Consider the following 56,818-nt stretch of genomic DNA (forward strand, 5'->3'; position numbering starts at 1 on the left):
AGTCCGAGAAGACGAAGATGACGTGGGACGCCGACCACAACGTCACGCTCCTGGAGGAGAACAACGGCGCGAAGACGGCGTACTGCTACGACGAGAAGACCGGCTACCCGCTCTGGGAGCGCTCGGCGGAGGAGAACAAGGGCGGTGTGCCGGACGCCGCGGACTGCGCGCCGGGCAAGTCACCGGCCCACTCGGCCCGCTACGAGTACAAGACCCGTGCGGACGGCTACTCGGCCGATCTGATCAAGAAGACCTCGGCGGAGAACCGCGTCTGGCAGTTCGGACATGACGCCAAGGGCAACCTGAAGACGGTCACGGACCCCAAGGGCGTCGCCTCGTCGGAGGCCGGCGACTACACGACGTCGTACGAGTACGACACCTACGGCCAGCTGACGAGGGCGACGGACGCCAACGGCAACCCGACGGCCTACAAGGACTTCGTCGCGGCGGGCTACCCGCGCACCACCACGGACGCCCTGGCGAAGATCTCGACGACGGAGTACGACGCCCGGGGCCAGGTGACCGAGGTCGTCGACGCGCTGGGAAAGAAGACGACCCAGACGTACGACGCGTTCGGCCGCCCGCTGGTGTCGAAGACGCCGAAGGACCAGGCGGCGGGCGTGTTCATCACGACTCCGGCGCCCGAGTACGACGCGAACGACAACGTCACCAAGTCGACGGCGCCGAACGGGGCGGTCTCGACCGCGAGTTACAGCGACTCGGACCAGGTCCTCTCGGCCACCGCGCCGAAGGACACGGACACGTCCGGTGAGCGGAAGACGGCGTACACGTACGACAGCGTAGGCAACCTCAAGACGACGACGGAACCGAAGGGCACGGCCACGCCCTCGAACCCCGACGACTACGTCACGACGAACAATTACGACGAGATCTACCAGCTCGAATCGGTGGTCAACGCCAAGAAGGACAAGGTCAGCTACCTCTACGACGGGGTCGGCAACCCGGTCCGGGTCATCGACCCCAAGAAGAACGCGACGTCGGACCCGGACGACTACACGACCAAGACCGACTACGACATGAACCACCGTGTCGTGGCGGTCGCGGACGCGGCGGGCCGCACGGTCAAGCAGGCGTACGACAAGGACTCCCTGACCGTCTCGACGACGGACGCGGAGAACAACACGACCCTGAACCACTACGACGAGCGCGGCAAGCTCGCGGTGGTGGAGGCCCCGCACGAGGGCAAGACGGTCCGGACGACGAAGTTCGGGTACGACGAGGCCGGCAACCAGATCAAGGTCTTCACGCCGCGCGGTGTGGCGACGGAGGGTGAGCCCGACGACTTCGTCGCCGAGACGACGTACGACCCCCTGAACCGCCCCTCCCGGCAGATCCAGCCCTACGACCCGAAGGACCCCCGCTACAACAAGAAGGTCTGGTCGGAGACGACGTACGACGCGGTCGGCCGGGTGCAGAAGACGTCGATGCCGCCCTCGGAGGGCGAGACCACCCGCAACGACACGACGTACGGCTACTACGACAACGGCTGGGTGAAGACGTCGCAGGACGTGTGGGACATCCGCACGACGTACGACTACAACGCCCTGGGCCAGCAGACGGCCCGCCAGCTGACGTCGGCGGGCGGTTCGACGAGCCGGACCATGCGGTGGGGCCACTACCCCGACGGCAAGCTCAAGTCGCGCGACGACGACGGCATTCCGGTGGGGGCCAGTGAGCTGGTCGCGTACGAGTCGCAGGCGAGCGGGGGCAAGGGAACGGAGGCGTCCCCGCACACCTGGAAGCTGAACATCGCGAAGGCGGGCAAGTACACGGCGTACGAGCGGTCCGGGCAGCCCGGAACGCCCGGAGAGTGGACGAAGCTCGGCACCGCCACCACCTACAAGAAGGGCGAGAACGCCGACCTGAAGGCTGCCGCGGACACGGTGAAGCTGGTCCGCGACAACTCGGCGGAGAAGGCGGCGGACACGGAGCGCAAGCGCTTCGCGTACGCGTACGACGTCAACGGCAACCTCACCTCGATCGACGACACCTCGACCAGCACGAAGGTCGACGCCTACACGATGTCGTACACCGGCCTGAACCAGGTCGAGAAGGTGGCGGAGGCCCTGGCGGGCCAGGAGAAGAAGACCACCTCCTACACGTACGACGCGAACGGCCAGCCGGAGACGCTCAAGCACCCGGACCAGTACGCCAAGTACACGTACGACCTGCGTGAGCTGGTGAAGACGGCAACGGTGGGCAAGTCCGCGTCGGACGCCTCCCCGAAGGTGACGTCGTACGACTACACGTACCGGGGCGAGCGGAAGACGGAGACCAAGGCCAACAAGAACACGGTCGACTACGTCTACTACCTGGACGGGGCGCTCAAGTCCCAGACGGAGAAGAAGCCGGGCAACGGCGCGCTGGTCTCGTCCCACACCTACGCCTACGACGCCAACGGCAACAAGGCGCAGGACGTGGCGAAGAAGATGAACGCCGACGACCACGCCAAGTACATGTCGTCGACGACGGACTACACCTACGACCCGGCGGACCGCCTCGCGAAGTCGACGCGTACGGGCGATGGGGCAGGCATTGAGACATACGTCCACGACGACAACGCGAACGTCATCTCGCAGACGGTCAAGGGCAAGACGACGACGTTCGGCTACGACCGCAACCGGCTGCTGAAGACGACGACGGGTGGCGCGTCGGCGTCGCACACGTACGACGCCTTCGGCCGCCAGGAGTCGGTGACGGCGGGCGGCAAGGTCATCGAGCGCAACGCGTACGACGGCTTCGACCGTGTGAAGCAGCACGAGAAGGCGGACGCGTCGACGGGTGCGCTGAAGACGACGAAGTACGCGTACGACCCCCTGGACCGCACGTCCTCGCGGACGGACGCGGGAGGCAAGTCGACGGACTACACCTACCTCGGGATGTCGGGCGAGGTCCTCGGCGAGGAGGTCGCCGGCAAGCTGACGAAGTCATATCAGTACGGGCCGTGGGGCGATCGCCTCTCGCAGGTGAAGCACGCGGCGGACGGCTCGGCCGGGGAGTCCACGTTCTACGGCTACAACGGCCACACGGACGTCGAGACGCTGACCGACAAGGACGGCAACACGAAGGCCACGTACGGCTATTCGGCGTACGGATCCGATGACGCGGCCGACTTCACGGGCATCGACAAGCCGGAAGCGGGCAACCCCACGAAGGACGCGTACAACCCGTACCGCTTCAACTCGAAGCGCTGGGACGCGGCTTCGGCTACGTATGACATGGGGTTCCGGGATTACAGTCCGGGGCTTAATCGGTTTACGACCCGGGACATGTATAACGGGGCAACCGCTGACATGAACCTCGCGGCGGATCCGCTTACCGGGAACCGGTACGCGTTCACTGGCGGAAACCCCATCTCCAACGTCGAGATGGACGGCCACATAGCGATCCCGTTGGTCTATTACGCGGTGGCAGCCCTGGCAACAGCCGTCTATGCGGCAACTCCGCAGGGCCAGGAGCTGGGCAGAAATGTCGCAGATGCCACGAAGAGGCTGATGCCGTCTGCGCAGGACGCCGGATCATCGGATACGGCATCGAAGCCGGACACGGCTCCCACACCTGAGCCTTCGGCGGGCCGCGGCCCCAGGCCGCCGGGTGATTCGGGCAGCGATGCCGACCAGGGATGCAATCCGATGCCCGGGTTCGACGGAAGCCGGGTCTATTCCGCGCTGGAAGAGTTCACGGACCACTCCGGCAACAAGAAGTGCCGGGCTACGGGTGCCGCCGCGTTTCTCACCAAAGCCGACCGCAGGTCGCGCACAGGGGCGTACGGCTACGCCAAGTGTCCCGACTGCGAGGTCGGCTCAGTGGTCCCGCCCGGAATGGGGGACATCGCCGCAGGGGGCGGAAGCCCGGAGATCGGGCACCTCATCGGTTACTGGGCCAAGGGCACTGGAGGGGATCAACGAAATCTGGTTCCGTTGCACCAGCGGGCAAACCGAAGGATGGCCAGCAAGGTGGAGAGATTCGCTTGGCGTGCACTGGATGCGAACAGTAAGGTCTCCATCGCTGTGCATCCTTTCTACCGCGACCCTAAATCCGGAGTTCCGTCGAGCTTGCAGGTGGGAATCATGATATACGGCTCACGGCAGGCGCCTCCGAAGTACCTCGCGTGCACCGTGGTCAACACCAAGTCTGCTGCAGGAACAACGTGCTAGAGAGCGAGGAATCAGGTGGCAACGCTCGCGCAGATCAAGGATCTCCTGGGAGAGCCCCGCTTTAATTGGACGAATCCAGCTCCCTGGTCTCAGCTGGAGCAGGAACTCGGCATCACCTTTCCTGCGGACTTCCGAGAGGTCGTTGACGCCTACGGTTCCATTCTGATCAACGGGCAGCTGTATCTTGAGCACCCCGCGAAAGAGTCAGGAAGGGACCTCGGGCTGAAGATCAGGGAGGAGATTGAGGATTGGCGCGAAAACGAAGAAGACTTTGAAGACCTTCCGAGTCGGGTTGGTTCCGGCCCCGGAGAGCTCCTCCCTTTCGCGAGCGCCGTATCCGGGGAGTGTGTCTTCTTTCGCGTGCCGGTCGAGCCGTCCATGCCCTGGTGGATCGGCGTTCACGAATTCGACAGCCCGGAATACGTCGCCCACGACATGACGTTCGGTGACTGGCTACTCGCCTATCTCAGGGGCGAGAACGTAACAGTGCATTCGCGTAATTTCGCACCAGGAGGCCCCTTCTTCGAACCCATCAGCTGAATCGCCCCTGACGCTTACGGACTGACCACGTTCGATCGCGCGACGCATGAGTGTGGCCAACGGTTGTACTGATCGCGGAGCAGATTCTGTGAGAAGGGGCACGTCCGGAGCCGTCACGGGAGAGCGGTGACTTCCGCTTGGTAGAGGGAGGGTGCGCTGCGCGCCCTCCCTATTGCCGAGTTGAAGGGGTGGGAGTCATGGACGGTGAGGGAAGACCGGTGCCGAGAGCGGGGGAGATGCGGGGGCGGGCCCAAGAGTTCGTGGCGCGGGTGACCGTGCGGAATCGGTTGCCCCTTAACTATTCCGTCGCGAGCCTCCGCGTCGTCGACTTCCTCATCGAAGGGCTGCGCAGGGGCGGGCGCGGGCGCGATGAGGTTGCCGGTGCGCTCTTCGGTCTCGGCGCCTATGTCGGGGAGGTGTTGGTGCGGCGGGCAGGCGCGGTCTGGGTCGATTTCGACGAGAGCCAGCGCCTGTTCTTCGGACATTCTGTGGGTGTACGCATGCCGGACGGGAGGGTGTGGAATCCCCTGGGGAAGGTCGTCAATTGCTTTGACGCTGCCGCTGATTCCGCGGAGCAGTCATTGCAGACCTTCTACCTCACCCTGCCGGGGCGCTCGCGGCGTGCGGCCTAGTTCGGGCCGCTAGCGACGCGGAGGGGCTTTCTCGGGGGCACGGGCACGGTGAGCAGTGTCAACGGGGTTAAGAGGAGAGCGTGGGGCAGGGTGGGGAACAGTATCGCCGTGCGGGGGTCGGCGACGAGGAGTTGACGCGGGCTCTGGGGGGTGCCAGGGGCGGGGACGAAGCGGCTTTTGCCGTCGTCTATCGGTGCGTGCAGCCCGGGCTTCTCGGGTATTTGCGCGGGCTCGTCCGCGAAGACGCCGAGGACGTGGCTTCCGAAGCGTGGTTGCAGATCGTTCGGGACCTGGGACGGTTCCGTGGGAGCGGAGCCGACTTCCGGCGCTGGACCGCAACCGTCGCGCGCCACCGCGCCATTGACCACCTCCGTCGCCAGAAGAGCAGGCCTCGCGCTTCCCTGCTGGAGTGGGACGCGTTCGCCGTGCCCGCCGACGACGACACTGCCGGTGAGGTCCTGGAGGCGATGACCACCTCCCGGGTTCTGGGTCTTGTGGCCGAACTGCCGCCGGACCAGGGTGAAGCGGTGCTGTTACGCGTTGTGGTGGGGCTTGACGGCCCTTCGACCGCGCAAGTCCTGGGCAAGCGGCCGGGTGCCGTGCGGTCGGCGACGTATCGGGGACTGCGCCGCCTTGCACGGCAGTTGGCCTGCGAGCCCGAGCCCGCCGGTCCTCCGCGAAGGCGTCTCGTGGGGAGCGGATACGCCGTGCGGCGGGAGAGACGGGCGGTGTGTTGATGGAGATGGACGGGCTTGGGGTGCGGTTGCGGGGTGTGGCTCGGCGGGGGATGCGGTCTCGGATCATGCTGGTCGCATGGTGCCTGGGCTTCCTGCCCTTGGTGCTCGTCCTGGTGTCCGTGGCTATGAGGTCCAGGTCGCGCCCGTGGCTCAACGGGCTCGGTATGGGGCTGATGTACATCGTGCTGGGCGGCGGGCAGGCGTGGCGGGATAGCCGGCGGGTTCGAGCTCTGCTGGATGAAGGGGAGGAGTTGGTGACGGTCTTCCCGGTCCGGCCTGACCGGAGCGGCCTGGCCGGGCGGCTGGCGGGGGCCGGTGGTTTTCTCGTTGTCACCAATTGGCGCGTGCTGGTGTTCGCCCATAACCGGATCGCCGATGTCGCGACAGGTGTGCTCTGGTTCGCACCGCGACGTGAGTGTTCTGCCGAGCTCGGGCCGGGGCGGCGTCAGTTGTCCACTACCTGTGGTGAGGAGACCCGGCGGTGGCGGTTCGGCTTCGGCGCCGGGCGCAGGGCCGCCGTGGAGCGGTTCGTCGTTGCGATCAACCGGGGGTGGTGGTGAGCCGTCGTTCGGGATTGGGGCTTCTGCAGGAAAGTCCCACCCCGGTCTGCGGTGACCTGGGCAGATGCCGGGGAGCGGTGGGACTTTGCTGCAGTTGCCGGGTGTGGGTGGCGCCGTGCTGCTCCGCCCGGATCTCGGGGGGAGCAGCACGGCGCCTGGGTGGCGGGGGTGGGGGCGTTACGGGGTCAGGGTTTCGCCCAGGTGGGACGCCGCCGGGGTGCCCAGTTGCGTGCGGCCGTAGTAGACGCCCGTCGACGTCGAGACGCCCGATGCGCCGCTGTCCAGTTGGAGGATCGTGCCGTTGCCCTCGTCCTCGCCGTCCACGCCGATGGCGAGGTCCGCGCGGCCGTAGCCCGACAGGTCGGCGAGCATGACCGAGGAGCCCAGGCGGTCCGCCGATTCCGTGGAGCCCGTGATTCCCTCCGTGTCCTGGGTGAACGCCTGGGCGCCCGTGCCCGTCAGGCCTGATGACGTGCCCTTCAGGAGCAGGGTCGTGCCCGCGTCCTTCCTCGACGTACCCGCGCGCGTGATGTCCTCGTTCGGGGCGCCCGTCAGGACGTCCGCGTAGCCGTCCAGGTTGAAGTCGCCCGCCGAGACCGACCAGCCCATCGCGTCGCCCGACTCGGCGGCTCCCGGCACTCCGGACGTGTCCTGGTGGATCGTCTTGAGGCCGGTGGTCGTGAAGCCTGTTGATGTTCCGGGGACCACCGTTACCTGGCCACCCGCGTGCGCGCCCGACTCCGCCGTGTACGGCTGGCCGATGACCAGGTCGTCGTAGCCGTTGCCGTTCACGTCGCCCACGGCGAGGGAGCGGCCGCCCTTGACCGACAGGGAACCGACCCTGCTCAGGCCCGACCTCGTGCCCTTGAACCACTGGACCTTGCCGACTCCGGCCTGGTCGCGGTACGTCAGCGCCACGTCCGCGTAGCCGTCGCGGTTGAAGTCGCCGGATGCGGCATCCGCGTACGAGATGGCCGTGTCGCCCGACGTGAGAGTGCCGCCGACCTCGTTGCCCGCCTTGAAGCGCGCCGCCCACGTGCCGCCGGTGCCGGTGGACGCCGCGAAGACGTCCGCCTTGCCGTCCGCGTTGAAGTCGCCGACCGCCACCGCCGAGCCGAACTTGGCGCCCGGGTAGTGGAAGTCGTCCGCCAGCTGCATGTCCGTGCCGGAGGTGAAGTCCGGGCCGTAGAGCATCGTCACCGCGCCGCGGTCCTTGTTCGAGGTGTCGTCCTCGCCGGGGGCGCCGATCGCCAGGTCCGCGTGGCCGTCGCCGTTGATGTCACCCCAGGCTGTGGCCGCCGCCCAGTTGTCGCCCGCCTCCGAGGCGCCGGGGACTCCGGGGCTGGACTGGGTGAGGGTCTTCTTGGAGCCGCTGACCGGGCCGTCGAGGCCGCCCGGGACGATCGTCAGGCTGCCGACGCCGCCCGAAGCCTTGGGCGTGCCCGCCACCAGGTCCGTGATGCCGTCCCTGTTGAAGTCGGAGGTGGGGGCAGCCGAGTTGCGGCCCGCGCTTGTCGCGTAGCGGCGGATCTCGCCGAGCTTCGAGTAGAGGTTCTTGCCGGGGCAGGCGGTGGCGAAGCCGTCGCGGTGGCCCGAGATCGTGTTCAGGGAAGGGGTGTCGCCCTTCTTCCAGACGCCCGTGTCGTCGGCCGCCGTCAGCGTGACCTTGCCCGACGGGTCGCCCTCGTACTGGCCGAGCTTCCAGGCCGCCACGCGGGACACCGACTCCAGGGCGGCACGGGTCGGCTTGCCCGCCGGCTTGTTCGTCGCCGGGTCGCCCTCGAAGTCGCCGAGTACCGCGATGCCCGCCGACTCACCGTTGAAGCCGTACGTGTGCGCGCCGCGCACCGGCAGATCGGTGCCGCCGCCGCGGCCCTCGAAGACCTGGCCGCACTTGTCCACGAGGAAGTTGTAGCCGAGGTCGTTCCAGCCCTCGGTCTCCACGTGGTACGCCATGATGCCGCGGACCAGGGCCGCCGACTGGGCGCAGCTGTAGTCGTTCGTACCGACCGTGTGGTGGACGAAGACCGCCTTGACCTTGTCTATGTACTCCGGCGGGTCCTCGACCTGCGACTCGTCCGCGCCCCACGCCGCCCTGCTGATCATGGGCGGCTTGGTGACCGTGGACGGCGGGGCGTCGGGGACCGTGGGTTCCGGTTCCGGTTCCGGTTCGAGGGTGGCGGAGGGGGAGCCGGTGGGAGCGGGAGTCGTGGGCGCGTCCGACGGCGTGGGTGACGCCGGGTCGTTCGGCTCCGGTGACGTCGGGTCGGTCGGCTCCGGTGTCGGCGTCTCGTCCTCCGCGAACGCGACCGGCGCCATCACCGAACCGTCGAGCGCCGGGTTTTTCGCCTCCTTGGACGTCACGCCGGGGTCTACGAGGTTGACCTCAAGTCCTGTGGGCAGCGCGGCACTTGAGGTGCCGTCCGCCGCGACCACGCGGACCTCGACGCCGTCCGACGGGCCCACCCACAGCGGCTCGGACGCGGCACGCATGCCCGCCTCGGCCTTCTCGGGCAGGTGCAGCTCCAGGTCGAGGTGCTGCCAGCCGGTCCACTTGCCGCTCTCGGCGGAGCGCGTACGGACCTGGGCCGTGCCGTCGAGCTCCTTCGTCACGCCGGTCCACGAGACGCCGAGCAGCGAGAACTGCTTCGCCGACGTGCGCGGCAGCTCCCTCTCCTTGGCGCCGTCGGCCTTCAGCGCGATGTCGTGCACGCTCACCGGGCGCTTGTCGCGTGAGACGCCGGCGGGCAGCTCCCCGGTCGAGGGATCCGCCATCGCGTACGTGACGGCCCCCGCGCCGCCCAGCACGACGGCCCCGATCGTCAGCCACGCCCTGCGCTTGAGACTCAGCGGCCTGTACGCGTGCGTTGTTCGCGCCGATTCGCGCGGTTTGCGCGGACTCAAATGCCCCACCCCTTAGCGAAGTTGCCGGTTGATCCAGTTGACCAAAGCGAGTTCGTACGACTGCCTGAAAGGTCAAACGGTTGTACGCGGAAGGGTGAAATGTGACGTGACGTATCCCGCACTCCCGGGGCGTGACGTATAGGCAGAGCATTGCGCTGGGTCAGCTGACAGCTGTGAACGGGGAGCGTGGATGGGGGCCGTGGTTTCTGTGGTGGGGAAGAGACGCTGGTTGAGGCCGGGCGTGCGGGGGATCGTCTGCTGTCTTGTGGTGGGGGCGCTCGCGTCATGCGGTTCCGGGGGCGGGGGGAAGGTGTACGAGGGGCTGGTCGAGCGGACGCCGCCGGAGCCGCCGAAGCCTGCCGACGAGGTGCGGGGCGAGCGGCTCGGCAGGCAGGCCATGGAGCTGCTCAGGGAGACCGATTCCCTGCGTATCGGGGTCGAGATGACCACCTCCAAGGGGTCCAAGGACGTCTCGGTGCACATGGACCGCCGCAACAACTGCACGGCGACCTTCGACTCGGGGCCCATGGAGAAGGGCGAGATGATCGTCGTCGGGGGCGGGGCGGCCTACCTCCGGTTCTCGGACGAATCGCTCGACGCGATCCGTGCCACCGCGGCGGCACGCGGGCCGGAGTTCGCGGCCCGGGTCAGGGAGCGGACGGCGCTCGTGCGCGGCAAGTACATGAAGGTGCCGGAAGGCAGCGGGAGGTCGGGGTCGGGCACGGCACAGCTGACGAAGATGTGCGACCTCGACGGCATGCTCGGTCAGGTGGCCGGCAGCCCGGGGTCCGGCTTGGACATGGGCGGCGTACGGGCCCTGCCGGACAAGCGGTGGCACGGCGAGCAGGTCACCCCCCTCGCGGAGGACGGGGAGGAGATGGTCGCCTATCTGGCCACGGGCGGAAAGCCGTACATGGTCGGCGCGGCGCAGACGCGGGGCGACGAGCGCATGGAGATGCGGATGTCCGACTACGGGAAGCCGGTCACCGCGCGCACCCCCGACCCGTCCCTGGTCCTGGACATCGAAGAGCTCGGCTGGGACGGCGGAGGGAACCTGTTCGAGGTCTGAGGAGGTCTGAGGAGGTCTGAGGGGGCGCGTCAGCGCCCGGGGCGGCCTGTGACATTTCTGTGCGCCCTGGCGCAGCTCAGCGTGGGGGACGGACACGGTGAGCTGCGTCGCACAGGTACGGATGGGAAAGCGTGGGTCGAGGAGGGGAACCCCGTCGCGCACAGGCGCGTGACGAGGAGCTGGGCGCCGCGGTCGCGCGGGCACAGGAGGGCGACGAGGCGGCTTTCGCGGTCGCTTATCGCCTGGTGCAGCCCGGGCTCGTCGGCTACCTGCGGGGCCTGGTCGGCCACGACGGGGAAGTCGCCGAGGACATCGCCGCCGAGGCCTGGCTGGAGATCGCCCGCGACCTGGGGCGGTTCCGCGGTGACGGGGCGGGGTTCCGCGGCTGGACGGCGACCATCGCGCGCCACCGGGCGCTCGATCATCTGCGGCGCCAGAAGGTCCGGCCGCGGACGGCCGCGCTGGAGCAGGACTTGCTGGAACTTCCGGGGCCGCACAGCACGCCGGAGCAGGCACTTGAGTCCATCTCTACGGAGAAGGCTCTCTCGCTGATCGCGGGGTTGCCGCGGGATCAGGCGGAGGCGGTGTTGCTCCGGGTCGTCGTCGGGCTTGACGCTCCGGCGGCGGCGCGGGTGCTGGGTAAACGCCCCGGGGCGGTGCGTACCGCTTCGTACCGGGGGCTCAAACGCCTTGCGGAGCAGTTGCAGTTGCAGTGGGGGGAGTCGGGATGACGGGGGAGCGGGTGCCGTCCGTGCCGCCGGGGGCGGAGTTCGGCAAGCTTCCTCTTGCCGATCTTCTTGCGGAGGCGGTGCGGCGGGGTGGGCGGGTTGACGCCGAGGCCCAGCGCAGGGCGCTCGCCGCGTTTCGCTCCGCTCGGTTGGGCGGGGCTTTGCCTCGGGTGCCTCGGCCTGGCGACGACTGGCGCTGACCCCTGCCGGGGGGCTTTGGCGGTTCTGGGGTGCGGGTGGGTGGGGGTTGCCCGCGCCGTTCCCCGCGCCCCTGACGGGGCTGTCTGTCGTGTGTCGGCTGCACGTGCGTGGGGGCTTGGCGCGCAGTTCCCCGCGCCCCTGACGGGGCGCCCCCTTAGGGGCGCGAGGAACTGCGCGAGCAACCCACGGCGACCTGCGGGCGAAGGAAGAAAGGGGGAGGTAGGGAGTCCGGTTGAGGCCCCTGCCAAGGTGAGCGGCCGGGGTCGCCACCCCCCACAGGAGAGACCCCGGCCGTCACGCGGACGGACCGCACGCGGCCCGTATTCCCTTCAGCGCCGCGCGTGCGTTTTCTGTCACACCGCGTTCTGTCACGCGCTAGTTGCGCGTTGTACCAAACATGGACGTGAGCCCACTTCAGCCCGTAGCGTGCTGCTTCGCGCCAGGCTGCGGGGGCAGGACCGCGACCGGTGTAGGCGCATAGGGAGAAGTAGTGCTGGGGGACGACGCGGAACTGACCGCCGCGGTGCTTGCGGCGCAGGACGGGGACGAGACCGCGTTCCGGACTGTGTACCGCGCCGTGCACCCGCGGCTGCTGGGCTACGTGCGGACACTGGTCGGAGACCCGGACGCGGAGGACGTCGCGTCCGAGGCCTGGCTGCAGATAGCCCGTGACCTCGACCGGTTCAGCGGCGACGCGGACCGGTTCCGGGGCTGGGCCGCACGCATAGCGCGCAACCGCGCGCTCGACCACATACGCATGCGGGGCCGCCGCCCGGCGATAGGCGGCGACGAGACCGAACTGACCGGCAAGCCGGGCGACGCGGACACCGCGGACGAGGCGATGGAATCCCTCGCCACCACGGACGCCCTTGCCCTGATAGCGCAGCTCCCGCAGGACCAGGCGGAAGCCGTCGTGCTCCGGGTGGTCGTCGGCCTGGACGCCAAGAGCGCGGCCCAGACCCTCGGCAAGCGCCCCGGCGCGGTCCGTACCGCCGCGCACCGCGGACTGAAGCGGCTCGCCGAACTGCTGGGCGCGGACGGCCCGCCGAGCGAGGGCGCCCTTGACGCCGTACCGCCCCAGAGGGAGCGGCGGGGGCACGCGGTGTCACCTGCCGGTGTGACGCATTCGCGTGTCCGGGCGCAGAAGGACATGTGATGGCCGACGAGGATTACAGGTGGCTGGACCGCGACGCGGCGGAGCGTTTGCTGAACGGTGAGCCCTTCGACGGCACCGAGCAGGGCACCGGACACGGCACCGAACACGGCACCGGACACGCCCCCGCGCAGGGCACCGAACACGGCACAGGCCGCAGCACCGACCATCACTCCCGCGAGCAGGCCGCACGGCTCGCCAAGGCCCTGGCCGCACTGGCACCGGATGACCGCGCCGGCTCCGTCGTACCCGCCGACATTTCCGCCGAACTCCCTGGTGAGGCCGCCGCGCTCGCGGCGTTCCGGGAGGCTCGCGGCGGCCCTGAGGGACGGGTCTCTTCTACGCGCGTGGGAGCGGGCGAGACGGTGCATATCGGGCGCCAGGCCGAGCCCTCGCGCCCCGCACGCTGGGCCCGCCCCATGCGCTACGGCCTCGCCGCCGCCCTCGCGGGGTGCATGATCGGCGGGGTCGCCGTGGCGGCAGGAACGGGCGTGTTCCCCTCGCCGTTCGGACACCGGGACACGCCGGGCCCCGCGGCCTCCGCGTCGTCCGTCGCGTCGCCCGAGCCGCTCGCGTCCCCGTCCGGCGGCGGCAGCAGCGCCCCGGACGTGGAGCCCGACGACGTGACCACCACCCCGGACCAGCCCTCGACCGAGCCCGGCAGCAGCGCCCCGCCCCCGCAGGCCGAGGGATCGCCGGGCGCGTCCAAGGGCGGCGACGGTGCCAAGAAGCCCGGCCCCGGCGATCCGCAACGCCAGAACGAGGCCGGCGGCTGGTACCGCAAGGTCGTCGCCGCCTGCCGCGACTACCGCAGCGGAGATCTCCAGGGCGAGAAGCGGCGCCGCCTGGAAGAGGCCGCCAAGGGATCCCAGCGGGTCACCGAGTTCTGCGGCCGGGTCCTCGACGGCTCCGGCAGCGACCGCGAGCACAACGGCGGCGGCAATTACGGCGGCAACGGCGGCAGCGGCGGCGGTAACGACGACGGCGACGACGGCGACGACGGCGACAACGGCGACGGCGACGGCTCATGGGGCGGCGGCAACGACCACTGGGGCAACGGCGGCCTGGCCCCCGCCCCGCCCGTCGAGGGACCCTCGGTGCCACAGCCGACGCCCACGCCGAGCGCCTCCTACAGCGCCCTGCCCGTGCTGCCCGACAACGCGTCCTAGCCGCTCACGGCGGGTCGCCGCGGCAGGTCCTTGAACGCGGTACTGGCTGGGTGTGACGTTTTTTGAAGCAGTGACGCAGTAAGAAGTGAGCCGACTGGTCATCGGCCCGCGCACGAGCCAGGGGTTCCCCCCGTACCTTTGGCTCCGTGCCACCAGCGTGGGCGGGAGACGTTCCCCCGATCCCGCCCACGCTGATTAATCCGACGGGCAGCGCGCCCCTCCTTCCGACGGGCAGCGCGCCTCACTTGTAGACGACGACCTTGTCGCCCTTCCTGACCTCCGCGAACAGATTCGCGATCTTCTTCTCGTCGCGGACGTTCACGCAGCCGTGCGAAGCGCCGTTGTAGCCGGTCGCCGCGAAGTCCGTCGAGTAGTGCACGGCCTGGCCGCCGCTGAAGAACAGGGCGTACGGCATGGAGCTGTCGTACAGCGTCGAGACGTGGTGCCGGGACTTCCAGTAGACGTTGAAGGTGCCGTCGCGCGTGGGTGTGTACTGCGAGCCGAAGCGCACGTCCATCGTCGAGACGACCTTGCCGTCGATCATCCAGGTCAGCGTGCGGCTCTCCTTGCTGATGCACAGGGCGCGGCCGGTCATGCAGGCCTTGGCCGGCTTGGACGGCGGGATGCCGCCCCCGGAGTAGAGCTCGTACTTCGTCGGCTCGTCCGTCATGGCGAGCAGCCGCTGCCAGGTCACCGTGTCCGTCGTGCCGGTGCCGGGCAGCCCGCGCTTCTCCTGGAAGCCCTGGACCGCGGCGGCCGTGGACTTGTCGTACGTCCCCGTCGGGTCCGCGTAGATCCACTGGATCTGCCGCAGCCGGGACTGCAGTTCCCGCACCTGGTCGCCGCGCTGACCGGGCGCGAGCAGGGTCTTGGGGGCCGGTTTCGGTGCCGACGACTCCTCGGACTTCCCGTCCGCCTTCCCGTCCGCCGTCCCGGACGGCGCATCGGAGTCGCCCGACTTCGTCTTCGTGGGAGAGATCCGGACCGGCTGATCCTGCCCGTTCGCGCCGTCGGCCTGCGCCTTGCACCCGCCGACCAGGACGGCCGCGACCACGGCCCCCACGGCTATCGCACCTTTGCGCACAACGACCCCCGCCATCGCTCCACTGCCCGACAGACTCGCTGAGAGTGTTCCCCGCGAGTGACCACCCCTGAACGTTGCCCCATGCTGGACTGGAACCGCCATACCGGACAGGTAACGGGACACGTAACCGGACAGGTAACGGAGAAGCATCTCCGGCAGGAGGCACAGAGCGATGGCGCGTGAGTCGGAGTCCGGGCTGCCCGTCGAGCCCGTGTACGGCCCGGAGGATCTCGACGGCTGGGATCCCGCGGCGAAGCTGGGCGCTCCCGGCGCGTATCCGTACACGCGCGGCGTCTACCCGTCGATGTACACCGGCCGCCCCTGGACGATGCGCCAGTACGCCGGGTTCGGTACGGCCGTCGAGTCGAACGCCCGCTACAAACAGCTGATCGCCAACGGCACGACGGGCCTTTCCGTCGCCTTCGATCTGCCCACGCAGATGGGCCACGACAGCGACGCGCCGATCGCGAGCGGCGAGGTCGGCAAGGTGGGGGTCGCGATCGACTCGATCGACGACATGCGGGTCCTGTTCGGCGGCATCCCGCTGGACAAGGTGTCGACGTCGATGACGATCAACGCTCCCGCCGCCCTGCTCCTGCTCCTGTACCAACTGGTCGCGGAGGAGCAGGGAGCCGACCCCGGCGAGCTGACGGGCACGATCCAGAACGACGTGCTCAAGGAGTACATCGCGCGCGGCACGTACATCTTCCCGCCCAAGCCCTCGCTGCGTCTGATCGCCGACATCTTCAAGTACTGCCGGGCCGAGATCCCGAAGTGGAACACCATCTCGATCTCCGGCTATCACATGGCGGAGGCGGGTGCGACGCCCGCGCAGGAGATCGCGTTCACCCTCGCCGACGGCATCGAGTACGTGCGCACCGCGGTCGCGGCGGGCATGGACGTGGACGACTTCGCACCCCGCCTGTCCTTCTTCTTCGTGGCCCGTACGACGCTGCTCGAAGAGGTCGCCAAGTTCCGTGCCGCGCGCCGGATCTGGGCCCGCGTGATGCGCGAGGAGTTCGGCGCGAAGAACCCGAAATCGCTGATGCTGCGCTTCCACACGCAGACCGCCGGGGTCCAGCTCACCGCCCAGCAGCCCGAGGTGAACCTCGTCCGGGTCGCGGTCCAGGGCCTCGGCGCGGTGCTCGGCGGCACCCAGTCGCTGCACACGAACTCCTTCGACGAGGCGATCGCGCTGCCGACCGACAAGAGCGCGCGCCTGGCCCTGCGCACGCAGCAGGTCCTCGCCTACGAGACGGACGTGACCGCCACGGTCGACCCGTTCGCCGGGTCGTACGTCGTCGAGAAGATGACCGACGACATCGAGACCGCGATCCTCGGCCTCATGGAGCGCGTCGAGGACATGGGCGGCGCGGTGGCCGCCATCGAGCAGGGCTTCCAGAAGGCGGAGATCGAGCGTTCCGCCTATCGCATCGCGCAGGAGACCGACTCCGGCGAGCGCGTCGTGGTCGGCGTCAACCGCTACCAGCTGGACGAGGAGGACCCCTACGAACCGCTGCGCGTCGACCCCGCCATCGAGGCCCGGCAGGCGGCCCGCCTCGCGAAGCTGCGGGCGGAGCGCGACCAGGCGGCGGTGGACGCGGCGCTCTCGTCGCTGAAGGACGCGGCGAAGGGCGATGCCAACGTCCTCCACCCGATGAAGGACGCGCTGCGGGCGCGGGCGACGGTGGGCGAGGTGTGCGACGCGCTGCGGGAGGTGTGGGGGGCGTACGTGCCGACGGACGCGTTCTGACAGGGCGGGCTGACAGGGCGGGCTGACAGGGCGGGTGATTTCTGGGTCCCGGATCCCGGGTCCCGGCTCCGAGTGTCCGCTGGGCGGACACCGCGTCCCTCATGCCGTACACGCGTGCGACACTCCGCCCCATGCTGGGTGTCACCGATCTTCCGACCTATCTCGCGGGCGTAGCCCTGATCGTTCTCCTTCCGGGGCCGAATTCGCTGTACGTGATCTCCGTCGCCGCGCGCCGCGGCGTACGCACCGGCTACAAGGCCGCGGCCGGAGTGTGGGCCGGCGACACCGTCCTGATGACGCTGTCGGCCGCCGGTGTCGCCTCGCTCCTGCAGGGCAACGCCGTGCTGTTCGGGATCGTGAAGTACGCCGGTGCCGGCTATCTGACCTGGCTCGCGGTGGGGATGCTGCGGGCCGCGTGGGGGATGTGGCGCGCACGGCGTGAGAACGCAGTGGAGCAGGGGCAGAGCGAGTCCGACGACTCGGCGGAGCGGCCGTTCCGCAGGGCTCTGGTGATCAGCCTGCTCAACCCGAAGGCCATCCTCTTCTTCATCGCCTTCTTCGTGCAGTTCGTCGATCCGGGATACGCCTATCCCGCGCTCTCCTTCCTCGTGCTCGGAGCCCTCGCCCAGGTGGCGAGCGTCCTCTACCTCACCGCCCTGATATTCGGCGGCACGAAGCTGTCGGCCGCCTTCCGCCGCCGCAAGCGGCTCTCGGCGGGAGCCACCTCGGCGGCGGGCGCGCTGTTCCTCGGATTCGCGGCGAAGCTCTCGCTCGCCGGCGGGTGAGCGGTACCGGGAACGGGCCTCAGTGGTGCCAGGCCGCGCCTCCCACGTTGTGGATCATGCGCTGAAGCACCTTGAGGGTATGGATGTACTCCTCGTCCGGGATGCCCTCGTGGATCTCCGCGCGGGTCTTCTGCTGACGCGCGGCGGTGTCGTCCCGGAGCTTGCGGCCCTCGTCGGTGATGCGCAGGCGGCCTTCGACGTCCTCGGTGAGCAGGGCGCGGTCGTGCAGGGCGCTGATGTCGTGGTGCAGGGACCCGTCGCCCACGTTCAGGTAGCCGCGCAGGGTGGCGACCACGTCTTCCTTGGCACGGCCGCCGTCGGCGACTATCTGGTTCAGGATCCACCACTGGGGCTGGGTGAGCCCGGACTCGGCGAGCATGGTGCGGATGTGGTGGACGACGGATTCGCCCGCGGCCGATGCCCAGTAGCCGATGGGCTGGTCGATGAGGTCTTCGTCGCGGTGGGAGTACGTGAAAGTGTCCATGCCCAGAACGTAGAACCTCAACTTTGATTGAGGTCAACTGCCTCGGTGGATCAGTTCGAGGTAGTCCGTCAGGCCCGTCGCGTCCTCGCTCGCCCAGCCGACGTAACCGTCGGGGCGTACCAGGAAGAGACCTCGGCCGTAGGGCGCGTAGGCCTCGACGCGATGTACGTGCACCAGTTCCTCGTCCGGTGAGGGCGGCGCGGCATCCGTGCCGCCGACCGCGAGCAGCGTGAAGTGCGGGCCCCTGAACAGGTCGAACAGCCTTCCTCCCGCCGCGAGCGGCCCGTCCGGCGCACGATCGCCCGCCCGCAGTGCCCCCTCCGGAAGGCCGGTCCGGGTCTCCACCGCCAGGGAGCTGTCCCGGTAGCCCAGGCCCAGCTGGCGCGTGGCGTCCCCGCGCCGCTCCTCGCCCCGGTGGACGCGGGTGGAAAGGCCCAGCATCTGCGCGGCGTTGGGCAGGCGCTCGGCCTCGTAGGTGTCGAGGAGGGCCGCGGGAGCGCCGCCTCGCAGGACCGCGCCCAGCTTCCAGCCGAGGTTGTACGCGTCCTGCACGCTGGTGTTCAGGCCCTGCCCGCCCGCCGGCGAGTGCACGTGCGCCGCGTCCCCGGCGAGGAACACGCGGCCATCGCGGAACCGGTCCGCCATCGCCGCGCGCGGCCGGAAGTCGGAGGCCCAGCGCACCTCGGTCACGTCGTCGGCGGCGAGATGCGTACGGGCGGCGACGACCTTCCGTACGCCTTCCAGCGAGGTGTCGGGGTCGGTCCCGTCCGTGAACTGGGCCGTCAGCTGGAAGTCCGCGGTGCCCGCCAGCGGGCAGATCGCCAGGAAGCCGCCGCCCCCGCCCTCGGCGGCCGGCGGGAACATGTGCCAGTTGTCGCGGTCCAGGGCGGGGATGCGGACGTCGGCGACCAGGACCGGGTTCGGGTCCACCGTCTCGCCCGTCATGCCGATGCCGAGCGCCGCGCGCACGGTCGACCGGCCGCCGTCCGCCGCGACGGCGTACGCGGCGCGCGCGGTCCCGCCGTCCGCGAGCCGGGCGGTGACGCCCTCCCCGTCCTGCGTCAGCTCGGTCAGGCCGGCGCCGAACCGGACGCCGTCGCCGCCGAGTTCCCTGAGGCGGGCGTACAGGATCTCCTGCGTACGCCACTGGGGGACCATCAGCGGCCGGTTGTACGGGGCGTCCTGTGTCGGCTCCACGGCGTCGAACATCCGGTGCTCGCCCTGCCGCTCGCCGTCCCGCCAGATCATGCCGACCGGGTAGGTGCCGCCCGCCGCCTCGGCCGCCGCGATGATCCCGAGGTCGTCGAAGACCTCCTGGGTGCGGGGCTGGATGCCCTTGCCCCGCGAGCCGGGGAAGAGGGCGTCGGCCCGCTCCACGACCAGGGCGCGCACCCCGCGCCGTACGAGATCGCAGGCGAGGGCCAGCCCTGTCGGCCCCGCGCCCACGACGAGCACATCGGTGATGAGGGCATCCGTCTCGGGAGCGCTGCCCTTAACGCTGTTAAGTTCCATGCCCCAGAGCCTGCGCTTAACGGTGTTAAATTGTCAAGGTGGCTACGACACCCCTGGACCGCACCCGAGTGGCGCGCACCGCCCTCGAGCTCCTGAACGAGACCGGCCTCGACGGCCTCTCCCTGCGCGCCATCGCCAAGGAGCTGGACGTCAAGGCACCCGCGCTGTACTGGCACTTCAAGGACAAGCAGGCGCTGCTCGACGAAATGGCGACGGAGATGATGCGCCGCATGAACGAGGAGCTGGCGGCGGGCGCGGGGCCGGACGCCGACTGGCAGAGCGCTCTCACCGCCGCACTGCGGGGGCTGCGGCGCCATCTCCTGATGTACCGCGACGGCGCGAAGGTCTACAGCGGCACGCACTTCACCGACCTGTCGTACGCCGCCCCCATGGAGGCCCATCTGCGCACGCTGACCGAGGGGGGCTTCACGCCGGGCGAGGCGGCCCGTGCCTGGTTCACGGCGTACAGCTACACGATCGGATACGTGACCGAGGAGCAGTCCATGGGCCCCGACCCGGCGCGGGAGGAAGGCGGCTACGACCTGGCGGCCCGCGCGGAACGTCTCGCTGCGTATCCCCTCGCGGCGGCGGCGGGCAGCGAGATGTTCCGTGACTTCGACGCGGGGTTCGAGAAGGGCCTTGCCGCGGTGGTCGCCGGGATCGGGGCGACGATGCTGGACACGTAGGAACGTAGTCTGGGCCCATGAACGAAGACCCGGGCGAGACCCTGGAACGCCTCGTCCAGGAGTTGGCGGACGCGATAGGCGAGGCGCAGGACGTCATGGGCGAGGCGATGGACGTCGCCCGCACCGCGGCGGGCGACGCCGATACCGAGACCGGCGGAGCTACTTCCGGGTCATGAGCCCGCCCCGGATCAGCGGCGTGAGCCGCTCCTCCACGAAGCGGTTCAGGAGCCACGCGAGCAGCAGCATGGCCGCGATCGTGAGACCGAGGGTCGCGTACGACGGGAGCCCGAGCCCCCGGTGCAGCGCGCCCACCGTCACCCAGCCCAGGTGCTCGTGCACCAGGTAGAACGGGTACGTCAGGGCTCCCGCCACCGTCAGCCACTGCCAGTCGACCCGGTTCAGCGCGCCGAGCGCGATGAGCAGGACCGCGGCGAAGCCCGCCGTCACGACCGCGATGATCCCGAACGACGTGCGGTAGGAGAAGAACTCCGGGTTCGGGGCGTGCCAGAGGCGGTCCACCGCGTAGTGCTGGCCGATCAGCCAGCTCGCGCCCACGATGCCCCAGGCCGTGAGGTCCCTGCGGTCACGGTGGACGAGGTAGATGCCGATGCCGCCGATGAAGAAGGGCGCGTACTCGGGCATGAGGACGAGGTCGAGCAGCGGTTCGTTCGCGCCCTCCGCGATCACCGCGGCCAGGGTCCACACCGCGCAGAACAGGATCACGCGGGCCCGGTTGGCGCCCGGCAGGACGACGCAGAGCGCGAAGAGGGCGTAGAAGCGCAGTTCGGCCCAGAGCGTCCAGCAGACCCCGAGCACCCGGTCCACGCCGAGCGGCTGCTGGAGCATGGTCAGGTTCACCAGGGCGTCGCTGGGCGAGACCGCCTCGTACGCCACCACGGGCAGCGCGAAGACCGCTGTCACCAGCACGATCGCGGCCCAGTACGAGGGGAAGAGCCGCGAGACGCGCGAGGCGAAGAACGCGCGCAGCGGACGGCCCCAGCCGCTCATGCAGATCACGAAGCCGCTGATGACGAAGAAGATCTGCACGCCGAGGCAGCCGTACGCGAACCAGTTGTGTGCCGTGGGGAATTGCAGCTGCGGTGAGCTGCCCCAGGCCTCGCTGATCTCGCCGTCACGGCCGCCGTAGTGATAGGCCGCGACCATCAGGGCCGCGACGAGCCGCAGCCCGTCCAGGGCTCTGAGCCGGGGGCGCGCCCGCCTGACGACCGGAGGAGCCGTGATCGTGCGGGTGAGGGTGTCCTGGCGGTCTGCTGTGTCCGCTCCCGGCGAGTGCTTCGGGAGCGTCGTTCCGGGAGAGGTCATCCGAGTGCGGTCCGCTTGATGGAGCGCTTGACCGAGCGGGCGCGGCGCGCGACCCGGCGTACGGCCGCGTTGCGCGGGATGAACGAGAGCTGCGAGGGCAGCGCTCCGGGCAGGGCGAGAGCCGTGAGGCGGCGCCGCTTGAAGTAGCGCCAGGTGTGCGGGGTGAGGTGCGTCGAGAGGTACCGCTCGGCGGCCGTGCGCCGGCGCGGATAGATCTGCGGCTGCATGGCGAAGCCGACGGCGAGGAGCAGCTCGCCCAGGTCGCCGACCGGCATGCCCGGCTGCCGCCCGGTGACCGCGCTCTTGTCGGCGAGGTCGGGAATGAGCGCGTCCACGATGGTGACCGGGACGCGGTTGCTGTTCTGGTAAGGCGCGAGCCGCTCCAGGAGGGTCTCCGTGCCCGTGCGCGCTACCGGAAGGTTGTACAGCGCGGAGGCGGTGAGCAGCGCCGTCGAGAAGCAGCCGATGACGAGCGCGGGGCGCATCCGCTGGTAGAGGACCTCGGCGAGCACCGGCGAGTCGAGGACGGTCAGCTCCACGCCGATCGCCTCCGCCTCCTTCTCCAGCATGCGCGACCAGCGGGCCGGAGCGGTCGGGTGCGGCTTGAACACCACGCGCGTATGGCCGAGTTCGGCGGCGCCGCGCACCATCCGTACGTGCAGCTCCTCCTCTTCCTCGGCGGTGAGGATGCCGAGGGCGGAGAGGTACTGGCCCAGGAGCAGGGCGGGTCCGGCGATGTCCGGTACATCGCTCTCGCCGTCCGCGAGGCGGTCGAGCACCTTCACGAACGTCTCGGTCGGCACGATCTCCGGCACGACGTCGAACTCGGTCAGGAGCAGCGGGGTCAGGCCCGGCACCAGGTCCAGGTGGAGGAGGCGCCGCACCCGCGTGCCGACAAGGGGGTCGATCTTGTTGCGGGTCGGGCCGTAGCTCATCAGGCCGTCCGCGTAGACGTCCACGGGCGCGCCCGTGAAGATCTGCGCGAGCGCCAGGGCCGGGTTGACCTGGATCGATTCGACGGCCAGCTCGATGTCGTCGTCACCGAGGTCCCACAGGAGCCGGATGTACCGCTCCCACATCGGGATGTCGTCGGCCCGCGGGGCCCAGCCGCCCGGGTGGAAAGGGGAGATGGCCTCGTTCCAGGAACGTACGTCGTCGAAGCGGTCCCGCAGGCGCTCGAAGCCCGGCATCTCGTCCACGGAGAGGGTCGTCTCCGGCGTGGCCGCGTTGTTGCTGACGAGCAGCAGCCGCCGGTCGGCCGGGCCGAAGCGGTCGGCGTCGATCGCGGCGGCGAGCGTCGCGGTGCCGTACAGCGTGGACGCCATGAAGATCTGCGTCGTCGCCATTACGCGGCCACCTCCGCCGACACCGGGCGCCGGCGGAGCCGGCGAAGGCGCGTCGCCCGCTGTATGTCCATGGAGTCGAGGGCGTCGTCGAGAACGCCCTGCGGCATCCGCTTCAGGGCGGCCGCACTCAGTGACTTCAATTTCCGCGCCACTTGTGGCTCGAACCTTTCGATGGATCCCAGATGGTGGGAAATGATCGCGCAGTAAGTACGGACTGCCTTCGGCAGGAGTTTGTCCGCGTCGCGGTCCTCGGCGGTTTCACGTACCACCTGGTCGAATGCCCGGATGAAATCGAGCTGGCGTACGTCGCCGATCTGGGTCAGTGACGAAGCCACCCCGCGCCGGTAGAAAACACCGAGCAGACCCACCGCGGCGAAGGATTCCGCCTCGCGGTGCAGCCGCCAGATCCAGGGCCGGTCCTCCGCGGTGCGCAGGCCGTCCGTGAAGTGCAGCAGGCCCTGGTCGGCCAGGCGCCGGTGGTAGATGCCCGCCCAGGCGTACGCGTAGTCGACGGACGTCGAGCGGTCGGCGGGCAGGATGACGTCCCGCGGCGGCATGACGACCGAGCGCATGCCGTGCGGAACACGGTGGACGGTGCGGGCCCTGGCAGTGCACTGCACATGATCGGTACGGACGAAGTCGCAGCCCAACTGCTCGATGGAAGCCACGAGTTGCTCGTAATAGCCGGGCGCGAGCCAGTCGTCACCGTCCAGGAAGGTGAGGTACTCGCCGCGCGCCGCGTCAAGGCCCGTGTTGCGGGCGGTCGCGAGACCGCCGTTCGTCTCATGTCTGAGATGGACGGCGCCGGGCAGTTCGCGCGCGGCACGCTCCAGAATCTCTGGAGTCTCATCCTTCGAACAGTCGTCGACGAGAATGAATTCGAAGTCGTCGCGTGCGTTCGCTCGCAGACTCTTCAAGGTGTCGGGCGCGTATTGCTGCACGTTGTAGAACGGCACGATGACGGAGAGCTTAACCACGTGGGTGACGTTAGGTGTCGGCCCGGCATTCGTCTTGGCCGAAGGTGAGATGCCAGGTGAACGACGCATGGCGGAATGGTTAACCCGCCTGCTTACCGGCGGTTTCCCGGCCTGATTCGCCATTCGTCGGCATTCTGTTAACCGTTTGTTGCAGCTGAGTTGGGCCGCCACTCTCCATGCCTTCCTAGCGTCTTGGCTGTGCCAGCAAGCAACAGCGGGACGACACGGATCACCGTGCTCGCCGACTCCGACACCCGGTGGAAATGGGGTGCGCTCACCGCGAGCCGCCTCGCCGGCGGGGGAGCGGTCTCGGGCGGGGCAGCGGTTTCGGGCGGGGCAGCGGTTTCGGTTGAGGCCGCGGACCTACGCCTCGACGGACGCCTCCTCCGCGGCCGGGCCACGCCCACCGTCCGACAGCTCGAAGAGGTCGGGGTGCGCGCGGACTCCCTCCGTGAGGTCACCGCGATCGAGTTCCTGCGCGAGGTCGAGCGCGATGCGCCCGACGTGATCGTGCTCGCCCTCGTGGGCGGCGCGGTCCAGGCGGTCCTGCACGGTCTCGCCCGCATCGCGCAGGACACGGCGGCAGCCGGCGGGCGCAGGCCCGTCGTCGTCACCGGCTATGTCGGCGTCGTCTACGAGAAGCTCGCCGACGGCCTGCTCCTGCGGCACGGCGCGGACGTCGTCCTGGCCAACTCCCGGCAGGACGCGGAGCGTTTCCGCGCCGTGTACGAGGGAGTGGGCGCCGACGCATCGGGCGTGGTGGAGAGCGCGCTGCCGTTCCTGGGCGGCGCGGCCTATCTCGAAAAGGACCAGAAGCACGACCCGTACACGGTCGTCTTCGCGGCGCAGCCCTCCGTGCCGGACAGCCGCGCACACCGCACGTACCTCCTGAAGCGCATGGTCCAGCACGCACGGCTCCACCCGGACCGCGAGGTCCTGATCAAGCTGCGCAGCAAGCCCGGCGAGCACACCACGCACATCGAGGAACTGCCCTACCAGAAGCTCGCCAAGGGCGAGGACCTGCCGCCCAACTGCCGTCTCGTCTACGGGAACATGGGCGAGGTCCTGGACCGTACCGACCTGCTCGTCACGGTCAGCTCCACCGCCGCGCTCGAATCCCTGCACCGCCGCATCCCCACCGCGGTCCTCACCGACCTCGGGGTGCGCGAGGCGCTCGGCAACCACCACTTCATCGGCTCCGGATGCCTGGCGTCCTGGGACGAGATCGACACGGGGTACAGCCCCGAGGCCGCTCCGGAGTGGGTCGCGCGGCAGGGCGTCGCGCCGGACGGGACGTACGAGACGGCGTTCGACGCGGCACGCGAGCGCGTCGCGGCCCTGCTCGCTCAGGATCAACTGCCGCCGGTCTCCCCGTACTACAGCCTCACCACCGCCCGCGGGTACCTCCCCGGCATCCTGGCCCGCCACCACCTCGGCCCGGACGGCGCCCCGCTGCCCGGCGTCCCCGCGGCGGACCGCGAGCCGGGCCCGGTGCGCCAGGCCGTCCGCAGCGCGGCACGCGGCGCCTACCGGCACGGGGTGCAGCGCGTGGCCCCCGTCATCCGGCGGATGGGCGAGCTGTGATCCCCCACCCCTCTCAAGGAGCCCCTATGTCCCACCCCGCCCCGGGGAGCGCGCCAACGCGCCGCGTCCTCGCCGTCATCCCGGCCCGCGGCGGCTCCAAGGGCGTGCCCGCCAAGAACCTCGCGCCGGTCGGCGGCGTGCCCCTGGTGGCGCGCGCCATCCGCGAGTGCCTGGCCGCGCGGCTCGTCACGGACGTCGTCGTCTCCACGGACGACCACGTGATCGCCGAGGCCGCGCGCTCGGCCGGCGCCGAAGTGGTGCTGCGCCCCGCGGCGATCGCGGGGGACACCGCGACCAGCGAGGCGGCGGTCCTGCACGCGATGGACGCCTACGAGACCCTGCGCGGCACCTCCGTCGACATCGTCCTGCTCGTGCAGTGCACCAGCCCCTTCATCGTCCGCGAGGACCTCGACGGCGTGGTCGGCTCGATCATCGACGGCGGCGCGGACACGGCCCTGACCGTGGCGCCCTTCCACGGCTTCGTCTGGCGCGACGCCGACGACGAGCCCGCGGCCCTGGACGCCCGGCGCACCGGCGAGCTGGGCGGCACCACGAAGGTCGCCAACGCGACGGCCACGGACGGCGGTTACGGCGTCAACCACGACAAGTCCTTCCGCCCGCGCCGCCAGGACCGCCCCCAGGACCTCCTGGAGACGGGCGCCGTCTACGGAATGGACGTCGCGGGCTTCCGCGAACACAAGCACCGCTTCTTCGGCCGCACCGAACTCGTCCGCACGGACCCGGCGCGCGTCCTGGAGATCGATGACCCGCACGACCTCGCCCGCGCCCGGGCGCTCGCGCCCCTCTTCGACTCCGGCCGGGCCGACGCACTTCCGACCCGCGACGACATCGACGCGGTCGTACTCGACTTCGACGGCACCCAGACCGACGACAGGGTGCTGATCGACTCCGAAGGACGGGAGTTCGTCTCCGTACACCGCGGGGACGGCCTCGGCATCGCCGCCCTGCGCGATTCGGGCATCCCGCTGCTGATCCTGTCCACGGAGAAGAACCCGGTCGTCGCCGCGCGGGCCAGGAAGCTGAAGCTTCCCGTCCTGCACGGCATCGACCGCAAGGACCTCGCGCTCAAGCAGTGGTGCGAGGAGCAGGGCATCGCTCCCGAGCGCGTGCTCTACGTCGGAAACGACGTCAATGACCTCCCGTGCTTCGGCCTTGTCGGCTGGCCCGTGGCGGTCGCGAGCGCCCACGACGTCGTACGCGGCGCCGCACGCGCGGTCACCGCTCTCCCCGGTGGTGACGGCGCGATCCGAGAGATCGCCGCATGGATCCTCGGCCCCTCCCTCAACAAGTAAGGAACGTTCTGCCATGAGCTCCACGACCCCCACGATCGCCAACTCCCGTCTGCGCACCTTTGGTTCGAAGACGGCCGGACCCGGTCAGCCCGTGTACATCACCGGTGAGATCGGCATCAACCACAACGGCGAGCTCGACAACGCCCTCGCGCTGATCGACGTGGCCGCCGACGCCGGCTGCGACGCGGTCAAGTTCCAGAAGCGCACCCCGGAGATCTGCACCCCGCGCGACCAGTGGGACATCGAGCGCGACACCCCCTGGGGCCGGATGACGTACATCGACTACCGCCACCGCGTGGAGTTCGGCGAGTCCGAGTACCAGGCCATCACCGAGCACTGCAAGAAGCGCGGCATCGACTGGTTCGCTTCCCCGTGGGACACCGAGGCCGTCGCCTTCCTGGAGAAGTTCGACCTCCCGGCCCACAAGGTCGCCTCGGCCTCCCTGACGGACGACGAGCTCCTTCGCGCGCTGCGCGCCACAGGCCGCACGGTCATCCTCTCCACCGGCATGTCGACCCCGAAGCAGATCCGCCACGCGGTCGAGGTCCTCGGCTCGGACAACATCCTGATGTGCCACGCCACGTCGACGTATCCGGCGCAGGCCGAGGAGCTCAACCTCCGCGTCATCAACACCCTCCAGCAGGAGTACCCCAACGTCCCGATCGGCTACTCCGGCCACGAGACGGGCCTGCAGACCACGCTGGCCGCGGTAGCCCTCGGCGCCACCTTCGTGGAGCGCCACATCACCCTCGACCGCGCCATGTGGGGCTCGGACCAGGCCGCGTCGGTGGAGCCGCAGGGCCTCACCCGCCTCGTCCGCGACATCCGCACCATCGAGGCCTCCCTCGGTGACGGCGTCAAGAAGGTCTACGAGTCGGAGCTCGGCCCGATGAAGAAGCTGCGCCGCGTCGCGGGCGTCGTCGCCGAGGCGGACGCGGCCGAGCGCGAGCCGGTCGCGGTCTGAGCGCGCTGACGCTCTTACCGGGACCTGCCACCGGGGGTCCCGGTCTCCCCGGCTCCCCCCACAAGGACAGGACACGGTCATACGACGATGAGCCCCCGACCCGCCGGGCCGACGGCCCCCACCGATACGGCGCCGCCCGCCACGCTGGCGTTCGTAGAGAGCCCTGTGCAGCTCCTCAACGTCCTTGAGTGGGCGCATTCGGCGGGTGCCACCGGCCCGGCCGGGGGTCTCACCGTCGTCGTCCTGTCCCCGAACGACCCCATGACCCGGGGCCAGTTGCGCCGCATGGCCCAGCTGGCCCGCGACGAGGGCCTGAACGTCCGCTGGGAGGAGGCGCGCGGCGGCGGGGCTGCTCCCTTCCACACGATCGGCGGGCTGACGGGCGCGCTGCGGGCGGCGGACCGGATCGTGATCGGCGACCCGTTCTCGCGCTACGTACAGCTGCTCCTGACGATCACGCGGGCCCGCTCCCTCGTGGTCGTGGACGACGGCACGGCCACGATGGAGTTCGTGGCGCAACTGGCCACGGGCGAACGACTGGTGCGCTGGCACCGCCGGGGCGGCCGTCCCGGCGTACGCGACATCGCCTTCGCCCCGATCTCGGCCTCGGCCCGACGCCGCCTGACGCCGGGCGGCAAGCGCACAGTGGAGATCTTCTCTTCCATGCCGATCGACACGGCCCCGGCGGGGGTGCGGGTGACGCCGAACACCTTCGCCTGGACACGGGACCGCTTCGGCCCTCCCCGAGTGTCCAAAGGCGCGGACCTGGTGGGCACGTCACTGGTGGAAACGGGAGTGGTGGACCCGGACCGCTACGTGGAAGCGGTCCGTTCGCTGTCCCGCGCGCACGGCGCGACCCGCTACTTCGCCCACCGTCGCGAGAGCGCCGAGAAGCTCCACCGCCTGGCGGTGGAGACGGGCCTCCAGGTGGTCCGCCCCGACCTCCCCCTGGAACTGATCGCCCGCCGGGGCCCGATCGGCCGCACGATCCTGAGCTTCCCCTCAACGGTGGTCCACACCCTGCCCCTGGCCCTGGCGGGCACGGAGGTCCGGGTGGCGGTCTGCGACATCGACCCGGCCTGGCTGACGGAGAACGCGTCCCCGCGTGCGGAGGGCTTCCTGTCGGGCGTCACGGGCACGGCCCGCGACGTACACCGCCTGGCTTCGGTGGCTTCCGCGAGCACGACGCAGGGGATGGCGGCTACGGCGTAAGGCCACTCTTGATCGCCGCGATAAGCGCGGCGAACTGGGGTTGGTGGGTGGTGAGGATCTCTTGCGGGGTGTCGCTTTCGCGGAGGTGGATGGTGGTGGGGGTGTTGCCGGGGGCTATGTATACGCAGGAGGAGGCCTCAGAGCTGAACGAGGACTTCTGCCAGGCGGCGGTCGGTTCTACGGGCATGTGAGAGGCCCTTCAGGGTTGTCGGGCGGTGCGCTGGATGAGGTCGCTTGACTCGTCGGCTGACAGAGCGAGCTTTTCGAGCCGGTCCAGCACTGTCGCGTAGCGCTCCAACTGTGCCCCGGCATCGATGAATTCGCTCCCGTGTTCAGTATCCATCTGTACGGTGTCGAGCTGAGCAACGGGCCCGTGCGCGTAGTCGATGCCTTGCCCCGATCCGGGAAAGGCGCCCCTCCCGAAGGGGATGACCAGGATCCTGACGTGCTCCAGTCCGCTCATCTCTACGAGGTGCGAGAGCTGCTCCGTGGCCACAGCAGGCCCTCCGACACACATACGGAGCGCGGCCTCATGCATGAGGGCGGTGTAGCGAAGCGGAGCATCCCCGTACAGCACCGCTTGGCGTTTGATCCGGTACGAGAGCCGGTGCTCGATCTCATGGGGAAGCAGCGGCGGCACCGCGTCACCGAAGAGCGCGCGAGCGTGCTGAGGAGTTTGCAGCAGCCCCGGGATGTGGAGCGCCTGGGCCACGCGCAGTGAGGCGGCGTGGTGCTCCAGCTCGGCGAGGTCGAGCAAGGTGTTCGGGAGCTGTCCTCGGTACTCCTCCCACCAGCCACGGGTGCGGCCGCCCGTCATCCCGACGAGAGCGTTGATCAAATCCTCGTCCGCGCAGGCGTAATTGCGGGCGATGGCGCGCACCCGGTCGGGCCCCACGGCGTACCGGCCGGCCTCGATATTGCTGATGCGTGACTGGTTGACGCCCAGCAGTGCTGCGGCCTGGACGGTGGAAAGACCGGCACGATCACGCAGTTTCCGCAGCTCCGAGCCGAGTCGCTGCTGGCGCAGCGTGGGTGTCTTGCCGGGCGGCATCAGTCTCCCTTCAGGGCGGGGCGCGGGTCGGCCAAGTCACTCACACGGGTGGCTATGGCCTCCCTTTCTCTCCATCGATGGAATATAGGCCATCGATAGGCCTACGGTTAGTCACATCCCGCTCCAACTGCCCTGCTCTGCAAGGCGGAAGTGCACCGCACGCCGTGTATGGGTGTGCGGCACTGCCACCGCTGAGGCAGGCCCGCCGGGCGAACCGAGCCGGTCCGACCAGCAACCAGCAACGCGTAACCCGTAACCCGCAACCCGCAACGCACGGAGGCACGCATGGTCACCGTCACGCTATCGGCAGTCACGCCCAATCCGCCCGCACCGGAAGTGTGGTCGTACGCCCTGCACTTGCCCCACGATCCGCGGGCCCCGCGTATCGCTAGGCAGACGCTGCGGGCCGTGCTGTCCGGGTACGGCCTCGGGGAGCTGACGGACACCGCTGAACTCCTGGCCTCGGAGCTGGTGACCAACGCCTACCGGCATACGGAGGGCCCGGCCGCACTACGCCTCCGAGGGCTGCCCGGCGTACGCGGCGGACGCGGCGTACGGGTGGGCGTATGGGACACGGACCCGCACATCCCACCCCCTTTCGCCGTCCCGCCGGGGGAATTGCCGCCCCCTACCCAGGGCACTGAGGGCGGCCGGGGGCTCCACCTGGTGGAGGAGTTGGCGTCGGCGTGGGGCGGCTTCCCGCTGGGGGATGACTTGTTCGGCCAGCGGGGGAAGGTGCTGTGGGTCGAGTGCCGTTGCCCCGCGTCATCGGGGTCCGCGCTGTGCTGGTCCGGCGTTTGAGCCGGTCACCGGTGCCGTCCGGTTCTGCCGAGTTTGGCGGTTACGGACCGGGAGTAAAGGGCGCTCCTACGTCGCGTCGGCTGCGCCGATTCCGCTGCGCTCCACCCTTGACACCCGCCCCTCCACCGCGCGAGGGAAAGCGACCGGACGGCCCGGGGGCGGGACTCTCGACCAGGGCCCGGAGGGCCGTCCGGCTTCCTGTCGGGTGCGGACTTGTCCGTCGGGGGCGGCCGTCAGCCGTGAGGGGTGCGCGGCCGCTCCGGGGATGGGTGCCGGTCTCGTCAAGCGGCTACCGACCGGATCGTTGGGGGTGGCCGCAAGGGGCGGGGCGGGCGTGGGGCGGCGGCAGGGGGCGGGAGCCGACGGGCGACCGTCTGCCCGGTGGTGCGGAAGGGCGGCCCGGCGGTCGGTGGTGGAGCGGATTGCAGGAGAGTCCCGCGATGCCGGGCGCTGAGGGCCCGTTCGGCGGGACTTTTCTGCGATCGGTGCGGAGGGCCGGGGGTGGGTTGCGGGCAGGGCGGCGGCGGACGGGGGCGGGCGACCGGCTGCCCGGTGGCGGGGGAAGGCGGTCCGGCGGGCGGCCGTAGGGCGGATTGCAAGAAAGTCCCACGAAACGAGGCGCTGAGGACACGCGCGGCGGGACTTTCCTGCAATCGGCGCCGAGGGCTGGGGCGGGCGCGAGGGGACAGGCTGCGGGCGGGGGCGGGCGACTGGCTGCCCGGTGGTGCGGAAGGGCGGTCCGGCGGGCGGTGGTGGGGCGGATTGCAGGAAAGTCTCGCGATGCGGGGCGTTGAGGGCCCGTTCGGCGGGACTTTTCTGCAATCGGTGCGGAGGGGCGGGGGTGGGCGCGAGGGGACGGGCTGCAGGCAGCCCGGCGTCGGCGGACGGGGGCGGGCGACCGGCTGCCCGGTGGCGCGGAAGGCGGTCCGTCGGCCGGTCGTAGGGCGGATTGCAGGAAAGTCCCGCGATGCGGGGTGCTGGGGGCCGGTGCGGTGGGACTTTTCTGTGATCGGTGGGGAGGGGTGGGGGTTGGGGACCTACTTGGGAAAGTTGTGTTCGGGGAGAGGCGGGGCGCGCGGAGTGTGTGGTGCGCCCTCTGGGGGGGGGATGCGGTGCCGGGCCCCGGCGTCGGGCGGGGTGCGGCGGTTTCGTCCGGCGGCTGGCGGGCGGGGTTGCCCGGGGCCGGCTTCACGGGCGGTCTCTCGCCGGCCCCCGCCCACGGGGAGCCGAGGTCGGTAACGGGCTCGTCTGCCCATCGGGCATGCGCCTGCGGGAGCGGCCAATACCCCGTCCCGCGACGGCGCATCGGCTCCCGCGTGCGCCCCTCGTCTGCGGGAACACAACTTTGTCAAAGTTGGTGCCCCGCCCCCGGCGCCGATTGCAGAGAAGTCGCGCCACACCCGCCCTCCATCCGGCGTGGCGTGGGACTTTCCTGCAATCCGCCCTACCACCGCCCGCCGGGCGCCCCTCCCGACCACCGGGTAGCCGGTCGCCCGCCCCCTCCCGCCGACACGAGCCGCCGCCCCACGCCCGCTCCGTCCCCCTTGCGGCCACCCCAACGATCCGGTCGGCAGCCGCTTGACGAGACCGGTGCCCCGGTCCAGCGGGCCGCGCACCTCACCCTCTGGCGGCCGCCCCCGACGAATCAGTCCGCACCCGACAGGAAGCCGGATAACCCGGCTGCCCTGGTCGAGAGTCCCGCCCCCGGGCCGTCCGGTCGCTTTCCCTCGCGCGGTGGAGGGGCGGGTGTCAAGGGTGGAGCGCAGCGGAATCGGCGCAGCCGACGCGACGTAGGAGCGCCCTTTACTCCCGGTCCGTAACCGCCAATCTCGCCAGCACCGGACGGCACCGGTGACCGATTCAAACGCCGGACCAGCACAGCCCCCTCCCGGCAACCCCATCTCACGTCCACCGAGTTCCTGCCTGGCCCTGCCCTGCTCTGACCCGCGGTGACGAACGCGAAGTCCGCCCCCCCCCCATCTGATCGCTGCGTCGACGCCACGACATCAGCCGGCATGGCACGGCGGACCCCGCGACCCGCTGCGAGGACGGATGGAACGTATGCGCATGAACCTGTACCTCCGTGGTACCTGTGGAGTTGCCCGGTCACACCCGTGAGCCACATGGGCGGACAGGCGCCCTCGGACCATCCCCACCTGCTCGCGGGGAATCGCCGCCCGGATTGCCTACGGAGGGGGCTGGGGGAGCAGGCGTACGCATATGACCAGCGCCTTATCCCCTGAAAAGGCCGGGAGTTTACCCATCTCAAGTAGCGGCTATGCGCCACGCGGCCACATTTTCTTACCCTATCGGGCTGAACTTTTGTTGATCGTGGGTCAGTTGGTCCATGGCTCGCCCTACCCTTCAGAGGGTGAACCAACTGATGTCACGAGATTCCGAGCGAGAGTCCGGGCGAGGGCCCGAGCGAGATTCCGAGGCCGATCTGCCCGGCGAAGCCGCGGGGGGCGCGCACGGGGAAGCCGCACTCCCCGGCATCCTCCCGGCCGCCCTGCGCAGCGAACTCATCGCCTTCCGGCGCGACTTGCACATGCACCCCGAGCTCGGCAACCAGGAGTTCCGCACCACCGCGGCGCTCAAGGCCCGGCTCGAACACGCGGGCCTCGAGCCGCGCGTACTCGACATCGGCACGGGGCTCGTCTGTGACATCGGCACCGAGGAATGGGACGGCGTACGCCCCATGCTCGCCCTGCGGGCCGACATCGACGCCCTGCCCATCCCGGACACCAAGCTCGGCGTCCCGTACCGCTCCACCGTGCCCGACCGCGCCCACGCCTGCGGCCACGACGTGCACACCACCGTGGTGCTCGGGGCCGGTCTCGTCCTCGCCGAGCTCGCAAAGCAGGGGCAACTGCCGCAGCCCGTCCGGCTGATCTTCCAGCCCGCGGAGGAGGTCCTGCCCGGCGGCGCGCCCGACGCCATCGAGTCGGGGGTGCTCAACGGCGTGGGGCGCATCATCGGCGTGCACTGTGATCCCCGCGTCGACGCCGGGAAGATCGGGTTGCGGCACGGCCCCATCACCTCCGCCTGCGACCGGCTGGAGGTCGCACTCGACGGCGCCGGCGGTCACACCGCGCGTCCCCATCTGACGACCGACCTGGTGACCGCCGCGGCCAAGGTCGCCACCGAGGTCCCCGCCCTGGTCGCCCGCCGCATCGACGCCCGCTCGGGGCTCGCGGTGACCTGGGGCCGCATCGAGTCCGGTCACGCCTGCAACGTCATCCCGCAGCACGCCGAACTCTCCGGCACCGTCCGCTGCCTGGACCTCAAGGCCTGGCGGCAGGCGCCCGACCTGGTGCACGGCGCCATTCAGGAGATCGCCGACCTCTACCGCGCCAAGTCCGTGGTGAATTACATCCGCGGGGTCCCGCCCGTCGTGAACCAGCCCGAGGTGACGGACCTACTGCGCGACTCCATGGAGCTGCGTCGCGGCGCGCACTCCGTCGAGGACACCGAACAGAGCCTGGGGGGCGAGGACTTCTCCTGGTATTTGGAGCATGTGCCGGGTGCCATGGCCCGCCTCGGCGTCCGTACGCCCGGCGAGCGCACCGTACGCGATCTGCATCAGGGCGACTTCGACGCGGACGAGTCGGCGATCACGGTGGGCGTCGAGATGTTCACCGCGGCGGCACTGCTCGACGGGACCCGTCGGTAACCACCGCTATTGGCCGGTTACGGCGGACCCGTTCACCCGGACGTAACCGGCCCTCGGCACGAATAGGTAACGGCAGCGCGAAACCCCGTTCCCCTCCCTTTCTACGCGCGTTACTGTGCGCCGCAAACAGGCCCCGCCAAGGGTGCTTTGGGGAACGTAAGGGGTGCGTCTCATGCGTCTTCGTCGAGGATCTCGTGGAACCGGTGGAATGCGGGGAACCCGAGGAATCCGTGGAACCCGGGTGTCAAGGGTCTCCCAAGTGGCCGTGGCGGTGGCGTCCCTCGCCCTCGCGGCCTCAGCGTGCGGCAAGACCAGCAGCGAGGCGTCCTCGGACGACGAGGGCAAGGACGACAAGTCCGGGGGTTCCTCGAAGTACGACGACAAGGGCATAGGTCTCGCGTACGACATCGGCGGCCAGGGCGATCAGTCGTTCAACGACGCCGCCTACGCCGGATACGAGAAGGCCCGCAAGGACTTCAAGATCGGCGGCGTGGACATGGAGCCGGGCGACGGCGAGTCCAGTGCCGACAAGGTCCAGCGGATCGAGCAGCTCGCCAAGCAGGGCTACAACCCGGTCGTGGGCGTCGGCTACATCTACGCGCCCGCCATCAAGGAGGTCGCGGCGAAGTTCCCGAAGACCACCTTCGGGATCATCGACGACAACACCGTGAAGGCCGACAACGTCTCCGATCTCGTATTCCACGAGGAGCAGGGGTCGTATCTCGCGGGTGTCGCCGCCGCGAAGGCGACCAAGGCCGACCACGTCGGGTTCATCGGCGGCGTCGACATCCCGCTGATCCACAAGTTCGAGGCCGGCTTCGTGCAGGGCGTGAAATCCGTCGACCCGAAGATCAAGATCGAGAAGCAGTACCTGACGGAGAAGCCCGAGGACGGCGGCTTCTCCAGCCCCGACAAGGGGCAGAACGCGGCGAGCGGCCAGATCGAGTCGGGCGCCGACGTGCTCTACCACGCGGCGGGCCTTTCGGGGCAGGGCGTGATCCAGGAGGCCGGCTCGCAGAAGGTGTGGGCGATCGGCGTCGACTCCGACCAGTACAAGCAGAAGGCCCTGGCCAAGTACAAGGACTACATCCTCGGCTCGGCCCTCAAGGACGTCGGCGGCGCCGTCTACGACCTGACGAAGTCGGTCGTCGAGGGCAAGCCGATCACGGGCGAGCAGCGCTACGACCTGAAGTCGGGCCGCGTCGGGTTCGCCGACACGAACCCGAAGTACACGGCGATGAAGGACGTGGTCGCCGCCGTGGACAAGGCCGAGAAGGACATCGTCGACGGCAAGGTCGAGGTCAAGACCACTCCGTAGCCCGATGCGGGACCCGATGGACGAACTGCCGTGGGGCGCCCCTTGCGTGTGGGGCGCCCCACACTGCGTACATGCTCGCGCAACCTCGCGGCCACAGCTCGATAACGGACGGGACAGAAGGGTTCTTATGTCTGGTCTACGCGCGTTACGCTGCGGCGAAATCAGCGCCAGGTGAGGCGCTCGTACGTGCTTGTGCTTGCTTGTACATAAGGAGTTCCTCTCTATGCGCCGGGTTTCCCGAATTGCCGCAGCGGGCGTCGCGACCGCCGCACTCGCCGTATCCGCCACCGCCTGCGGCGGCACGTCCAGCGATGCCGCCGGTTCCAAGAACGACGGCAAGAGCAAGGGCGTCGCCATCGCGTACGACGTCGGCGGCAAGGGCGACCAGTCCTTCAACGACGCCGCGACGGCCGGTATGGACAAGGCTGCCACCGAGCTGAAGATCGGCAAGAAGGCCGTCGAGCCGAGCGACGGTGAGTCGGACGCCGACAAGACCCAGCGCCTCACCGAGCTGGTCAAGCAGGGCTACAACCCCGTGATCGGCGTCGGTTACGCCTACGCCCCGGCGGTCAAGGAGGTCTCGGCGAAGTACCCGAAGGTCACCTTCGGCATCGTCGACGACGAGACCGTCAAGGCCAAGAACGTCGCGGACCTGGTCTTCAGCGAGCAGGAGGCCTCATACCTCGCGGGCGTCACCGCCGCCAAGACGACCAAGAGCAAGACCGTCGGCTTCGTCGGCGGCGTGGACGTTCCGCTGATCCACAAGTTCGAGGCGGGCTTCACCCAGGGCGTCAAGGACACGAACCCCAAGGTCAAGGTCGTCAAGCAGTACCTGACGGAGAAGGCCGAGGACGGCGGCTTCACCAGCCCCGACAAGGGCAAGACCGCCGCGCAGGGCCAGATCGAGGACGGCGCCGACGTGGTCTACCACGCCGCCGGTCTCTCCGGTCAGGGTGTCATCGAGGCCGCCGCCGCCAAGAAGGTCTGGGCGATCGGCGTCGACTCCGACCAGTACAAGCAGGACGCGCTCGCCAAGTACAAGAAGTACATCCTGACCTCCGCGACGAAGGACGTCGCCGGTTCGGTCTACAACCTGGCGAAGTCCGTCGCCGACGACAACGCCGAGGGCGGCGTCGTCCGCGCCGACCTCAAGTCCGGTGGCGTCGCGCTCGCCGACTCGAACCCCGAGTTCAAGAAGAACGCCGACCTCCAGGCTGCCCTGAAGAAGGCCGAAGAGGACATCATCAGCGGCAAGATCAAGGTCAAGGCCACGCCGTAACGACCACGGTGTCGACGGCCGTGGTGACCGCTTCGACGGCGGTCGCCACAGCCGTAACAACAGCGTGATGGTCGCGGAACGGGGTGTGGGGGACGATGGTTGCCCCCGCGCCCCGTTCGCGCGGCCCACTGCTCAACTCCCGTCGAACCAGGGGCGCTACGCGCGTAGGTGGCCCCTTTCCTGAGGATTCCCGAGGAGAGTGCGCCATCGACGCGTCCACCAGCCCTCCGCCCACCGCCAAGGCCGTTGCCGTTGAACTCACCGGCATCACCAAGCGCTTCCCGGGCGTCGTGGCCAACCATGACATCCGCCTGATCGTCCGCAAGGGCACCGTGCACGCCCTCGTCGGCGAGAACGGCGCGGGCAAGTCGACCCTGATGAAGATCCTCTACGGCATGCAGAAGCCGGACGAGGGCACCATCGCGGTCGACGGCACCCAGGTGACCTTCTCCAGCCCCGCCGACGCCATCGCGCGCGGCATCGGCATGGTGCACCAGCACTTCATGCTCGCCGACCAGCTCACGGTCCTGGAGAACATCGTCCTCGGCAGCGAGAAGCTGCACGGCATCGGCGGCGCCGCCCGCCGCAAGATCGCCGAGATATCCGAGCGGTACGGCCTCGGGGTCCGCCCCGACGCCATGGTCGAGGACCTCGGCGTCGCCGACCGGCAGCGCGTGGAGATCCTCAAGGTCCTCTACCGCGGCGCCACCACGCTGATCCTGGACGAGCCGACCGCGGTCCTCGTGCCGCAGGAGGTCGACGCGCTCTTCGACAACCTGCGCGAGCTGAAGTCCGAGGGCCTCTCCGTCATCTTCATCTCCCACAAGCTGGGCGAAGTCCTCTCCGTCGCCGACGACATCACCGTCATCCGGCGCGGCACGACCGTCGGCACGGCGATCCCCTCCGAGACGACCCCGCGCCAGCTCGCCGAGCTGATGGTCGGCAGCGAGCTGCCGACCCCGGAGACGGCCGAGTCGACGGTCACCGACCGGGCGATGATCGAGGTCGAGGAGCTCAAGCTGCTCGCCGAAGGCGAGTCCGGCCGGGCCCTGCTCGACCACATCTCCTTCACCATCCACGAGGGCGAAGTGCTCGGCCTCGCGGGCGTCGAGGGCAACGGCCAGACCGAGCTGATCGACGCGCTCATCGGCCTCAAGCACGCCGACTCCGGCGTCATCCGCATGGCGGGCAAGGACATCACCGACCTCGCCACGCGCCACCGCCGCGAGCAGGGCGTCGGCTACATCCCCGAGGACCGCCACCGCCACGGCCTCCTCCTGGAGTCGCCGCTCTGGGAGAACCGCATCCTCGGTCACGTCACCGAGAAGCCCAACTCGCGCGGCAAGGGCGGCTTCTGGCTCGATCCCAAGGGCGCGCAGGCCGACACCCGGCGCATCGTCGAGCAGTACGACGTCCGTACCCCCGGCATCGACGTCACGGCGGCCTCGCTCTCCGGCGGCAACCAGCAGAAGCTGATCGTCGGCCGCGAGATGAGCCACAAGCCCCGCTTCCTGATCGCCGCCCACCCCACCCGTGGTGTGGACGTCGGCGCGCAGGCCCAGATCTGGGACCAGATCCGCGAGGCCCGCCGCGAAGGACTCGCCGTCCTGCTGATCTCGGCGGACCTGGACGAGCTGATCGGCCTCTCCGACACCCTCCGCGTGATCTACCGCGGACGGCTCGTCGCCGACGCCGACCCGGCCACCGTCACGCCGGAGGAACTCGGCTCGGCGATGACGGGCGCGGCCTCCGGCCACCTCGAACACGTAGAAGAAGGCGCCGACGCCCCGGAGGACGAGGCCCGATGAAGAAGTTCGACAAGGAGCGTGTGCTCCTCGCGGTGGCCGGACCGGTCATCGCGCTCGTCGTGGCCGTGGCGCTGACCTCGGTCGTGCTGCTCGCATCGGGCAAGAACCCGATCGAGCCGTACACCCTGATGCTGGAGCAGATCAGCTACTCCGACGTCCAGGTCCTGACCATCAACCAGGCCGGCATGTACTACCTGGCCGCGCTCGCGGTGGCCGTCGGCTTCCGCATGAACCTGTTCAACATCGGAGTGGACGGGCAGTACCGCCTCGCCGCGATGGTCACCGCGGTCGTCGGCGCGCACGTGGCGCTCCCCGCGCCGCTCCAGATCCCGCTCCTGATGCTGGTCGCCATGCTCACCGGCGCCTTCTGGGCGGGCATCGCGGGCATCCTCAAGACCACCCGCGGGGTCAGCGAGGTCGTCGCGACGATCATGCTCAACGCCATCGCGACGAGCGTCATCGGCTACATGACCCTCACCGACAACTTCGGTGTCCCGGTCGGCAACAACCAGACCACCGGCGAGATGCACGAGTCCGGCTGGTTCCCCGGCATCAGCATGGGCGAGTCCGGCGAGATCTACGGCTTCGTGATCATCGCCGCGCTCGCGGGCGTCCTGTACTGGCTGGTCCTCAACCGCACCCGCTTCGGCTTCGACCTGCGCGCCACCGGCGCCTCCGAGTCGGCCGCCGCGGCCTCCGGCGTGAACGCCAAGCGCATGGTGCTCAGCGCCATGCTGATCTCCGGCGCGGTCGCGGGCCTCGCGGGCATGCCGATCCTGCTCGGCGACACCCACACCTACAGCCTCAGCTTCCCCGCGGGGCTCGGCTTCACCGGCATCGGCATCGCGCTCCTTGGCCGCAACAACCCGGTCGGCATCGCGTTCGCCTCGCTGCTCTGGGCCTTCCTCGACAAGGCGTCGCCCGCCCTCGACTACGCGACCCCGGTCGCGTACGACAAGGAGATCGCGGTGATCATGCAGGGCCTCATCGTGATCGCGGTCGTCGTCTCGTACGAGGCCGTACGCCGCTGGGGCCTCAAGCGCCAGCAGCGCCGCGTCGGCGAGGAACTGGCCGCGGCCGCCCGTGACAAGAACGGCAACGGCAACAACGACACCGTGAAGGAGGTGGCTGCCCGATGAGCTCGGCAACCGTAGCCAAGCCCCCGGCCAAGCAGCCCGCGCCGGGCCGCCGCCGCGTATCGCTCCCCGTCCTCCTCCTGATCATCGCGGGCGTCCTCGTCCTGACGTCCGTGGTCCGCATGATCACCGACGCGGACGGCATCACCTCCACCGGACAGATGTCCACCGCGCTGCGGCTCGCCGTGCCGATCGGCCTCGCGGGCCTCGGCGGTCTGTGGGCCGAGCGCGCGGGCGTGGTCAACATCGGCCTCGAGGGCATGCTCATCCTCGGCACCTGGTTCGGCGCCTTCGCCGGCTACCAGTGGGGCCCGTGGGTCGGCATCGTCTTCGGCATCCTGGGCGGCGCGCTCGGCGGCCTGCTGCACGCGATCGTCACGGTCACCTTCAACGTCAACCACATCGTCTCCGGTGTGGCCATCAACATCCTCGCCCTGGGCGTCACCCGCTACCTCTCCACCTTCGCCTTCGAGGGCAAGGAGGGCGGTACGTCCAAGCAGTCGCCGCCGGTCGAATCGCTCGGCAACTTCTCCGTCCCCGGCCTCTCCGACTGGCTCCAGGACCTGAACGAGAAGCACTGGTTCCTCGTCTCGGACATCGCGGGCCTGCTGGGCGGCCTGATCACGGACCTCTCGCCGCTCACCGTCATCGCCGTCGCGATGGTGCCGCTGAGCTGGTGGATTCTGTGGCGCACGTCGTTCGGCCTGCGTCTGCGCTCCTGCGGCGAGAACCCGGTCGCGGCCGAGTCCCTCGGCGTGAACGTCTACAAGTACAAGTACCTCGCCGTGGTCATCTCCGGCGGTCTCGCCGGACTCGGCGGCGCGTTCCTCTCGCTGGTGGGCTCGAACATCTACCTGGAGGGCCAGACCGGCGGGCGCGGCTACATCGGCCTCGCGGCGATGATCTTCGGCAACTGGATGCCGGGCGGCCTCGCCCTGGGCGCCGGCCTGTTCGGTTACACCGACAGCCTGAAGCTCCGGGGCGGCGGCACGAACGTGCACGCGCTGCTCCTGCTCCTCGCGATCCTGCTGGTCATCGGCGCGATCTACCTCGTATGGCGCAAGCGTTACGTCCCCGCGGTCATCACCGCGGCCGTCTCGGCGCTGATGTTCGCGTGGTACGGCTTGACCGACGAGGTGCCCAACCAGGTCGTCACCGCGACGCCGTACGTCGTCACGCTGCTCGTGCTCTCGCTCTCCGCCCAACGCCTTCGCATGCCGAAGGCGGACGGCCAGCCCTACCGAAAGGGTCAAGGAACGTGACCGAAACCGACTGGGACGCGCTGCGGGATGCTGCGCGCGAGGCCATGTCCCGTGCGTACGCGCCCTACTCAGGCTTCCCGGTCGGTGCGGCGGCCCTCGTGGACGACGGCCGCACGGTGTCTGGCTGCAACGTCGAGAACGCGTCGTACGGCCTCGGCCTGTGCGCCGAGTGCGGCCTCGTCTCGCAGCTCCAGCTCACCGGGGGCGGCCGTCTGACGCACTTCACCTGCGTCGACGGCAAGGGCGAGATCCTGATGCCGTGCGGCCGCTGCCGCCAGCTGCTCTACGAGTTCGGCGGCGCGACGCTCCTCCTGGAGACGGCCGCGGGCATCCGGTCACTGGGGGACATGCTGCCGGACGCGTTCGGCCCGGAGCACCTCAACTGACACACGGCCCCTGCCTGTTGCTGTGCGACCGGCAGGGGCCGCCTTCAACTCGCGGCTCTATGCGCGTAGAGTCGCGCTCACCGTTTTAAGGCGCAAAGAGGGGTTATGCCATGGACGTCATCTCCGTCATCCGTACGAAGCGGGACCGGGGCGAGCTGAGCGGCGAGCAGATCGACTGGGTCATCGACGCGTACACCCGCGGCGTGGTCGCCGACGAGCAGATGTCGGCCCTTGCCATGGCGATCCTGCTGAACGGCATGAACCGCGGCGAGATCGCCCGCTGGACGGCCGCGATGATCGCGAGCGGCGAGCGCATGGACTTCTCGTCCCTGTCCCGCCCCACCGCCGACAAGCACTCCACGGGCGGCGTCGGCGACAAGATCACGCTGCCGCTCGCCCCGCTGGTCGCGGCGTGCGGCGCGGCGGTTCCGCAGCTGTCGGGCCGGGGCCTCGGCCACACCGGCGGCACCCTGGACAAGCTGGAAGCCATCCCGGGCTGGCGTGCACTCCTCTCGAACGAGGAGATGCTGTCGGTCCTGGACGGCGTAGGCTCGGTCATCTGCGCGGCGGGCGACGGCCTGGCTCCCGCCGACAAGAAGCTGTACGCGCTGCGGGACGTGACCGGCACGGTGGAGGCGATCCCGCTCATCGCTTCCTCGATCATGTCGAAGAAGATCGCCGAGGGTACGGGCTCGCTGGTCCTGGACGTGAAGGTCGGCACCGGCGCCTTCATGAAGACCCTGGAGGACGCGCGTGAGCTGGCGTCCACGATGGTCGGCCTGGGCACGGACCACGGCGTACGCACGGTGGCGCTCCTGACGGACATGTCCACGCCGCTGGGCCTGACGGCGGGCAACGCGCTCGAGGTGCGTGAATCGGTGGAGGTCCTCGCGGGCGGCGGGCCCTCCGACGTGGTCGAGCTGACCCTCGCTCTCGCGCGGGAGATGCTGGACGCGGCGGGTCTGAAGGATGTCGACCCGGCGAAGGCGCTGGCCGATGGCTCCGCGATGGATGTGTGGCGGCGGATGATCGCCGCGCAGGGGGGTGACCCGGACGCGACCCTCCCTGTCGCCAGGGAGACGCACGTCGTGACGGCTCCGTCGTCGGGTGTCCTGACCCGCCTCGACGCGTACGACGTCGGGGTTGCCGCGTGGCGGCTCGGTGCCGGGCGTGCGCGCAAGGAGGACGTGGTGCAGGCGGGGGCGGGTGTGGAGCTCCACGCGAAGCCGGGCGCTCAGGTCCGCGCGGGGGAGCCCTTGATGACCCTCCACACGGACACGCCCGAGCGCTTCGAGTACGCCTTGCAGGCGGTGGAGGGCGCCTTCGACATCGCCCCCGAGGGCACGGCGTTCTCGGCGACGCCGATCGTGTTGGACCGCATCGCGTAAGGGGATCAGTCCCCAACCCCGCCCCTTCCCGAAAACTCGCTGGCGCGAGGGCCTTGGGCGTGCCGTGATCACCGGCTTCGCCGAGTTCGTCCTCAATCGCCGGACGGGCTGAATCTTTCAGCCGTCCGGCGTTTGAGGACCGGGGGTCTGGGGGCGGAGCCCCCTGCGCGGCGGAGCCGCCAACGGATGCAGCCGGGAAGGGGCGGGGTTGGGGAGAAAGCCCGCCGCCGGCGAAACTACCGATGAGTTTCGAGCCGCGAGCCAGTCCCCCCAACGTGAACCCGAACAAGCAACCCACCCTGACCCTCACCGGCACCCTCGACCGAGAGGTCACGCACCGCCTCTGCGAAGAGGCCCGCGCCGCGCTGCAAGCGAGCGGCGCCGAAGTCCTCGTGTGCGACGTGGCGGGCGTAGGACCGCCGGTCCTGGCGGCGATAGACGCCCTCGCGAGACTCCAGCTCACCGCCCGCCGCGCGGGAGGCCGGATCCGCGTACGGAACGCGGCCCCGGCCCTGCGCGAACTACTCGACCTCGTCGGGCTGCCCATCGACATCGAGATGGGTCGGCAGGCCGAACAGCGGGAACCACCGGGGCGTGTCCAGGAAGCAGTGGAAGCCCGCGATCCGCCCCTCTGAGATCTCGATGACCTGAACCGCCCAGGGTGCGTACCCGCCGTTCTCCGGGTCGGGCTTGTAGTGGGCGAAGCCCGGCGTGCCGTTGACGTTGACCGGGAAGAGCCGGCTGTTGGCGCAGGAGGCGCCGATCGTCGACATGAAGCCGGTGATGTCGGACGTGCCGCGCAGCCACAGGTCGAACGGGGGCATCGTCATGATGGCGTCTTCGTGCAGCAGCGCGGTCAGCGCCGCCATGTCGTAGCCCTCGAAGGCGGCGACGTACCGCTCAAGGAGCTTTTGCTGCTCCTCGTCCAGCGGGTCCGAGACCGCCGTGTCGTCCCCCGGCCCCTCGGCCAGCGTCGCCCGCGCCCGCTGCAACGCGCTGTTGACGGAGGCCACCGAGGTGTCGAGGAGTTCGGCCGCCTCGCTGGCCTTCCACGCGAGGACCTCGCGCAGGATGAGCACCGCCCGCTGCTTCGGCGGCAGTTGCTGCAGGGCGGCGACGAACGCGAGCCGGACGGACTCCTTGGCCACGGCCGCCTCCGCGGGGTCGCTGACGGACGGCAGCATGCGCGCGTCCGGCATCGGCTCCAGCCATACGTTGTCCGGGCGGGGCGAGAGCGCGGCCTGGGCCAGCGGCGCCGCCGCGGTCAGGTCCATGGGCCGGGCGCGGCGGTTGCCCGCGTTCAGCATGTCCAGGCAGACGTTCGTCGCGATGCGGTACAGCCACGACCGGAGGCTGGAGCGGCCCTCGAACTTCTCGTAGCTCCGCCAGGCGCGGACCATCGTGTCCTGCACCGCGTCCTCCGCCTCGAAGGCCGAGCCCAGCATGCGATAGCAGTACCCGGTCAGTTCGACCCGGTGCTTCTCCAGCGTGACGTCCAGTTCCGACGTCGTGCCTGCGATGTCAGTCATCCCAACCCACCCCTGCGGCTGCCACGAATGTCCCAGCACTTCGGAAGCTACCGCAGCCCACTGACAACGGCCCCCGGAGTACGAAAACCCGCAGGTAGGAGAGGGTCGCCCGGCACAGCCGGTGCGCCGCGCCGCCCCCGGTACGGCTAGTGCGCCGCCACGAGCCCCCGCCGCCGCTGCTCCCGCTCCTGGACGCGAGCCGCGTGCGAGCCCCACACGGTGATGGACGCGACGCCGAGCACCGCGAGGATCCCCAGGCCCACGGTCCCGGCCCAGCCCCCCGCGTGGAAGGCCACCGCGCCGAGCGTGCCGCCCGCGCTGGAGCCCAGGTAGTACGCGGACTGGTAGAGCGCCGAAGCCTGCGCGCGCCCCGCGGTTGCCGTACGGCTCACGGACGAGGAGGCGACCGCGTGGCCCGCGAAGAAGCCCGCGGTGATCAGGACGAGGCCCAGCAGCACCATGACCAGCGAGTCGGACAGGGAGAGCAGCAGACCGCCCGCCGTCGTGCTCACCGCCAGGTACAGCGCCCCGCGCCGCCCGAGCCGCGTCACGAGCTTGCCCGCGGCGGCCGAGGAGACCGTACCGACCAGGTAGACCAGGAAGATCGAGCCGATGATGCCCTGCGGGAGCGAGAAGGGCGCCTCGGTGAGGCGGTAGCCGATGACCGTGTAGACCGCGCCGAACACCGTCATGAACAGGGCGCCGATCGCGTACAGCCTGCACAGCAGCGGGTTGGAGAGGTGCGAACGGATCGTCCTGCCGAGCGCCTTGGGGTTGAGCGAGCCCGCGGTGAAGTGGCGCGGCGCCGGAAGCAGCGCGCGGAAGGCGAGGGCGCACAGGACGGCCACGACACCCACCACGCCCACGGCCACGCGCCAGCCCCAGGCCTGCGCGACCCAGCCCGTGATGATGCGCCCGCTCATGCCGCCGATGGAGTTTCCCGCCACGAACATGCCGATCGCGGCGACAAGCGCCTTGGGCCTGACCTCCTCGGCGAGGAAGGCCATCGCGGACGCCGGAAGCCCGGCGAGGGCCGCGCCCTGCACGGCACGCAGCGCGATGAGCACGCCGATGGACGGCGCGAAGGGGACGAGCAGCCCCACGACGACCGCGACCGTTAGCGAGACCGTCATGAGCGTCCGCCGCCCGAAGCGCTCGCTGAGCGCGCTCAGGGGCAGCACGAAGAGGGCCAGTGCGCCCGTGGCAGCCGACACCGTCCAGCTCGCGGAGCTCGCGCTGACGCCGAAGTCGGCGGAGACGAGGGGGAGCAGCGCCTGCGTGGAGTAGAGGAGGGCGAAGGTGGCGACACCCGCGAGGAACAGGGCGAAGCTCATCCGCCGGTAGCCGGGGCCGCCGGGGTTCAGGCGCGTGTCGGCGGGTTCGGTCTGCGGGGACGACGGGGTGAGGGCGGCCGCGTGGGTGACGGACGCCCCGCTACTGGCAGGAGGCATGCATCGAACGTAGGCACATGTGACTCATCCGTCCAATGCATGGACTGGTCATAATCGTTCCCATGGTGCATGAGCGCAGTTCAGAGCGGCGTCTGTCGCAGAGCAGTTACGCAGGAGACATCGGCGCGGCGGTGTCCGCGCCGGCCGGGCTGACCCCGGAGTCCTGGTCCGCGCTGCTCTCGCCGAGGCTCGCGTACTTCGCGGGGGTCGCGCGCACGGAGCACGTGACGCGGGCCGCGCAGGAGATGCAGGTGCCGCAGTCGACCCTCTCGCGTGCGCTGGTCCGCCTCGAACAGGACCTGGGCGTGGACTTGTTCGCGCGCCACGGCCGCACGGTGTCCCTGACCCCGGCGGGCCGTACGTTCCTGGCCTCCGTCGAGCGGGCGCTGGGGGAGGTGGAGCGGGCCGCGGAGTCCGTGCGGGCGGACGCGGACCCGGCGTCGGGCAAGGTGGCCTTCGGGTTCCTGCACACGATGGGCTCGGAGACCGTGCCCGGCCTGATCCGCGCCTTCCGTGCCGATCACCCCAGGGTCCGCTTCAGTCTCGTACAGAACTACGGGGAGGCGATGATCGAGCGGCTGCGGGCGGGTGAGCTCGACCTGTGCCTGACCTCGCCCGTGCCGGACGCTCCCGATCTGGTGGCCCGCCGCCTGGACGAGCAGCGCCTGCGCCTGGTCGTGCCGGAAGAGCACCGCCTCGCTGTGCGGAAGCGGGTGCGGCTCGCGGAGGCGGCGGAGGAGGCCTTCGTGACCCTCGAACCGGGGTACGGCCTGCGCCGCATCACGGACGACCTCTGCCAGGAGGCGGGCTTCAAGCCGCGGATCGCGTTCGAGGGGGAGGAGGCGGAGACGCTGCGGGGCCTGGTGGCGGCGGGCCTGGGCGTGGCCCTGCTGCCGCCGCCGGCCGTCCCCCGGCCGGGAGTCGTGGAACTGACGGTGACGGGTCAGCGGGCGGTACGGGAGATCGGCGTCGCCTGGCTTGACGGCCACCCGGACACTCCGCCGGTGGCGGCGTTCAAGAAGTTCCTGCTGGGGAGGCGGGGGCGGTTGCTGCCGGAGTGAGGTTCTTTACCCCAACCCCGCCCCTTCCCGGCTGTATCCATTGGCGGCTGCGCCGCGCAGGGGGCTCCGCCCCCAGACCCCCGGTACTCAGTGCCGCATCGAGTTCCCGAAGCCGGAGGCCAGCGGCATCCTCAGGCCCAGTGGTGGCGGCGCCGCCAGTGCGTCCTCCAGGGGGCGCGCGTACGCGTGCCCGAACAGTGACCCCATGACGAAGTCCGAAGCCAGCGCCTGGACTTCGGACTGATGCTGGTGCAACCGGTGCCGGTCGGAGTGGACTTCGAACCGGCACACCTCCCGGTTCGCCTTCTTCGCCCGCTCCGCGAGCCGGAACGAAAGCTCGGGATCGGTCCGTTCGTCGTTCGTGCCGTGCACGATCAGGACCCGCCGCCCGGCGAGCTGCTTCACCGGTTCGGGCGAGGCGGCCACATCGTCCTCGGGCAGCCAAGGGGCCAGCGCGAGGACGGAGTTGACGGCTTCGTGGCCGCTGGCACGCAGCGCGGCCCGGCCGCCCATGTCCATGCCGACGAGGCAGATCGAGACGTCGCCGTAGAGGCGGACGACCTCGTCCGCCGCCCACTCTGCGTCCCGCGCGAGATGCGCCTGCGCGCCGTTCCACCCGCGGCAGCGGTAGTGCACGACGTGCGCCGCGAGCCCCTCGCCGAGGCCGTCCCTGGCCAGCCTGCGGCCGAGCGCGCGCACCGCGCCCGCGGCGAACGGGGACGGCTTGCGGGCGGAGGTCTCGTGGCCGCCGGGGAGCAGCAGCACCGCGCCGCTGACCGCCGAAGGCCGGGTGCCGATCACGCGCCCGAGCCTGGCAGCGCGCGCGGAATCGGGCGTCGCTTGCTGAGCCATGACAGAACAGTGTCAGAAGCAACGGTGTACGCCACCCGTCCGCGGGGTCACTGTTACGTATCGACCCGTGAGATCTACCCGGCGATCTACGCGCGTAGGCGCTAGAGTGCCGAGATGACGAGCCAGACCACCAAAGCCGGTCAGACGGACCGCGAAACGCCCAGCGCCGAACAGATCCGCCGCGCCCCGAAGGTGCTCCTGCACGACCACCTCGACGGCGGCCTGCGCCCCGGCACGATCGTCGACCTCGCCCGCGAGAACGGGTACGAGTCACTGCCCGAGACCGACCCCGACAAGCTGGGGATCTGGTTCAGGGAAGCCGCCGACTCCGGCTCGCTGCCCCGCTATCTGGAGACCTTCGCCCACACCTGCGCGGTGATGCAGACGAAGGACGCCCTCAAGCGCGTGGCGGCCGAGTGCGCCGAGGACCTCGCCGAGGACGGTGTCGTCTATGCCGAGATCCGGTACGCCCCCGAGCAGCACCTGGAGCAGGGCCTCACCCTCGAAGAGGTCGTCGAGGCCGTCAACGAAGGCTTCCGGGAGGGCGAGCGGCGCGCGAAGGCGAACGGCCACCGCATCCGCGTGGGCGCGCTGCTCACCGCCATGCGGCACGCGGCCCGCGCCCTGGAGATCGCCGAACTCGCCAACCGCTACCGCGACCTGGGCGTCGTCGGCTTCGACATCGCGGGCGCCGAGGCGGGCTTCCCGCCCACCAGGCACCTCGACGCCTTCGAGTACCTCAAGCGCGAGAACAACCACTTCACGATCCACGCCGGTGAGGCCTTCGGTCTGCCCTCGATCTGGCAGGCCCTGCAGTGGTGCGGCGCCGACCGGCTCGGCCACGGCGTGCGGATCATCGACGACATCCAGGTCGCCGACGACGGCACGGTCAAGCTCGGCCGCCTCGCCAGCTACGTACGGGACAAGCGCATCCCCCTGGAGATGTGCCCCAGCTCGAACCTCCAGACCGGCGCCGCGAGCTCGTACGCCGAGCACCCCATCGGTCTGCTCCGCAAGCTGCACTTCCGGGCCACGGTGAACACCGACAACCGGCTGATGTCGGGCACCAGCATGAGCCGCGAATTCGAGCACTTGGTCGGCACTTTCGGCTACACGCTCGACGACATGCAGTGGTTCACAGTCAATGCGATGAAATCAGCGTTCATTCCTTTCGATGAACGCCTGGCCATGATCAATGACGTCATCAAGCCCGGATATGCTGAGCTGAAGTCCGAATGGCTGTTCCGCCAGACCGCCTCCACCAGGGCTTCTGTCGATGTGTAACAGAATTTGAAGCAATGCGGACGCGGCCGGGAACATTAATTCCCGGCCGCGTTTTCGCTGTTTCGCTGTTTGCGGACTGCCCCATCACATGTTTACGGTCATGGGCCGCTCAAAAGTCCCCGTCATCAAGGACGCATTGAAGATGAAGCAGTCTGCCGCCAAGACCCTCGGTGTCGCCGCTCTCGGCGCCGCTTTCGCAGCCGCCGGTGCGGGTGTCGCCACCGCCGCACCCGGCCTGCCCGACGCCACGGACGCGCTCGGCTCCGCCACCGCGATGCTGCCCGTGGAGCAGGTCGCCGACAACCTGCCCGCCGGTGGCCCCGAGGCGGTCGAGGCGGGTCAGAACGCGCTCGGCAGCACCCTGCAGGCCGCCGCGCCGACCGTCGACAAGCTCGGCGAGAGCACCAAGCCCGCCGCTGACAGGTCGGCCAAGCCCGTCGACCCGGCCGCCGGCCTGCTCGGTGGTCTGCCGGTCTCGAACGCCCTGCCCACCCAGGGCCTGCCCCTGCAGGGTCTGCCGCTGAACGGCCTGCCGCTCGGCTGATCCCCGCCGCCGCGCGAACGCCGATGGGGCGCACCCTTTTCTCAAGGGCGCGCCCCATCGGCGTACATATGCGGCAGCGGAAGCCGCCGGATCACCAGGCAGCCTGGCGGGTCTTGCTCTCGCCGGGCAGCAGGAACCACAGCGCGATGTAGAGCAGGAACTGCGGTCCGGGAAGAAGACACGAGACCACGAAGATCACGCGCATCGTGGTCGCCGACGTGCCGAAGCGCTTGGCGAGGGCGGCACAGACTCCGCCGATCATCCGGCCGTTCGTGGGGCGGGCAAGGGCGGTCATGAGGGCTCCTTCGTGAACCGTGTGTATGCGGTCCGGGGCGTGTTCCCCGAGGTCCGGGGCGTGTACCCCGATGACTCAAAGCTACGTTCACGAAGCGGACGAAGCGTCGCTCTAGGGTGCGATGCCGACCCTGGGAATCGTCGGGGTCGGCCCCTGAGACGTGTCCTCCCGCAGGAGGGCCGAGTGTGGGTCCTCGTCAGCCCGGCGGCGGAGCCTGGCCCTGACCGCGGGCACCACGGCGAGATGCGCGACGGCCACGCCCAGCGTGTTGAGGAACAGCGAGTCGATGTCGACGACCTGCCCCGGAACCCCGGTCTGAAGGAGTTCGATGCCGAGCGAGATCAGCGCACCCGCCGCGACCGTCCGCACCAGCGAACCCAGCGGCGAGACATGGACCCGCCCCCCGGCGAGCGGAAGCAGCACACCGAGCGGGGCGAGCAGCAGCAGGCTGCCGCCTATCTGCCGGGCGGCCTGCGCGGGACCGAGCGCCAGATCCGCCTTGATGCCGGCGAACGGCTGAAGGTTCGCCGCGCTGACCCAGGCCACGTCCAGTGGACGCAGCGTGAGCCACGCGACGAGCAGAAGATGCGCGACTAGGAGGAATCCCCCTGTCGCACGGAAGCGGATGGCGGCCCCGTGGCCGCCCGAGCCTTGACGCACGCCCCCCAAGACGCGCCTAGCGGCAGGATCGGTTCCGCGCATCTCATCCCGTTACGCGGCACTGTCCTGATCGCACAGGGTGACTGTCCTGTTCGGCTACTTCACCGTCTCGGTCGGCGGAGCCACCGTGCCGGGGCGCTGGCGGACCGCCTGGGTGCATTCGTAGCGGCGCAGGGGATCGTCGCCCGGACCGCCGAGGATCACCTCGCGGTCGTCGCCCGCCGCCGCGCTGTCCGCGAAGGTGCACACGATCTGTGCCAATGCGAACGCCGACAGATCCTCCGGCGACGTACTGAACCGCAGCGCGTCGTCGGGGTCCCCCTTGCCGGGGCCGCTGACGACCGTCCCGCCGCGTACGTCCGTCGCGAAGCCCGCCTGCTTCTCCGGGGCCGACGGTGCCTTCGCCAGCTCGTCGAGGAGCGCCTGGGCGATACGGACGCGGTCGGTCGTCGCCTTCTCGGTGGGAATGCGCACCGACCGGTCCACGGTCACCAGCTGCGCGGCGCACACCAGGAAGACCTGCACGGGGACGCCGCTGGTGGACTGCGAGGCGATGCTCGACCCGGACATCACGCACGGCACCCGCGAGGGCCCGGGCCCGAAGTCCGTGGGCACCTCCGTCGCGCGGATCCCGCAGCCGGCGAGGGTCGCGGTCAGCGCGGCGGCGATGAGGGCGGCACGCAGCCGTCGGCGGTTCATGGCTTCTCTCCCTCGACGGCCTCGTCGCCGTCCGTGCCCTCGTCCGTGTCGTCCTCGTCCGCGGGCAGCAGCGCCGACGGATCGCGCGGCAGCCACAGCGTGAACACCGCACCGCCCTCCGGCGAGTTCGCCGCGGTGATCTCACCGCCGTGGATGTGCGCGTTCTCCAGGGCGATGGAGAGCCCCAGACCGCTGCCTTCCGAGCGCGGACGGGACGCGCTCGCCTTGTAGAAGCGGTCGAACACGTGCGGAAGGACGCCCTCGGGGATGCCGGGGCCTCCGTCGTGCACCGCGATGACGAGCTTCTCGCCCGCGATCCGCACCGAGACCTTCACCGGGGAGCCGCCGTGCTTGAGGGCGTTGCCGATGAGGTTCGCCAGGATGACGTCGAGGCGGCGCGGGTCGAGCCGCACCATGATGCCGCGCTCCGCGTCGAGCTCCACCGCGTCGAGCCAGGCACGGGCGTCGATGCAGGCCGTGATCTGGTCGGCGATGTCGACGTAGTCCAGGACGAGCCTGGCCGTGCCCGCGTCGAAGCGGGTCACCTCCATCAGGTTCTCCACCAGGTCGTTCAGCCTGCGGGTCTCGCTGACCACGAGGCGCACGGCGGGCTCGATCATCGGATCGACGCTGCCGGTCTCCGCGTCCAGCTCCTCCTCGAGCACCTCCGTCACCGCGGTGATCGCGGTCAGCGGCGTACGCAGCTCGTGCGACATGTCGGCGACGAAGCGCCGCGACGCCTCGTCACGGGCGCTCATGTCGTCGACCTTCTTCTCCAGGCTCTCCGCGGTCCGGTTGAACGTCCGTGACAGATCGGCCAGTTCGTCCGTGCCCGACACCCTCAGGCGCGTGTCCAGCTTGCCCTCGCCGAGCCGCCGCGCGGCAACACCGAGGCGGTGCACCGGTTTGAGCACCGTCGTCGCCGCGGCCTGTGCGAGCAGCGCGGAACCGATGAGCGCGAGCCCCGTGGCAATCGCGAGGGACCAGCCGAGGGAGCTGAGGTCCTTCGCCTCCGGCTCCAGGGACTTGAGCATGTAACCGGTCGGGCCGCCGCCGATGACCTTGGCGCCGCCCACGAGATACGGGGTTCCGTTGTCGACGGTCCGCTGCCAGTACAGGTGGTACGGGCTCTTGTTGCTGGAGGTGAGCGGCTGCTCCTTGTTCACCGTCTTGCGCAGCGACTTGGGCACGTCGGCGAGCGTGAAGGTGTCCAGGTCGGAGTAGCCGACGATGGTGTCGCCGTCGGCGTTCTCCCCGATCAGGAGCACGCTGTAACGCTGGCTGCTGTTGGCCATCGTCCCGGCGGCCTGCTGCAGCTCGTCCTGGGTCGGATTGGGCGGCAGCGCGCCGGCGCGGGTCTGCATCTCCTGCTGGAAGTCCTTCAGGGCCGCGTCCTGCGCGCGCGTCAGGACCGCCTCGCGGTTCAGCCAGTACGCGATTCCGGAAGCCGTCACGGCGGCCGTGAGGGCCACCAGGCCGAACACCACCACGAGCCGGAGCCGCAGACTCGTGAACCGGAGCCCCGCCAGTATCGCCCTGCGCGCCGCGGCCCAGCCGCGGAGCTTGTCCTGCGGTTTGGTCACTGAGGGGTGTCCAGCCGGTAGCCGACCCCGCGGACCGTACGGATCAGTGTCGGCGAGGACGGCACGTCCTCCACCTTCGCGCGCAGCCGCTGCACACACGCGTCGACGAGCCGGGAGTCGCCGAGGTAGTCGTGCTCCCACACCAGGCGCAGCAACTGCTGGCGCGAAAGCGCCTGTCCGGGCCTGCGGCTCAGTTCGAGAAGGAGCCGCAGCTCGGTCGGCGTGAGCTGCAGGTCCTCGCCGTTCTTCGTGACGGTCATCGCGGCGCGGTCGATGACGAGCGAACCGAACGTCGCCGCGTCATTGGCCTCGCGCTCACCGCGCCGCAGGACCGCGCGGATACGGGCGTCGAGCACCCGCCCCTGCACGGGTTTGACCACGTAGTCGTCGGCACCGGACTCCAGGCCGACGACCACGTCGATGTCATCGCTGCGCGCGGTGAGCAGGATGATCGGCAACTGGTCGGTGCGCCGGATGCGACGGCACACCTCGAAGCCGTCGATGCCCGGCAGCATCACATCCAGCACGATCAGGTCCGGCCGCTGCTCACTGAGCAGCTTCAGGCCGTCCTCGCCGGTGGCAGCAGTAGCCACCCGATGCCCTTGGCGGGTGAGCGAAAGCTCAAGGGCCGTACGGATGGCGTCGTCGTCCTCGATCAGCAACAGGGAAGGCACAGACGTCATTCTGTCCCATGGCAAGGGCGCAGTTCGACTGTTGGGCCTCCCCAAGGTCCCCAAAGGGCCGCGAGGAGCCCCATCCACACGTCTCCCCCACACATGGAAGGGCTGTTGCAGGCCTGTGACAGTCGGCGGACACCGTCATGAAGTGGGACGTGCAGAGTTTTGGTCACACGGAAAAGCCGGACACCACCGACGGGGGGCGCGAGATGAACTCACTGCACAGCACCAGCTCAAGCGCAGTAATCACGCGACTCCACGACGTGATCCGGACCGCCGAGAGGCACGAGAAGTCCGGTGCCGTGAGCGGGCGGGGGTGCGCTCGCGGCACCGGGCGTCAGCACACCGCGTACATGACGGTGGTTGACGCGTTCCGGGGGGAAACCCACGGGGACAACGGCGGAACCGATGGGGGGGCTCACGGGGGAGCCGCGTACAGGGAGGACACGGGGGAGCGCACGTCAGCGTCGGAGGCGGAGTTCACCGCCTACGTCCAGGAGCGTCGTGCCTCCCTGTACGCAACCGCCTATCACCTGACCGGTGACCGTTTCGAGGCCGAGGACCTGCTCCAGAGCGCCCTCTTCTCGACGTACCGGGCCTGGGACAGGATCAGCGACAAGGCCGCGGTCGGCGGGTACCTCCGCCGCACCATGACCAACCTGCACATCAGCGCCTGGCGGCGCCGCAAGCTCAACGAATACCCGACCGAGGAACTGCCGGAGACGGCGGGCGACACGGACGCGATGCGTGGCACCGAACTCCGCGCGGTTCTCTGGCAGGCCCTGGCCCGCCTCCCCGAACTGCAGCGGACGATGCTGGTCCTGCGCTACTACGAGGGCCGCACGGACCCCGAGATCGCGGACATCCTCGACATCAGCGTGGGCACGGTGAAGTCCAGCATCTGGCGCTCCCTGCGCCGGATGCGCGAGGACGACGTCCTCAGCTTCGGCCGTGACCAGGAAGAGTCCTTCGGCGAGTTGGTCGCCTAGGGATCACGGGGGCGCCGCTCCGGGGGGACGCGGCGTAGCAGGGGGGAACACGGGGGACAAACGGGGATCACGGGGGATCCACGGGGGAAAAGTGGCAGGACCGGAAGGCCGGGGGGTCTTTCCGGTCCTTCTGCTTTTGGCAGGTGACTTCGGTACGGGCGGCCGGGGGCGGTCGCCTAGAGGACGGCTCCCCGGGCCTTCACGCACCGTCCGGCCGCCGCGGCGGCGACCCGTCCCAGTGCCTCGTCCTTGCCGCACGGGTGAGCGCCGAGTGCGGTGTGCCGGGTGACGATGGCGCGTTCGGCGCGCATCAGCCGCCACCCGCGCCGCAGCAGGAACGGCACGGACTTGCGTCCTTCGCGCAGATCCCGAAGCAGCCGCCGCCGGAAAGTGGTGGAGGGCCGGCCGCGCAGACAGATCGCGTCGGCGAGCACACCGGCCTCACGGCACAGCTCCACGATGTCCGCGGCGAAGATCCCCTCGGCGATGAAGAGCGGTGTGCGCTCGATGTCCATCGCGGACTCGCCCCCGCGCGAGCTGGTGGCGATGTCGTAGACGGGGACGTTCGTACGACCCGTGCGGCACAGCTGCTCGATGGCGGCGAGGGCCGCGTCCGAGTCCCAGGACGCGGGGGAGTCCCAGTCGATGTCGCTGCTGCCGGGGACCTGCGGCAGTGTCGGGTCGTCGCCTTCCTTGTAGAAGTCGTCGAGGCACAGGACGGGCAGCCCGGAGCGGGCGGCGAAGGACGACTTGCCTGATCCGGAAGGGCCGGAGAGCAGCACGACCCGGGTGGGTATCGGGGGATGGGAACTCACGAGAGACCAGTGTGCTGCATTGCGCCGCCCGGGCGACCCGACGGGTAGGGCTTTGGTGCCCGCGTCACACCTCAACTACGCTGTGTGCGCATCTGATTACCCAAGAGGATACGGGCGGTACCCATGGCACGGCACGCAACAGCCTCCAAGCACCTCTCCCGCGCCCTGCTGCGTGCGGGTCTGACGGTCTCCGTCGCGGGCACGGCGCTCGGCATCGGCGGCGCGGCGACGGCGAGCGCCGCGCCGGTCCCCGTGCCGCAGGCGTCGGACAATCTGCCGGCGGCCGGTGCGGGGGTGTTCCGGGCGGTGGAGGAGGTCTCCGCCGGCGGGATCGGTCCGCTCAAGCAGCTGAAGCTCAACCCGCTCGCGGGCACCGGGTCCGACCCCCTGGACAACGCTCTGGGCACCCAGGTCGCGGACTTCAAGCCGGTCTCGACGGCACCCCTGACGGCCCCGCTGACCAAGGGTGCGGCCCTGGGTGACCTGCCGCTGGTGGGCGAGGCCACGGGGCTGCTGCCCGGCTAGGGGATCATGGCGCGGAGCCCCCTGCCGTACCGTCACCCCTTCCGCAGGGGGACTTCCCGCACCAGCCAGGCCACCGCGAAGGCCGCCGCGCCGAGCAGTGCGGCGCCGAGGACCACTCCGTGCATGCCGTCGGTGACCGCTGTGCGCACCGATTCCCGTACGTCCTGCGGCATCTTCCGCACCACCTCGGGGGTCCATGAAGTGCCGCCCTCCGGCATGCCGCCCGACGTCAGACGGCTCGAATAGACGGCGCCCATGACGGCGATGCCCAGTGAGCCGCCGATCGTGCGCAGGAGTGTGGTGGTGCCGGTGGCGGCGCCCATGTCGCGCGGTTCCGCGCTGTTGATGGTGATGAGCAGGGTGCTCTGGATCAGGAAGCCCATGCCCGTGCCGAGCACGAGCGTCAGGGCGGACGTCACCGCGGTCGGGGTGTCCGCGCCGACCGCGAGGAGCGCGAGGCCGCCGACGGCCGTCAGTGCGCCGCCGATGATGGGGTAGGCGCGGTAGCCGCCGCCCTTGGACGTGATGCGTCCGAGCAGGAGTTGCGCCCCGAACATGCCCGCCATCAGCGGGAGCAGCAGCATGCCGCTCGCGGTGGACGAGGCGCCGCGTACGAACTGCATGTACTGCGGAAGGTACGAGGACGCCGCGAGCATGGCCGCGCCGGTCAGGAACGTCAGGATCTGGGCGAGCGTGAAGTTGCGGTCGGCGAAGAGCCGGGGCGGGATGATCGGTTCGGCGGCCCGCCGCTCGACCCGCGCGAACCAGGTCAGGGATCCGGCGCCGAGCACGCCGAGTCCGAGGATCTGCGGCGACGACCAGCCGTACGTCGTGCCGCCCCAACTGCCGAGCAGCGTC

Annotated in this window: 51 protein-coding genes (2 of these 51 only partly in view); 32 read left to right on the forward strand and 19 right to left on the reverse strand. The window is 70.0% G+C overall.

Annotated features, from left to right (window positions below; genetic code table 11):
- From ACWFR3_RS11780 to ACWFR3_RS11800, 5 genes are all read left to right on the forward strand, one after another.
- A protein-coding gene (locus ACWFR3_RS11780) for a DNRLRE domain-containing protein (RefSeq protein ID WP_453734408.1) crosses the window boundary here: on the forward strand, window positions 1–4,178 show its 3' portion. 2,656 nt of this gene lie to the left of the window's left edge; 4,178 of the gene's 6,834 nt are visible here — the last part of the coding sequence; its start codon lies beyond the left edge, outside the window; it ends in the stop codon at window positions 4,176–4,178.
- A gap of 15 nt (window positions 4,179–4,193) precedes the next feature.
- Window positions 4,194–4,718: an SMI1/KNR4 family protein gene (locus ACWFR3_RS11785; RefSeq protein WP_453734409.1), complete on the forward strand. Its 525-nt coding sequence runs from the start codon at window positions 4,194–4,196 to the stop codon at window positions 4,716–4,718.
- Between the two features lie 197 nt (window positions 4,719–4,915).
- A complete protein-coding gene (locus ACWFR3_RS11790; RefSeq protein ID WP_453734410.1) occupies window positions 4,916–5,350 on the forward strand; it encodes a hypothetical protein in 435 nt (144 codons plus the stop codon).
- 80 nt (window positions 5,351–5,430) lie between these two features.
- Window positions 5,431–6,087, forward strand: a complete 657-nt coding sequence (locus tag ACWFR3_RS11795; RefSeq protein ID WP_453734411.1) for an RNA polymerase sigma factor — start codon at window positions 5,431–5,433, stop codon at window positions 6,085–6,087.
- Between the two features lie 164 nt (window positions 6,088–6,251).
- Complete coding sequence (locus tag ACWFR3_RS11800) at window positions 6,252–6,647, forward strand: hypothetical protein (protein ID WP_453734412.1); 396 nt, start codon at window positions 6,252–6,254, stop codon at window positions 6,645–6,647.
- Between the two features lie 177 nt (window positions 6,648–6,824).
- Here ACWFR3_RS11800 and ACWFR3_RS11805 read toward each other — a convergent pair whose 3' ends face one another.
- A complete protein-coding gene (locus ACWFR3_RS11805) occupies window positions 6,825–9,560 on the reverse strand; it encodes an FG-GAP-like repeat-containing protein (protein ID WP_453734413.1) in 2,736 nt (911 codons plus the stop codon).
- A 301-nt stretch (window positions 9,561–9,861) separates the two neighbouring features.
- On the opposite strand from ACWFR3_RS11805, the gene ACWFR3_RS11810 reads away from it, so the two are divergent.
- The 4 genes from ACWFR3_RS11810 (at window position 9,862) to ACWFR3_RS11825 (ending at window position 13,871) form a co-directional block, all read left to right on the forward strand.
- Entirely contained in the window at window positions 9,862–10,620 is a 759-nt protein-coding gene (locus ACWFR3_RS11810; RefSeq protein WP_453734414.1) for a hypothetical protein, read from the forward strand.
- Window positions 10,621–10,751: 131 nt separating this feature from the next.
- Window positions 10,752–11,351, forward strand: coding sequence for an RNA polymerase sigma factor (locus tag ACWFR3_RS11815; protein WP_453734415.1), 600 nt, complete (start codon window positions 10,752–10,754; stop codon window positions 11,349–11,351).
- A 688-nt stretch (window positions 11,352–12,039) separates the two neighbouring features.
- A complete protein-coding gene (locus ACWFR3_RS11820; protein WP_453734416.1) occupies window positions 12,040–12,705 on the forward strand; it encodes an RNA polymerase sigma factor in 666 nt (221 codons plus the stop codon).
- A complete protein-coding gene (locus tag ACWFR3_RS11825; RefSeq protein ID WP_453734417.1) occupies window positions 12,705–13,871 on the forward strand; it encodes a hypothetical protein in 1,167 nt (388 codons plus the stop codon). Before ACWFR3_RS11820 ends, ACWFR3_RS11825 begins: the two co-directional genes overlap by 1 nt.
- Before the next feature lie 241 nt (window positions 13,872–14,112).
- Here ACWFR3_RS11825 and ACWFR3_RS11830 read toward each other — a convergent pair whose 3' ends face one another.
- Complete coding sequence (locus ACWFR3_RS11830; protein ID WP_453734418.1) at window positions 14,113–14,970, reverse strand: L,D-transpeptidase family protein; 858 nt, start codon at window positions 14,968–14,970, stop codon at window positions 14,113–14,115.
- Between the two features lie 157 nt (window positions 14,971–15,127).
- Here ACWFR3_RS11830 and ACWFR3_RS11835 point away from each other — a divergent pair, with 157 nt between their 5' ends.
- The gene (locus ACWFR3_RS11835) at window positions 15,128–16,708 is read left to right on the forward strand and encodes an acyl-CoA mutase large subunit family protein (protein WP_453734419.1); all 1,581 of its coding nucleotides are present in this window, start codon (window positions 15,128–15,130) and stop codon (window positions 16,706–16,708) included.
- Between the two features lie 131 nt (window positions 16,709–16,839).
- Entirely contained in the window at window positions 16,840–17,493 is a 654-nt protein-coding gene (leuE, locus tag ACWFR3_RS11840) for a leucine efflux protein LeuE (protein ID WP_453734420.1), read from the forward strand.
- Window positions 17,494–17,512: 19 nt separating this feature from the next.
- Here leuE and ACWFR3_RS11845 read toward each other — a convergent pair whose 3' ends face one another.
- A complete protein-coding gene (locus ACWFR3_RS11845; RefSeq protein WP_453734421.1) occupies window positions 17,513–17,977 on the reverse strand; it encodes a MarR family winged helix-turn-helix transcriptional regulator in 465 nt (154 codons plus the stop codon).
- A gap of 33 nt (window positions 17,978–18,010) precedes the next feature.
- A complete protein-coding gene (locus ACWFR3_RS11850; RefSeq protein WP_453734422.1) occupies window positions 18,011–19,489 on the reverse strand; it encodes an FAD-dependent monooxygenase in 1,479 nt (492 codons plus the stop codon).
- A 29-nt stretch (window positions 19,490–19,518) separates the two neighbouring features.
- Between ACWFR3_RS11850 and ACWFR3_RS11855 the strand changes: the two genes are divergently transcribed.
- A complete protein-coding gene (locus tag ACWFR3_RS11855) occupies window positions 19,519–20,175 on the forward strand; it encodes a TetR/AcrR family transcriptional regulator C-terminal domain-containing protein (protein WP_453734510.1) in 657 nt (218 codons plus the stop codon).
- 17 nt (window positions 20,176–20,192) lie between these two features.
- A complete protein-coding gene (locus ACWFR3_RS11860; protein ID WP_453734423.1) occupies window positions 20,193–20,351 on the forward strand; it encodes a hypothetical protein in 159 nt (52 codons plus the stop codon).
- On the opposite strand, the gene ACWFR3_RS11865 is transcribed toward ACWFR3_RS11860, so the two are convergent.
- Genes ACWFR3_RS11865 through ACWFR3_RS11875 form a run of 3 tightly spaced genes read right to left on the reverse strand, consistent with a single transcriptional unit; the run spans window position 20,335 to window position 23,821 of the window.
- Window positions 20,335–21,498, reverse strand: a complete 1,164-nt coding sequence (locus ACWFR3_RS11865) for an acyltransferase family protein (protein ID WP_453734424.1) — start codon at window positions 21,496–21,498, stop codon at window positions 20,335–20,337. The two genes, ACWFR3_RS11860 and ACWFR3_RS11865, sit on opposite strands and share 17 nt — an antisense overlap.
- Entirely contained in the window at window positions 21,495–22,844 is a 1,350-nt protein-coding gene (locus ACWFR3_RS11870) for an alpha-2,8-polysialyltransferase family protein (protein ID WP_453734425.1), read from the reverse strand. The genes ACWFR3_RS11865 and ACWFR3_RS11870 overlap by 4 nt, the downstream gene beginning before the upstream one ends.
- The gene (locus ACWFR3_RS11875; protein WP_453734426.1) at window positions 22,844–23,821 is read right to left on the reverse strand and encodes a glycosyltransferase family 2 protein; all 978 of its coding nucleotides are present in this window, start codon (window positions 23,819–23,821) and stop codon (window positions 22,844–22,846) included. Before ACWFR3_RS11875 ends, ACWFR3_RS11870 begins: the two co-directional genes overlap by 1 nt.
- A 198-nt stretch (window positions 23,822–24,019) precedes the next feature.
- On the opposite strand from ACWFR3_RS11875, the gene ACWFR3_RS11880 reads away from it, so the two are divergent.
- The 4 genes from ACWFR3_RS11880 (at window position 24,020) to ACWFR3_RS11895 (ending at window position 28,894) form a co-directional block, all read left to right on the forward strand.
- Entirely contained in the window at window positions 24,020–25,405 is a 1,386-nt protein-coding gene (locus ACWFR3_RS11880) for a DUF6716 putative glycosyltransferase (protein ID WP_453734427.1), read from the forward strand.
- Window positions 25,406–25,431: 26 nt separating this feature from the next.
- Window positions 25,432–26,718: a cytidylyltransferase domain-containing protein gene (locus tag ACWFR3_RS11885; protein WP_453734428.1), complete on the forward strand. Its 1,287-nt coding sequence runs from the start codon at window positions 25,432–25,434 to the stop codon at window positions 26,716–26,718.
- Window positions 26,719–26,752: 34 nt separating this feature from the next.
- The gene (locus ACWFR3_RS11890; protein WP_453734511.1) at window positions 26,753–27,682 is read left to right on the forward strand and encodes an N-acetylneuraminate synthase family protein; all 930 of its coding nucleotides are present in this window, start codon (window positions 26,753–26,755) and stop codon (window positions 27,680–27,682) included.
- An 87-nt stretch (window positions 27,683–27,769) separates the two neighbouring features.
- A complete protein-coding gene (locus ACWFR3_RS11895; protein ID WP_453734429.1) occupies window positions 27,770–28,894 on the forward strand; it encodes a hypothetical protein in 1,125 nt (374 codons plus the stop codon).
- Here ACWFR3_RS11895 and ACWFR3_RS11900 read toward each other — a convergent pair.
- Together ACWFR3_RS11900 and ACWFR3_RS11905 are read right to left on the reverse strand one after the other, a co-directional pair.
- A complete protein-coding gene (locus ACWFR3_RS11900; RefSeq protein ID WP_453734430.1) occupies window positions 28,884–29,081 on the reverse strand; it encodes a DUF397 domain-containing protein in 198 nt (65 codons plus the stop codon). The genes ACWFR3_RS11895 and ACWFR3_RS11900 overlap by 11 nt on opposite strands.
- Window positions 29,082–29,093: 12 nt before the next feature.
- Window positions 29,094–29,945: a helix-turn-helix domain-containing protein gene (locus ACWFR3_RS11905; protein WP_453734431.1), complete on the reverse strand. Its 852-nt coding sequence runs from the start codon at window positions 29,943–29,945 to the stop codon at window positions 29,094–29,096.
- A 285-nt stretch (window positions 29,946–30,230) separates the two neighbouring features.
- Here ACWFR3_RS11905 and ACWFR3_RS11910 point away from each other — a divergent pair, with 285 nt between their 5' ends.
- The 10 genes from ACWFR3_RS11910 to ACWFR3_RS11955 all read left to right on the forward strand — a co-directional run bounded on the left by ACWFR3_RS11910 (window position 30,231) and on the right by ACWFR3_RS11955 (window position 43,631).
- Window positions 30,231–30,746, forward strand: a complete 516-nt coding sequence (locus ACWFR3_RS11910) for an ATP-binding protein (protein ID WP_453734432.1) — start codon at window positions 30,231–30,233, stop codon at window positions 30,744–30,746.
- 2,383 nt (window positions 30,747–33,129) lie between these two features.
- Window positions 33,130–34,419: a M20 family metallopeptidase gene (locus tag ACWFR3_RS11915; protein WP_453734433.1), complete on the forward strand. Its 1,290-nt coding sequence runs from the start codon at window positions 33,130–33,132 to the stop codon at window positions 34,417–34,419.
- Window positions 34,420–34,627: 208 nt separating this feature from the next.
- Window positions 34,628–35,737, forward strand: a complete 1,110-nt coding sequence (locus ACWFR3_RS11920; protein ID WP_453734434.1) for a BMP family lipoprotein — start codon at window positions 34,628–34,630, stop codon at window positions 35,735–35,737.
- Between the two features lie 223 nt (window positions 35,738–35,960).
- Window positions 35,961–37,016 (forward strand): BMP family lipoprotein, encoded by a 1,056-nt coding sequence (locus ACWFR3_RS11925; protein ID WP_453734435.1) that lies wholly within the window; start codon window positions 35,961–35,963, stop codon window positions 37,014–37,016.
- Between the two features lie 206 nt (window positions 37,017–37,222).
- On the forward strand, window positions 37,223–38,824 hold the full coding sequence (locus tag ACWFR3_RS11930) for an ABC transporter ATP-binding protein (protein ID WP_453734512.1): 1,602 nt from the start codon (window positions 37,223–37,225) through the stop codon (window positions 38,822–38,824).
- Window positions 38,821–39,963 (forward strand): ABC transporter permease, encoded by a 1,143-nt coding sequence (locus ACWFR3_RS11935; RefSeq protein WP_453734436.1) that lies wholly within the window; start codon window positions 38,821–38,823, stop codon window positions 39,961–39,963. The genes ACWFR3_RS11930 and ACWFR3_RS11935 overlap by 4 nt, the downstream gene beginning before the upstream one ends.
- Window positions 39,960–41,222 carry an ABC transporter permease gene (locus tag ACWFR3_RS11940; RefSeq protein WP_453734437.1) on the forward strand — a complete coding sequence of 421 codons (1,263 nt, stop codon included), beginning with the start codon at window positions 39,960–39,962 and terminating at the stop codon, window positions 41,220–41,222. Before ACWFR3_RS11935 ends, ACWFR3_RS11940 begins: the two co-directional genes overlap by 4 nt.
- Entirely contained in the window at window positions 41,219–41,608 is a 390-nt protein-coding gene (locus tag ACWFR3_RS11945) for a cytidine deaminase (protein ID WP_453734438.1), read from the forward strand. Before ACWFR3_RS11940 ends, ACWFR3_RS11945 begins: the two co-directional genes overlap by 4 nt.
- A 110-nt stretch (window positions 41,609–41,718) precedes the next feature.
- Entirely contained in the window at window positions 41,719–42,996 is a 1,278-nt protein-coding gene (locus ACWFR3_RS11950) for a thymidine phosphorylase (RefSeq protein WP_453734439.1), read from the forward strand.
- A 275-nt stretch (window positions 42,997–43,271) separates the two neighbouring features.
- Window positions 43,272–43,631 carry an STAS domain-containing protein gene (locus ACWFR3_RS11955; protein WP_453734440.1) on the forward strand — a complete coding sequence of 120 codons (360 nt, stop codon included), beginning with the start codon at window positions 43,272–43,274 and terminating at the stop codon, window positions 43,629–43,631.
- On the opposite strand, the gene ACWFR3_RS11960 is transcribed toward ACWFR3_RS11955, so the two are convergent.
- Window positions 43,518–44,525 carry a sigma-70 family RNA polymerase sigma factor gene (locus ACWFR3_RS11960; protein ID WP_453734441.1) on the reverse strand — a complete coding sequence of 336 codons (1,008 nt, stop codon included), beginning with the start codon at window positions 44,523–44,525 and terminating at the stop codon, window positions 43,518–43,520. The two genes, ACWFR3_RS11955 and ACWFR3_RS11960, sit on opposite strands and share 114 nt — an antisense overlap.
- A 146-nt stretch (window positions 44,526–44,671) precedes the next feature.
- Window positions 44,672–45,976 carry an MFS transporter gene (locus tag ACWFR3_RS11965; protein WP_453734442.1) on the reverse strand — a complete coding sequence of 435 codons (1,305 nt, stop codon included), beginning with the start codon at window positions 45,974–45,976 and terminating at the stop codon, window positions 44,672–44,674.
- A 62-nt stretch (window positions 45,977–46,038) separates the two neighbouring features.
- On the opposite strand from ACWFR3_RS11965, the gene ACWFR3_RS11970 reads away from it, so the two are divergent.
- On the forward strand, window positions 46,039–47,037 hold the full coding sequence (locus tag ACWFR3_RS11970) for a LysR family transcriptional regulator (protein WP_453734443.1): 999 nt from the start codon (window positions 46,039–46,041) through the stop codon (window positions 47,035–47,037).
- Between the two features lie 87 nt (window positions 47,038–47,124).
- On the opposite strand, the gene ACWFR3_RS11975 is transcribed toward ACWFR3_RS11970, so the two are convergent.
- Entirely contained in the window at window positions 47,125–47,889 is a 765-nt protein-coding gene (locus tag ACWFR3_RS11975) for an alpha/beta hydrolase (RefSeq protein ID WP_453734444.1), read from the reverse strand.
- Between the two features lie 114 nt (window positions 47,890–48,003).
- On the opposite strand from ACWFR3_RS11975, the gene ACWFR3_RS11980 reads away from it, so the two are divergent.
- The gene (locus tag ACWFR3_RS11980; protein ID WP_453734445.1) at window positions 48,004–49,173 is read left to right on the forward strand and encodes an adenosine deaminase; all 1,170 of its coding nucleotides are present in this window, start codon (window positions 48,004–48,006) and stop codon (window positions 49,171–49,173) included.
- A 142-nt stretch (window positions 49,174–49,315) separates the two neighbouring features.
- Window positions 49,316–49,717, forward strand: a complete 402-nt coding sequence (locus ACWFR3_RS11985) for an ATP-binding protein (protein ID WP_453734446.1) — start codon at window positions 49,316–49,318, stop codon at window positions 49,715–49,717.
- Window positions 49,718–49,808: 91 nt separating this feature from the next.
- On the opposite strand, the gene ACWFR3_RS11990 is transcribed toward ACWFR3_RS11985, so the two are convergent.
- The 5 genes from ACWFR3_RS11990 to afsQ1 all read right to left on the reverse strand — a co-directional run bounded on the left by ACWFR3_RS11990 (window position 49,809) and on the right by afsQ1 (window position 53,628).
- Entirely contained in the window at window positions 49,809–50,012 is a 204-nt protein-coding gene (locus ACWFR3_RS11990; protein ID WP_453734447.1) for a PspC domain-containing protein, read from the reverse strand.
- A 111-nt stretch (window positions 50,013–50,123) separates the two neighbouring features.
- Complete coding sequence (locus ACWFR3_RS11995; RefSeq protein ID WP_453734448.1) at window positions 50,124–50,714, reverse strand: VanZ family protein; 591 nt, start codon at window positions 50,712–50,714, stop codon at window positions 50,124–50,126.
- 54 nt (window positions 50,715–50,768) lie between these two features.
- Entirely contained in the window at window positions 50,769–51,371 is a 603-nt protein-coding gene (locus tag ACWFR3_RS12000; RefSeq protein ID WP_453734449.1) for a hypothetical protein, read from the reverse strand.
- Window positions 51,368–52,954: an ATP-binding protein gene (locus tag ACWFR3_RS12005; protein ID WP_453734450.1), complete on the reverse strand. Its 1,587-nt coding sequence runs from the start codon at window positions 52,952–52,954 to the stop codon at window positions 51,368–51,370. The genes ACWFR3_RS12000 and ACWFR3_RS12005 overlap by 4 nt, the downstream gene beginning before the upstream one ends.
- Window positions 52,951–53,628: a two-component system response regulator AfsQ1 gene (afsQ1, locus tag ACWFR3_RS12010; RefSeq protein ID WP_030562528.1), complete on the reverse strand. Its 678-nt coding sequence runs from the start codon at window positions 53,626–53,628 to the stop codon at window positions 52,951–52,953. Before afsQ1 ends, ACWFR3_RS12005 begins: the two co-directional genes overlap by 4 nt.
- A 212-nt stretch (window positions 53,629–53,840) precedes the next feature.
- On the opposite strand from afsQ1, the gene ACWFR3_RS12015 reads away from it, so the two are divergent.
- Window positions 53,841–54,620 (forward strand): SigE family RNA polymerase sigma factor, encoded by a 780-nt coding sequence (locus ACWFR3_RS12015; protein WP_453734513.1) that lies wholly within the window; start codon window positions 53,841–53,843, stop codon window positions 54,618–54,620.
- 176 nt (window positions 54,621–54,796) lie between these two features.
- Here the strand turns inward: ACWFR3_RS12015 and ACWFR3_RS12020 are convergent, their stop codons facing one another.
- Window positions 54,797–55,435 (reverse strand): ATP-binding protein, encoded by a 639-nt coding sequence (locus ACWFR3_RS12020; protein WP_453734451.1) that lies wholly within the window; start codon window positions 55,433–55,435, stop codon window positions 54,797–54,799.
- Between the two features lie 123 nt (window positions 55,436–55,558).
- Between ACWFR3_RS12020 and ACWFR3_RS12025 the strand changes: the two genes are divergently transcribed.
- Window positions 55,559–55,960, forward strand: coding sequence for a hypothetical protein (locus ACWFR3_RS12025; RefSeq protein WP_453734452.1), 402 nt, complete (start codon window positions 55,559–55,561; stop codon window positions 55,958–55,960).
- Window positions 55,961–55,992: 32 nt separating this feature from the next.
- On the opposite strand, the gene ACWFR3_RS12030 is transcribed toward ACWFR3_RS12025, so the two are convergent.
- Window positions 55,993–56,818 carry the 3' portion of an MDR family MFS transporter gene (locus ACWFR3_RS12030; protein WP_453734453.1) on the reverse strand. Its footprint extends 692 nt past the window's final position, so 826 of the gene's 1,518 nt are visible here — the last part of the coding sequence; the start codon falls outside the window, past its right edge — the gene reads right to left on this strand; its stop codon occupies window positions 55,993–55,995.

Source organism: Streptomyces sp. NPDC055189 (genome assembly GCF_053606765.1).

Excerpts from the sequence above, each read along its gene's own strand:
- ACWFR3_RS12000 (WP_453734449.1), bottom strand. The coding sequence starts at position 51,371 with ATGAACCGCCGACGGCTGCGTGCCGCCCTCATCGCCGCCGCGCTGACC.
- ACWFR3_RS11990 (WP_453734447.1), bottom strand. The coding sequence starts at position 50,012 with ATGACCGCCCTTGCCCGCCCCACGAACGGCCGGATGATCGGCGGAGTC.
- ACWFR3_RS11950 (WP_453734439.1), top strand. The coding sequence starts at position 41,719 with ATGGACGTCATCTCCGTCATCCGTACGAAGCGGGACCGGGGCGAGCTG.
- ACWFR3_RS11790 (WP_453734410.1), top strand. The coding sequence starts at position 4,916 with ATGGACGGTGAGGGAAGACCGGTGCCGAGAGCGGGGGAGATGCGGGGG.
- ACWFR3_RS11865 (WP_453734424.1), bottom strand. The coding sequence starts at position 21,498 with ATGACCTCTCCCGGAACGACGCTCCCGAAGCACTCGCCGGGAGCGGAC.
- ACWFR3_RS11960 (WP_453734441.1), bottom strand. The coding sequence starts at position 44,525 with ATGACTGACATCGCAGGCACGACGTCGGAACTGGACGTCACGCTGGAG.
- ACWFR3_RS11935 (WP_453734436.1), top strand. The coding sequence starts at position 38,821 with ATGAAGAAGTTCGACAAGGAGCGTGTGCTCCTCGCGGTGGCCGGACCG.
- ACWFR3_RS11900 (WP_453734430.1), bottom strand. The coding sequence starts at position 29,081 with ATGCCCGTAGAACCGACCGCCGCCTGGCAGAAGTCCTCGTTCAGCTCT.
- ACWFR3_RS11895 (WP_453734429.1), top strand. The coding sequence starts at position 27,770 with ATGAGCCCCCGACCCGCCGGGCCGACGGCCCCCACCGATACGGCGCCG.
- ACWFR3_RS11870 (WP_453734425.1), bottom strand. The coding sequence starts at position 22,844 with ATGGCGACGACGCAGATCTTCATGGCGTCCACGCTGTACGGCACCGCG.
- ACWFR3_RS12015 (WP_453734513.1), top strand. The coding sequence starts at position 53,841 with ATGAACTCACTGCACAGCACCAGCTCAAGCGCAGTAATCACGCGACTC.
- ACWFR3_RS11970 (WP_453734443.1), top strand. The coding sequence starts at position 46,039 with ATGGTGCATGAGCGCAGTTCAGAGCGGCGTCTGTCGCAGAGCAGTTAC.
- ACWFR3_RS11860 (WP_453734423.1), top strand. The coding sequence starts at position 20,193 with ATGAACGAAGACCCGGGCGAGACCCTGGAACGCCTCGTCCAGGAGTTG.
- ACWFR3_RS11915 (WP_453734433.1), top strand. The coding sequence starts at position 33,130 with ATGTCACGAGATTCCGAGCGAGAGTCCGGGCGAGGGCCCGAGCGAGAT.
- ACWFR3_RS11830 (WP_453734418.1), bottom strand. The coding sequence starts at position 14,970 with ATGGCGGGGGTCGTTGTGCGCAAAGGTGCGATAGCCGTGGGGGCCGTG.
- ACWFR3_RS11905 (WP_453734431.1), bottom strand. The coding sequence starts at position 29,945 with ATGCCGCCCGGCAAGACACCCACGCTGCGCCAGCAGCGACTCGGCTCG.
- ACWFR3_RS11995 (WP_453734448.1), bottom strand. The coding sequence starts at position 50,714 with ATGCGCGGAACCGATCCTGCCGCTAGGCGCGTCTTGGGGGGCGTGCGT.
- ACWFR3_RS11925 (WP_453734435.1), top strand. The coding sequence starts at position 35,961 with ATGCGCCGGGTTTCCCGAATTGCCGCAGCGGGCGTCGCGACCGCCGCA.
- ACWFR3_RS11885 (WP_453734428.1), top strand. The coding sequence starts at position 25,432 with ATGTCCCACCCCGCCCCGGGGAGCGCGCCAACGCGCCGCGTCCTCGCC.
- ACWFR3_RS11980 (WP_453734445.1), top strand. The coding sequence starts at position 48,004 with ATGACGAGCCAGACCACCAAAGCCGGTCAGACGGACCGCGAAACGCCC.
- ACWFR3_RS11800 (WP_453734412.1), top strand. The coding sequence starts at position 6,252 with ATGGGGCTGATGTACATCGTGCTGGGCGGCGGGCAGGCGTGGCGGGAT.
- ACWFR3_RS12025 (WP_453734452.1), top strand. The coding sequence starts at position 55,559 with ATGGCACGGCACGCAACAGCCTCCAAGCACCTCTCCCGCGCCCTGCTG.
- leuE (WP_453734420.1), top strand. The coding sequence starts at position 16,840 with ATGCTGGGTGTCACCGATCTTCCGACCTATCTCGCGGGCGTAGCCCTG.
- ACWFR3_RS11850 (WP_453734422.1), bottom strand. The coding sequence starts at position 19,489 with ATGGAACTTAACAGCGTTAAGGGCAGCGCTCCCGAGACGGATGCCCTC.
- ACWFR3_RS11975 (WP_453734444.1), bottom strand. The coding sequence starts at position 47,889 with ATGGCTCAGCAAGCGACGCCCGATTCCGCGCGCGCTGCCAGGCTCGGG.
- ACWFR3_RS11965 (WP_453734442.1), bottom strand. The coding sequence starts at position 45,976 with ATGCCTCCTGCCAGTAGCGGGGCGTCCGTCACCCACGCGGCCGCCCTC.
- ACWFR3_RS11920 (WP_453734434.1), top strand. The coding sequence starts at position 34,628 with ATGCGGGGAACCCGAGGAATCCGTGGAACCCGGGTGTCAAGGGTCTCC.
- ACWFR3_RS11910 (WP_453734432.1), top strand. The coding sequence starts at position 30,231 with ATGGTCACCGTCACGCTATCGGCAGTCACGCCCAATCCGCCCGCACCG.
- ACWFR3_RS11985 (WP_453734446.1), top strand. The coding sequence starts at position 49,316 with ATGAAGCAGTCTGCCGCCAAGACCCTCGGTGTCGCCGCTCTCGGCGCC.
- ACWFR3_RS11940 (WP_453734437.1), top strand. The coding sequence starts at position 39,960 with ATGAGCTCGGCAACCGTAGCCAAGCCCCCGGCCAAGCAGCCCGCGCCG.
- ACWFR3_RS11825 (WP_453734417.1), top strand. The coding sequence starts at position 12,705 with ATGGCCGACGAGGATTACAGGTGGCTGGACCGCGACGCGGCGGAGCGT.
- ACWFR3_RS11835 (WP_453734419.1), top strand. The coding sequence starts at position 15,128 with ATGGCGCGTGAGTCGGAGTCCGGGCTGCCCGTCGAGCCCGTGTACGGC.
- ACWFR3_RS11845 (WP_453734421.1), bottom strand. The coding sequence starts at position 17,977 with ATGGACACTTTCACGTACTCCCACCGCGACGAAGACCTCATCGACCAG.